The sequence below is a fragment of the Arthrobacter sp. Hiyo1 genome, assembly GCF_001263615.2.
In the GTDB taxonomy this organism is placed as follows: Bacteria; Actinomycetota; Actinomycetes; order Actinomycetales; family Micrococcaceae; genus Arthrobacter.
Map to the genome: position 1 here is coordinate 1 of NZ_DF952479.1, position 42,688 is coordinate 42,688.

The 42,688-nt window shown below is 61.0% G+C and carries 43 protein-coding genes; 22 read left to right on the top strand and 21 right to left on the bottom strand.

Going from position 1 to position 42,688, the window contains the following annotated elements; all coding sequences use genetic code 11:
• The 5 genes from AHiyo1_RS23105 to AHiyo1_RS23125 all read left to right on the top strand — a co-directional run.
• The coding region (locus AHiyo1_RS23105) for a hypothetical protein (RefSeq protein WP_340639373.1) at positions 1 to 218 on the top strand (218 nt) is incomplete at its 5' end.
• 284 nt (positions 219 to 502) lie between these two features.
• Entirely contained in the window at positions 503 to 835 is a 333-nt protein-coding gene (locus AHiyo1_RS23110) for a hypothetical protein (RefSeq protein ID WP_059390165.1), read from the top strand.
• Positions 816 to 1,121 (top strand): hypothetical protein, encoded by a 306-nt coding sequence (locus tag AHiyo1_RS23115; RefSeq protein ID WP_253257573.1) that lies wholly within the window; start codon positions 816 to 818, stop codon positions 1,119 to 1,121. The genes AHiyo1_RS23110 and AHiyo1_RS23115 overlap by 20 nt, the downstream gene beginning before the upstream one ends.
• Before the next feature lie 267 nt (positions 1,122 to 1,388).
• Positions 1,389 to 3,263 (top strand): site-specific DNA-methyltransferase, encoded by a 1,875-nt coding sequence (locus tag AHiyo1_RS23120; protein WP_148667743.1) that lies wholly within the window; start codon positions 1,389 to 1,391, stop codon positions 3,261 to 3,263.
• Positions 3,256 to 5,565, top strand: coding sequence for a DEAD/DEAH box helicase (locus tag AHiyo1_RS23125; protein ID WP_148667744.1), 2,310 nt, complete (start codon positions 3,256 to 3,258; stop codon positions 5,563 to 5,565). Before AHiyo1_RS23120 ends, AHiyo1_RS23125 begins: the two co-directional genes overlap by 8 nt.
• A 95-nt stretch (positions 5,566 to 5,660) precedes the next feature.
• Here AHiyo1_RS23125 and AHiyo1_RS23130 read toward each other — a convergent pair whose 3' ends face one another.
• From AHiyo1_RS23130 to AHiyo1_RS23140, 3 genes are read right to left on the bottom strand one after another with little or no spacing between them, the layout of a single operon-like run.
• A complete protein-coding gene (locus AHiyo1_RS23130) occupies positions 5,661 to 5,948 on the bottom strand; it encodes a hypothetical protein (RefSeq protein ID WP_059390168.1) in 288 nt (95 codons plus the stop codon).
• Positions 5,945 to 6,181: a hypothetical protein gene (locus AHiyo1_RS23135; RefSeq protein ID WP_059390169.1), complete on the bottom strand. Its 237-nt coding sequence runs from the start codon at positions 6,179 to 6,181 to the stop codon at positions 5,945 to 5,947. The genes AHiyo1_RS23130 and AHiyo1_RS23135 overlap by 4 nt, the downstream gene beginning before the upstream one ends.
• The gene (locus tag AHiyo1_RS23140) at positions 6,178 to 6,747 is read right to left on the bottom strand and encodes a recombinase family protein (protein ID WP_059390170.1); all 570 of its coding nucleotides are present in this window, start codon (positions 6,745 to 6,747) and stop codon (positions 6,178 to 6,180) included. The genes AHiyo1_RS23135 and AHiyo1_RS23140 overlap by 4 nt, the downstream gene beginning before the upstream one ends.
• Before the next feature lie 232 nt (positions 6,748 to 6,979).
• Here AHiyo1_RS23140 and AHiyo1_RS23145 point away from each other — a divergent pair, with 232 nt between their 5' ends.
• A complete protein-coding gene (locus AHiyo1_RS23145) occupies positions 6,980 to 7,762 on the top strand; it encodes a DUF5677 domain-containing protein (protein ID WP_148667745.1) in 783 nt (260 codons plus the stop codon).
• Between the two features lie 125 nt (positions 7,763 to 7,887).
• Here AHiyo1_RS23145 and AHiyo1_RS23150 read toward each other — a convergent pair whose 3' ends face one another.
• From AHiyo1_RS23150 to AHiyo1_RS23190, 9 genes are all read right to left on the bottom strand, one after another.
• On the bottom strand, positions 7,888 to 8,352 hold the full coding sequence (locus AHiyo1_RS23150; protein ID WP_059390172.1) for a hypothetical protein: 465 nt from the start codon (positions 8,350 to 8,352) through the stop codon (positions 7,888 to 7,890).
• A gap of 3 nt (positions 8,353 to 8,355) precedes the next feature.
• Positions 8,356 to 8,667 carry a hypothetical protein gene (locus tag AHiyo1_RS23155; protein WP_059390173.1) on the bottom strand — a complete coding sequence of 104 codons (312 nt, stop codon included), beginning with the start codon at positions 8,665 to 8,667 and terminating at the stop codon, positions 8,356 to 8,358.
• 110 nt (positions 8,668 to 8,777) lie between these two features.
• Complete coding sequence (locus tag AHiyo1_RS23160) at positions 8,778 to 9,005, bottom strand: hypothetical protein (protein ID WP_059390174.1); 228 nt, start codon at positions 9,003 to 9,005, stop codon at positions 8,778 to 8,780.
• A 29-nt stretch (positions 9,006 to 9,034) separates the two neighbouring features.
• The gene (gene parA, locus AHiyo1_RS23165) at positions 9,035 to 9,649 is read right to left on the bottom strand and encodes a ParA family partition ATPase (RefSeq protein ID WP_216363323.1); all 615 of its coding nucleotides are present in this window, start codon (positions 9,647 to 9,649) and stop codon (positions 9,035 to 9,037) included.
• 97 nt (positions 9,650 to 9,746) lie between these two features.
• Positions 9,747 to 10,112: a hypothetical protein gene (locus AHiyo1_RS23170; RefSeq protein WP_059390175.1), complete on the bottom strand. Its 366-nt coding sequence runs from the start codon at positions 10,110 to 10,112 to the stop codon at positions 9,747 to 9,749.
• A 66-nt stretch (positions 10,113 to 10,178) separates the two neighbouring features.
• Positions 10,179 to 10,574: a hypothetical protein gene (locus AHiyo1_RS23175; protein ID WP_059390176.1), complete on the bottom strand. Its 396-nt coding sequence runs from the start codon at positions 10,572 to 10,574 to the stop codon at positions 10,179 to 10,181.
• A gap of 301 nt (positions 10,575 to 10,875) precedes the next feature.
• A complete protein-coding gene (locus tag AHiyo1_RS23180; RefSeq protein WP_059390177.1) occupies positions 10,876 to 11,205 on the bottom strand; it encodes a hypothetical protein in 330 nt (109 codons plus the stop codon).
• Positions 11,206 to 11,292: 87 nt separating this feature from the next.
• Positions 11,293 to 11,523, bottom strand: coding sequence for a glutaredoxin domain-containing protein (locus tag AHiyo1_RS23185; RefSeq protein WP_059390178.1), 231 nt, complete (start codon positions 11,521 to 11,523; stop codon positions 11,293 to 11,295).
• Positions 11,524 to 11,579: 56 nt separating this feature from the next.
• Positions 11,580 to 11,933, bottom strand: a complete 354-nt coding sequence (locus tag AHiyo1_RS23190) for a hypothetical protein (protein WP_059390179.1) — start codon at positions 11,931 to 11,933, stop codon at positions 11,580 to 11,582.
• A 508-nt stretch (positions 11,934 to 12,441) separates the two neighbouring features.
• Between AHiyo1_RS23190 and AHiyo1_RS23195 the strand changes: the two genes are divergently transcribed.
• Positions 12,442 to 12,744 carry a hypothetical protein gene (locus tag AHiyo1_RS23195; protein WP_148667746.1) on the top strand — a complete coding sequence of 101 codons (303 nt, stop codon included), beginning with the start codon at positions 12,442 to 12,444 and terminating at the stop codon, positions 12,742 to 12,744.
• 485 nt (positions 12,745 to 13,229) lie between these two features.
• Here the strand turns inward: AHiyo1_RS23195 and AHiyo1_RS25230 are convergent, their stop codons facing one another.
• Positions 13,230 to 13,367 (bottom strand): hypothetical protein, encoded by a 138-nt coding sequence (locus AHiyo1_RS25230; protein ID WP_172465732.1) that lies wholly within the window; start codon positions 13,365 to 13,367, stop codon positions 13,230 to 13,232.
• A 252-nt stretch (positions 13,368 to 13,619) separates the two neighbouring features.
• Between AHiyo1_RS25230 and AHiyo1_RS23200 the strand changes: the two genes are divergently transcribed.
• Entirely contained in the window at positions 13,620 to 13,880 is a 261-nt protein-coding gene (locus tag AHiyo1_RS23200; protein WP_059390181.1) for a hypothetical protein, read from the top strand.
• Positions 13,881 to 13,889: 9 nt separating this feature from the next.
• Here AHiyo1_RS23200 and AHiyo1_RS23205 read toward each other — a convergent pair whose 3' ends face one another.
• Together AHiyo1_RS23205 and AHiyo1_RS23210 are read right to left on the bottom strand one after the other, a co-directional pair.
• Positions 13,890 to 15,173 carry a hypothetical protein gene (locus AHiyo1_RS23205; RefSeq protein ID WP_148667747.1) on the bottom strand — a complete coding sequence of 428 codons (1,284 nt, stop codon included), beginning with the start codon at positions 15,171 to 15,173 and terminating at the stop codon, positions 13,890 to 13,892.
• 434 nt (positions 15,174 to 15,607) lie between these two features.
• Positions 15,608 to 15,934, bottom strand: a complete 327-nt coding sequence (locus AHiyo1_RS23210) for an ArsR/SmtB family transcription factor (RefSeq protein ID WP_148667749.1) — start codon at positions 15,932 to 15,934, stop codon at positions 15,608 to 15,610.
• 439 nt (positions 15,935 to 16,373) lie between these two features.
• Between AHiyo1_RS23210 and AHiyo1_RS23215 the strand changes: the two genes are divergently transcribed.
• The 10 genes from AHiyo1_RS23215 (at position 16,374) to AHiyo1_RS23260 (ending at position 27,363) form a co-directional block, all read left to right on the top strand.
• On the top strand, positions 16,374 to 17,501 hold the full coding sequence (locus AHiyo1_RS23215) for a MinD/ParA family ATP-binding protein (RefSeq protein WP_172465733.1): 1,128 nt from the start codon (positions 16,374 to 16,376) through the stop codon (positions 17,499 to 17,501).
• On the top strand, positions 17,498 to 17,857 hold the full coding sequence (locus AHiyo1_RS23220; protein ID WP_059390185.1) for a hypothetical protein: 360 nt from the start codon (positions 17,498 to 17,500) through the stop codon (positions 17,855 to 17,857). Before AHiyo1_RS23215 ends, AHiyo1_RS23220 begins: the two co-directional genes overlap by 4 nt.
• 398 nt (positions 17,858 to 18,255) lie before the next feature.
• Entirely contained in the window at positions 18,256 to 18,525 is a 270-nt protein-coding gene (locus tag AHiyo1_RS25235) for a hypothetical protein (RefSeq protein WP_172465734.1), read from the top strand.
• Between the two features lie 3 nt (positions 18,526 to 18,528).
• Positions 18,529 to 19,992, top strand: a complete 1,464-nt coding sequence (locus AHiyo1_RS23230; protein WP_059390187.1) for a hypothetical protein — start codon at positions 18,529 to 18,531, stop codon at positions 19,990 to 19,992.
• A gap of 4 nt (positions 19,993 to 19,996) precedes the next feature.
• A complete protein-coding gene (locus tag AHiyo1_RS23235) occupies positions 19,997 to 21,616 on the top strand; it encodes a hypothetical protein (protein ID WP_059390188.1) in 1,620 nt (539 codons plus the stop codon).
• The gene (locus tag AHiyo1_RS23240; RefSeq protein ID WP_059390189.1) at positions 21,616 to 23,199 is read left to right on the top strand and encodes a hypothetical protein; all 1,584 of its coding nucleotides are present in this window, start codon (positions 21,616 to 21,618) and stop codon (positions 23,197 to 23,199) included. Before AHiyo1_RS23235 ends, AHiyo1_RS23240 begins: the two co-directional genes overlap by 1 nt.
• Positions 23,200 to 23,209: 10 nt before the next feature.
• Entirely contained in the window at positions 23,210 to 25,033 is a 1,824-nt protein-coding gene (locus AHiyo1_RS23245; protein ID WP_172465735.1) for a type IV secretory system conjugative DNA transfer family protein, read from the top strand.
• A complete protein-coding gene (locus AHiyo1_RS23250; RefSeq protein WP_059390191.1) occupies positions 25,030 to 25,698 on the top strand; it encodes a DUF4913 domain-containing protein in 669 nt (222 codons plus the stop codon). The genes AHiyo1_RS23245 and AHiyo1_RS23250 overlap by 4 nt, the downstream gene beginning before the upstream one ends.
• On the top strand, positions 25,691 to 26,755 hold the full coding sequence (locus AHiyo1_RS23255) for a transglycosylase SLT domain-containing protein (protein ID WP_059390192.1): 1,065 nt from the start codon (positions 25,691 to 25,693) through the stop codon (positions 26,753 to 26,755). The genes AHiyo1_RS23250 and AHiyo1_RS23255 overlap by 8 nt, the downstream gene beginning before the upstream one ends.
• A complete protein-coding gene (locus AHiyo1_RS23260; protein ID WP_059390193.1) occupies positions 26,752 to 27,363 on the top strand; it encodes a hypothetical protein in 612 nt (203 codons plus the stop codon). Before AHiyo1_RS23255 ends, AHiyo1_RS23260 begins: the two co-directional genes overlap by 4 nt.
• 85 nt (positions 27,364 to 27,448) lie before the next feature.
• On the opposite strand, the gene AHiyo1_RS23265 is transcribed toward AHiyo1_RS23260, so the two are convergent.
• Positions 27,449 to 28,615 (bottom strand): hypothetical protein, encoded by a 1,167-nt coding sequence (locus tag AHiyo1_RS23265; RefSeq protein WP_059390194.1) that lies wholly within the window; start codon positions 28,613 to 28,615, stop codon positions 27,449 to 27,451.
• Between the two features lie 388 nt (positions 28,616 to 29,003).
• On the opposite strand from AHiyo1_RS23265, the gene AHiyo1_RS23270 reads away from it, so the two are divergent.
• Entirely contained in the window at positions 29,004 to 29,981 is a 978-nt protein-coding gene (locus tag AHiyo1_RS23270; RefSeq protein ID WP_059390195.1) for a hypothetical protein, read from the top strand.
• Between the two features lie 151 nt (positions 29,982 to 30,132).
• Here AHiyo1_RS23270 and AHiyo1_RS23275 read toward each other — a convergent pair whose 3' ends face one another.
• Positions 30,133 to 30,459, bottom strand: coding sequence for a hypothetical protein (locus AHiyo1_RS23275; RefSeq protein ID WP_059390196.1), 327 nt, complete (start codon positions 30,457 to 30,459; stop codon positions 30,133 to 30,135).
• 1,452 nt (positions 30,460 to 31,911) lie between these two features.
• On the opposite strand from AHiyo1_RS23275, the gene AHiyo1_RS23290 reads away from it, so the two are divergent.
• Positions 31,912 to 32,487, top strand: coding sequence for a matrixin family metalloprotease (locus AHiyo1_RS23290; protein ID WP_059390197.1), 576 nt, complete (start codon positions 31,912 to 31,914; stop codon positions 32,485 to 32,487).
• A gap of 44 nt (positions 32,488 to 32,531) precedes the next feature.
• Positions 32,532 to 33,101 carry a hypothetical protein gene (locus AHiyo1_RS23295; protein WP_059390198.1) on the top strand — a complete coding sequence of 190 codons (570 nt, stop codon included), beginning with the start codon at positions 32,532 to 32,534 and terminating at the stop codon, positions 33,099 to 33,101.
• A 255-nt stretch (positions 33,102 to 33,356) separates the two neighbouring features.
• Here AHiyo1_RS23295 and AHiyo1_RS23300 read toward each other — a convergent pair whose 3' ends face one another.
• The 3 genes from AHiyo1_RS23300 to mobF all read right to left on the bottom strand — a co-directional run bounded on the left by AHiyo1_RS23300 (position 33,357) and on the right by mobF (position 39,573).
• Positions 33,357 to 33,944 (bottom strand): hypothetical protein, encoded by a 588-nt coding sequence (locus AHiyo1_RS23300; protein WP_059390199.1) that lies wholly within the window; start codon positions 33,942 to 33,944, stop codon positions 33,357 to 33,359.
• Complete coding sequence (locus AHiyo1_RS23305) at positions 33,941 to 34,777, bottom strand: hypothetical protein (protein ID WP_216363324.1); 837 nt, start codon at positions 34,775 to 34,777, stop codon at positions 33,941 to 33,943. Before AHiyo1_RS23305 ends, AHiyo1_RS23300 begins: the two co-directional genes overlap by 4 nt.
• Before the next feature lie 302 nt (positions 34,778 to 35,079).
• Positions 35,080 to 39,573: a MobF family relaxase gene (mobF, locus tag AHiyo1_RS23310; RefSeq protein WP_059390200.1), complete on the bottom strand. Its 4,494-nt coding sequence runs from the start codon at positions 39,571 to 39,573 to the stop codon at positions 35,080 to 35,082.
• Positions 39,574 to 39,993: 420 nt separating this feature from the next.
• On the opposite strand from mobF, the gene AHiyo1_RS23315 reads away from it, so the two are divergent.
• Entirely contained in the window at positions 39,994 to 40,374 is a 381-nt protein-coding gene (locus AHiyo1_RS23315) for a hypothetical protein (protein ID WP_059390201.1), read from the top strand.
• A gap of 366 nt (positions 40,375 to 40,740) precedes the next feature.
• Here AHiyo1_RS23315 and AHiyo1_RS23320 read toward each other — a convergent pair whose 3' ends face one another.
• Positions 40,741 to 42,090: a ParB/RepB/Spo0J family partition protein gene (locus tag AHiyo1_RS23320; protein WP_059390202.1), complete on the bottom strand. Its 1,350-nt coding sequence runs from the start codon at positions 42,088 to 42,090 to the stop codon at positions 40,741 to 40,743.
• Positions 42,091 to 42,688: the final 598 nt, after the last annotated feature.

Below are 42,688 nucleotides of genomic sequence, written 5' to 3' on the forward strand. Positions count from 1 at the left end.
AGCCGCTGTCCCCCGCGCAGCTGGCGGACCTGGAAGCGGCTTGGGCCGAGCTTCGGCAGGCTGCCGAAGAGACGGGCGTGACATCGTTCCGGGCGTGCACACGGGACGGAAGCTATTGGGGGGATGACCCGGAGTCCGTACGTGCCATGACGGCGACCATCCTGAGCCTGAAGAAGTACACGGCCGATGGTGCGCAGAACGGGCCGGACCGGACGTAGCGGCTGCCCTTTACAGAGCGGAGCCAAGCGGAGGACGATCCTTGAAAGCAAAGGAGGATCCTTGGCTGATTCAATCCCGGAGGCACTGCAACCACCGGTTGCGGTTGCCCTGGCGGCGACGTCGATCCGTGGCCCCAATGAGGAGATACTCAAATACTCATTTGAGTATCCGCGTGTGCGACGGCGGCTATTTCTGTCGCACCCCTCCCCAACACTTGTCCCAGCGGCCCTTCAAGCCGCTTTTCTCAGTGTGTCTATTCGAATATGTGTTCTAAGGTTGTGGTATGTCCTCCGATTACGCATCCGCGCTCCAGGCGCAGTATGCGCGGCGGGCCGGCCCGATCGGGCTGACCGTGGAAGAGCTCGATTTTGAGCATTTCCCGGCCAAAAACGGGTATCCCGGCATCCCTGTAAAGGCGTGGATCCGGTTCCCGAACTGCGCCGAGCTGCTGGACGGGGAAGTTTTCGCGTGGACCGCCAGGGCGGTCGAGGTGACGTGGAAAGACGGGCCGGCCACGTATCGGACTTGGGTGTGGAGCTCGGCTGTCACCCGCCGGGAAGAAATGATGAACAGGAATTTGGGAGAGCGGACCAGCCGTGACAGCAACAGCAAGTGAAACAACCCTCAACGCTTCCGTGGACGTCCGATTCACCGCGGCCGGCACTCCCCTGGCCGTCCGGTACGACGGACGGATCTGGGCGGTGGCCGCCGAACCAGTGCACTGGTTCGCCCGCGACTCCTGGTGGCAGACGCGGAGTACCGCGCCGGTAGGCGTCGGGAACATCGTTGATATCGAGTTTTGGAGGGTCCAGGTGAAACTCTCCTCGAACGCGGCCCTACGAACATTTTTGCTGCGCCGGGATCCGGCGGCCACTCAGTGGCTACTGGAATCAATCAGCTAGTGGCAGCTGACTTGTACCGCCAGCAGGACAGCAAGGCCGGCGAGGGTGGAAAGGCCCGGTAGGTGAGGGTCTGCAAGGTGCAGATGGAACCCTCCACACCATTTGGCGTGTAAACCGTTCTTTGTCGGACCCCTCCCCCACAATGATTCGAGCGGCCGTTCACGCTGTCGGTAACTTGCGCAGAGGCCTTAGGCCATCAACAGTAAGAATTTCCAGCACTCGCGCCGAAGCTAGACTTGTGCACGACCAGCGTAAATAGGGGAAATAGTGTCGAACGACGAGAAGAATGTAAGCCTTACTTCGGGGCAGGCGTCGCCTGAGAGCTTCGCTGGGATAGAGGCTTCAACGCCCGGCGGACCCGGAATGTACCTCCATTGGGACGGCCGCAAAACATATCGGGCAAAGATGCCCGCTCCCCGCATACTTGAGACCGACGAGGAACTTTCGTTTGGGCATCATCAGCGACTGAACCGCATCATCGAAGGTGACAACCTTCAAGCCATGGTCTCCCTTAGGTCGCAGTATCGAGACTCAGTGGACGTGGCATACCTCGATCCTCCTTATAACACGGGAAAAAAGGACTTTCGTTACTCGGACCGCCGATATCACGACCCCAATGCAAACGCCGACGATGCTGTCTACGTTAACAACGACGACGGCGGCAAGCACACGAAGTGGCTCAACTACATCGGCCCCCGCCTCTACCTAACCTGGGAGCTCCTGGCAGATCACGGGGTCTGCTTCGTCTCCATCAACGATGTCGAGTTATTCCGGCTCGGTCTACTCATGGATGAGATCTTTGGGGAAAAGAACCGCATCGGCGTAATGGTCTGGAAGCAAGCCGTAGACAACAACAAAACGCGAATCGCCGTCGAGCACGAGTACGTTCTCTGCTATGCAAAGCGCATTGAGGAAACGGCCGAGCACTGGCAGGGCACTAGTGTGGCCAAGCAATGGCTGCTCAACAAGTATGACGAACTCCGCAAGACATACCCCGACATCGACGAGCTCCAACGACGCTGGCGCGAGGCCATACGAGAGCAGAAAAAGGTCCATCGAGGTGCTGTAGCGGAGGGCCGCGGCGACGAAGAGGTCGATATCGGGCGCATGGACCGCTTCCGGAATATCAATGAACACGGCCCGTGGGCTAAGGACTGGCACCTGGAGAACACCCGAGAGGGCGGGTACGACTACGACATTCTTCACCCAAAAACAGGAATTGCATGCAGGAAGCCGCCAAAGGGCTACCGCTACCCGGAGGAGTCCATGGCCCGGCTTCTCTCTGAAGACCGCATCGTTTTTGGCAAGGACCACACCGAGACTGCCCAACTCCGCCGCTACTTGCGGGATTCATCGGACGCTCTCAGGAGTGTTATAACCATTCCTGGGCGCAACGGCTCCGACAGGCTTGCAGCCCTCCTCCCAGAGGAAGCCAAGAAGTTTCCTCATCCAAAGCCTGTGGAGCTTCTTGAGCTGCTTCTAGGCGCAGCTGGTGACATTGATGCTCTTGTGCTTGATCCCTTCGCTGGCTCAGGCAGCACCGGAGAAGCAGTGATGAAACTGAATGCGGCGGACAACGGGATCCGTAGGTTCATCCTCATCGAAGAAGGAGAGCCCGGCGACCGGTACGCCCGAACGCTCACCGGCCCGCGCCTGCGGGCCGCAATCGAGAAGGAAGGCTGGAACGAAGGTTTTGAGTTCCTCACTACGGGCCGGAAGCTGGACCGCGATGCAATCCTGACCCTTGAGCGCGAAGCGATTACAAGCCTCGTTCTGCAGACCGATCCCACTGGCATGGGTGGAGGCATGCGGAAGGTCAACGGCAAGTTTGTGGTGGCTGTCAACGGTCGATCACAAGCCATCTGTCTGAACTGGAACGGACGGGCAGACAGCGTGATTACTAGGGAAGTCCTGGTGGAAATGTTTAACGAAGCCAAAGCCCTCAACCTTAAGAAGCCACTCCGCGTTTACGGCTCAACCTGCGAGGTCGGTGAAACCGATTCATTTGTCTTCAGACAAATCCCGGACGCCATACTGGCAGCACTCCAGCTCGTAGAAGACGCTCAGGAAGAGCCAGACATATTCGGCGCCATCAACGACTTGGAAGAAACTATCCGCGCAGAGGCAGGTACCCGTGGCTGAGCATGACTTTGCCCTTTTCGAGTTCCAAGAAATAGCAGCAGAGAAGCTGCGGGCCGCCGCGCTGAACTGGGTTAGTCACTCGATTGCACACGGTGTCCCCCGGTACGGGTCCCAAGCAATTCCTTTTGTGGGGCAGCTGAGAGCTGTAACCGGATCGGGTAAGACGCCTATGCTGGCGGACGTGATCTCCGGCCTTGGCGACGGCGTTGTCATCTGGACTTCCAAATCAGCGGCCGTTGTTGAGCAGACATATAGGAACCTCAGGGGGCGCTATCGATCCTTGCTCCCCGCGCAGAATGTGCGGATCATGCGGGAGATTCCAAGCCAGGCCGACTGGCAGCATTTCCTGACAGCTTCAAAAGGACTCACCATTTGGGTGCTAACGACGGCGGCTTGGAATGAGGCTGAAGCCGCCAACGCCGGCGGAGACATCAACGCACGGCTCAGTCTCCATCGTCCTCAACCGGATTGGTCAGGAAGCACCTCTCCATGGGAGCTGATGCGGACTGAGCTACAGCGGCCTCTCTGGATCGTGTCAGATGAAAGCCACAACCAATCGAGCACGCAGCTGGAGATATTGGCAAACCTCGGGCCAATCGGCTTCTTCTTGGCATCTGCTACACCGGTTCAGAATGAACTCTTCGGGAAATGGCAAGAAGCACTTACTTCAGACCCGAACTGGGCCAGTCTCGTGAAAGCGGGGACTGTCCCAGTCAGAACCAAAGACGTCGTTTCCTCTGAGTTGCTAAAGACGACAATCGAGCTGTTCGATAACAACAGTGGGTTCGAGGAAGATCTGGACTCTGTACTGGAAACAATGGCGCAGCTCGACCAAGCGCTTCTTGCAGAGAACGCCAGCGTAACGCCGAAGGCAATCTATGTAGTAGAAAAGTCGAATCCTCCGCGCGGCTCAACGGAGGAGGCCCGCCCCGTTGCAATTTGGAATTATCTCCGTTCAAAGGGGGTCGATGCCGACCACATCGCCATCTATACCAACACCAAAGACGTACCTGAAGACGCGGAGAAGATTTCCAGCCTGAGCCAGCTGCAGGACCGCCACCGGCACATCATCTTCAACCAAGCTCTTCAGGAAGGATGGGATGATCCCGAGGCTTATGTGGCCTACTTCGACGGCAAAACCAATTCATTCGTCCGCATCCGGCAGATCATCGGGCGTATCCTTCGCCAGCCAGACGCAAGGTCCTTCGCTACGGAACGCCTCAACACTGCAACCGTCTATATCAACGCCCCGACGGACACGTTTGAGCAGGTCCTAGCTGACCTGAAAAAGGAACTTCGCCTCTACGCTCCCGAAAACGAGCCCGGTGCGGTCCCGATCCGCGTTAAGACTAAAAAAGATCCTCTGCCTGGCATCCCCCCGAAGACGGAAGTTGAGAACCTGACGCTGCCCAAATGGTCCCTAAAGGCCCCCAACATGAACGCAGCGCAAGCAAAACTGCGGAGCCGCGGAGCCAGCCCCTGGGCACAGGAATTTCTGGACGCGCCAGGTAAGGGACAAATGAGCGTCGTGTCCCTGGCATCAGAAGGGACAACTAAGAACACTCTGATCGATGTAGTTCGCAGCGCAAGAACTCGCAACGGAGTCTTCCTTCGGCGGCGGCTCCTTGCCCGGAACAGGCCATGCCTGAATGCCATACATCCTGATGCCATCGTTGGAGCAGGATACGAGCAGGAATCGTGCCAAGCTTCTCTGTGCCAGGAAGAGTTGGAAACACTCATCAACGAGATTGCTGCCAACTTCGAGGATCGAGTTGAGTACCAGCTCGACCCAGATCCGGAAAAGATGACGTGGACAATTGGTGAAAATCGTCCACGGAGTTCCGAATTGCTGGACTTCGCGAACGCTGCCCATCCTCGCTACTCAGCCGCAGACTTCAGCAACCCGGACGAATTGCTTTTTGCCAGGGCTCTGGATGCCACAGGCGAGGGCGTGTGGATGCGTAACCCAGGGAGCGGCGAGCTTGGTTACAGCATTCCCCTACCCATCAAGGTCGGGGACTCTTCGCGTTTCTACCCCGACTTCCTGTGGTGGGTGGGAGGAACCACCTGGGCCATCGACACCACTGGCGCCCATCTGATGAATGACAAAATCCGGGGCAAACTCATCGGTCTTGACCAGCCCCGAATTTCATTGGTCATCCGCGGCAAATGGGACATTGACCGCGGCACTAAGATCGACCCCAACGGATGGACCTCCGTCATCGCACGGAACGCGTTGGCGCCCATTGTGAACCACTCGGAGGATCTTCCAGCGATTCTGGAAGCATTCATCTCCATGTAGCCCACGCAGCACCAGGAGACAGGATGTAAAAGGATGGAAGCGATTGGTTCCCTAACCACCTTGGACCAAAACCGCTCCGTGGTGTTCATGACAGGTCAGTCGATTCGCTTCTGGAACGACACCATGACCAGGGCGGATGCGATGTAGTGCGTGACCTGGACTTTCTCGTGGCCGATGATCCCGACCGGTCGCCGTTCCATGACGCGAACCGGCGTCACCGTATGTGATGCCGGTTCGGCAGTCCACAGCTGATCCCCTGCCTCCTGGAACACAGTAACGAGATCTTTGAGGTTCTTGTCGAGTCGCTGCGCGAGCTGCTTGACGGATTCTTCGACAGTGGGCTGTGGATCGCTCACCACGTACACAGTTTCAATGCGGCTCATCGGTTCTTCTTTCTAATCAGTCGTGGGCGCCTGATGCCGAACAGGCCTCCGATATAGATCAGGACTGCCCAGCTCACGGCTCCGGTAGCAACGGAAAATGCAGCGTCGCCAAGGAAAGCCACGTTTGCTTGAGATACGGACTTACCTACGGCCTGTGCTGCCAGGATCAGGTAAATGCCCGCACAGACCCATCCCGAGAGGGCAAGGCTGAACCCGATGACAAATCTCTTCATGGAGAGCCGCCATCGAACTTGGCCAGTGCACGCGATACAGACATACGGCCGACGCCCAGTACTTTGGCGATCTGTTGAATGTTCTTGTTGTCTTCCCGCAGCAGCAGGGCCGTCTCGATGCGCTCCGGAGTCATGACGGTTGGCCGGCCCCCGATGCGGCCCTGGGATCTGGCATGCGCCAAACCGGCCATGGTGTTTTCACGGATGGTGTCGATACGCAGTTGGGCGAAGACGGCGACGATGCCATAGAAGGCCCTGCCCATCGGGGTTGTGGTGTCGATGGCCGGCTCCGTAAGGGAGCGGATGTTGATGCCGCGCTCACCGAGATCCGAGATGATCTGGAATAGGTGCCACTCCCCCGATACCCGGTCCAGGCGGTGGACCAGGAGCGTGTCACTGGGTCGCATGTATTCGAGACAGGCAAGCCACTGCGGCCGGTCCCGGACCCTACTGGAGTCTCCGTGGTCGATAAACACCCGCTCCGCGCCGGCCTCCAGTAGTGCGTGCTTCTGGTAATCCGGGTTCTGGTCACGGGTGGAAACTCGGGCATAGCCGATAGTGCTCATTTGTCAGCTCCTTTCGGCTCATAAACCTACCTGCCCGGTTTCGATCAACTTTGGTTTCGTGCAACGGTTTTGAGCACACCACGCGCCGGCGTGTCGCGCCACCATGTCTTGCGGCACGGAAACCGCCGATAACGGGCGGCCATGGCTAATGTCTGCGCTGCGGCAGGACAAGGGACTGACCCGGGCGTGTCGGGACGATACGCTTCGCGCGGTCGGGGAGCACGATTGTTCTATGGAACAGGAAGAATCGACGGACGACACATGGCGCAAGGTCTTCAATGACGCGAGCATCCTGATTGAACACGTTCCGTCGCCGCTCGGGAAGCCCGTTGGAGAATGGTCGCGGACTGAGCAAACTGAGTCTTATGGTGTGGCTGTTGCCTGGGGATGGCTGATGCGTACGAAGCGCACCGCCGAGGCGGCCCTAATGCTGCATTCTCTGGGCTACGGAGTCGAGGTGGCTCCGCTGGCGCGATCCGTGATCGAGCACACTGTTCGACTTCAATGGGCCGCGGAACGGGGTCGGCAAGAGTTCGTCGAGGTCATGCTGAGGAACCAGAAGGCAACTTTGGACAACATCATCACCGCAGCCAAGTCCGGATTTCCCCTCACCATTGAGCAGCTGGCAAAGATCGAAGCCCTCCAAAGCAATGCTGGAGACGAGTTCAAGAGTCTCGACTATGAGGCAGCCTTCGCCCATGTCATCGAGCGATTGCCCCACCTTACTCACGCCCATCAGGTCTGGCTGCTGATGAGCCGCGAATCACACCCGTCTCTGACGAGCGCATCTCCCTATTCAGACTGGCTCTCGTCAGAGCCGGGCTGGCAGCTGTACCTCACACCCAAGACCACAGCCACTGGTGGCGAGATGCTTATGACTGCGATGCTCTGTACCGCGGCCCTCGCCTACGGAATCGTCGCTAGTCTGCACGCTTACTTTGATGAAGAGCTGGATCGGCTCGATACCAGAATCAGCGTGCTCCTTGCCCAGCAGGCCGGGTCAAGCGCTGATTAGGTCCTTCTAGCCGGCGGCGTGGTGAGGTCATCCTGCCTTCGGTGGGCGAAACCTTAGGCGCGGATGCTCACAACACCGCCGCTACGCGGCCGGTCCTCGCGCTGGGCGTGCCAGCACGGAGGAAATCAGGGATTCAGATGCAGTGGGGTGTCCCATCGCTCGTAGCCCTCATCAACTGAGCCTTGCGCATATAGGGTGCTGCGCTTGGGGATCTTCCTTCTAAGCCTGTCCCACAAGCCATGTTCCTTGTACACAATGATGATTGTTTCAACGCTGCTGGAAGGGCTTACGGAGACGAGTTCCGTGTCCCCCCTCCGATACACCTTCATGGGGAAGCCGGCGGCACTTGCGACTCCAAACTGGAGCCCAGAGCACCTCTGTCCGTACTCAAATCGCCGTATCTGCGCTGGCTTTCGGTGGATGCGCTCCAGCCTCCAGTAACCTCCGCCGACGGCCGTGAACGTCCAAGGCGATTCCATGCCGACTTGGCGCCAGTCGAGATAGGCCACTGCCAGGGCAATTAGGGCGATCCCGGTTCCGAAGATGCTCACGATCAGCGCCCACAGGGCGAGAGTGTCTCCAGTGCTCATGGATCAGGCCCAGACGAACGACCGCGCGCCCGCCGGCTTCTCTGGGACGAAGTGGTTAATGAAGTGCGTTTGGCATTCCTCAGAGAATTTGTCCGAAGGTATAGGTGTCTGCCCACTGAGCCAAGCACGCATTTTCGGCGTGCCTTCCTCGTCCGTGTACCGCTCCCACGCAATGACGGGAGCATATCGAAGCTCTCGTCGATCCTCCTTCGGTGCCGCCCGCTGTCCCCTGTCCAGGTGGTCACCTGACCATCCCTCCACCACCGCGTACCATCCGCCGCCGTTTATAAGGTTCTGTTCTGCGGTCATTTCCATGTGAGGTTCCTATCCGTTGTTGTTCGGTCTCCCCCGATTCAGTCCCCAGGGAACGGCCGTTTGGCTGCGACTACTTGGTACACCTGAAACCCAGATACTCAAATGAGTATTTACTCATCTGGAAACGAGTCAATATAGCCCGTCAGGAACTCCTTGACGGTCATTCCTTTTTTCGCCGCGATGATTTTGAGCTTGGTCTTTTTGCTGGCGGGGACCTCGAAGTTCACTCGCTCCAGCTTCTCCTGTGGCGCCGCGTCCCTAAGGCTTTCCAGCAGCTTGGCCTTGGCGTCTGGCGACTGGCTCGGACGCCCCGGAGTCATCTTGGAAAACTTACTCATTTACTCATTCCCTCATTTACTCACGAGGCTTACGAGCTCTTCCGTGAGCTCTCTGATTTCCTTGGCCCCGGCTGAGTCCGGGAAGTCTTCGAGGATGGTGGATCCGGCGGCCGCGTTCCGGGGTAGTCCACGCGCTGGTGCACGCGGGATCGCAGTACGGGAAGCTCGTACCCTTCCAGGATCGCGGTGACTTCCTTGCCGATGTTCGATCCCGTTATTGCTCGGGAGACGACGAAAGCCGCTTGGAGCTTGCCGTCAGTAATTTCGATTCGCTGCTTCACCAGGTCAACGAGGTCGGCCGTCGCCCAGATGTCATAGGGCGAGGGCTGCACGGGGATCAATGCGAAGTCGCAGGCCTTAATGGCCGAGACAGCCAGTTCAGCCGCCTGCGGTGCGCCGTCGATGATGACAAAGTCCACCGGTGCGATGCTCTTCAGATCACGCTCGATGGTTGGCCGGTCCATGCCGACCACGGACAAGGGGTGGTCATCGCGCACTGCAGCCCAGTCGCGGGCGCTGCCCTGCGGGTCCGAGTCAACGAGCAATACGGTGTAACCGGCAAGACGTAGCGCTGTGGCAATGTGCGTGGCGATGGTCGTTTTGCCGGCCCCGCCCTTTTGGTTGAGAACTGCGATGACAATCATGGGGCTTCCTGTCCTGGTCGAGCATACTCAAATGAGTATTTGAGTATGCTCATTTGAGTATGCCATGAGTAAATGAGTATTGAGTGGGATTCGGTGGTTACGGTGTTGGCGTGTCTCGGTAGCCTTGGCGGGAAATGGCGCTCTGCGCCTTCTCGAGTTCAGCGCCCAGCTCGGCGGCCAAGCGGGCTGCCTTAGTCAGGTGGTCGGTGGCGGTGGCCACGCTCTGAACGGGGTCGCGGCCGTCGTCCTCGTATACGTCATACTCGTCAAGTGAACGGCCCAGGGACTTGGCCAACTGCGTGCAGGCCTGGGGGAGCATATGCCCCACGCCTTTCAGGTTGCCCAGGACGCTGTACACGGTGGGTGCGGCGTGGATTTGGGTGATTGTCAGGTGGTTGATTGCGCGGATGGCCTCGTAGGCGTCATCGGCCGCGCGGATCACTTCGGGGGTTTCGTCGTCCATGGTGCGTCCTCTCGGATGATGGTGTTCGCCGGCCTTTGCGGCGGACGGTACGACTTCAGGTGCGGCTTAGGTGGTTGACGTCTTCTTGGCTTTAAGTTGGGAGACTCGCTGCGTGGAGATACCCAGCATCCGGGCAACTTCGGTGATGGTGAAGTCCTTACTCAGTTCGGCCACGACGGCGCGAGATTCCGCGGCTCCCTTCGTGGAAAGCTCCTGCGCCTTCTCCAGGTCCTCGCGGGCTTGAGTCCAGCGTTCCATGACGTCGGCGGGAGCTCTCAACGTGACATTCACGGTCACTTCGTCCGGGTCGAGGTTGAGCACTGTGGCTGCGAGGTCGGTAGCCATGTCCTGGATATCCTTCGTCTTGCTTGCCTGGGTGACCCGGTCAAGCTCGTGGATGTGTATTTCCCACCATTTGCCCTGTTTGTGGGCTACAGCTTCCAGCTCGCGCTTGGTTGTCATATGTGAGGGTTCCTCTCCTACTGCCGGGCTATTGGTCCGGTATCAACGCTAGTCCCCCTAGAGAGATCGTCTACAAGGGGGACTTGGCGGATTAGAGGGAGCTGGGAGCCACGGTCAGCACTTCGGTTGCCTTCGCGACTTCCTAGGCCAGTGCGAGCGTTGCGTATGCCTGCGCCATGGTGGCTTTGACGGTGGCCGCGGCCGAGCTCTCGGCAGGAAGTTCCCGGGCCGCTTCGGTTAGAAGTGCGGTTGGCCTCCGCGAGGTAGGTGTTGTGCATGGATTTCTCCTTTGGTTTAGGGACTAGGGCGCGCTGAGTTGGTAGAGGCCTCCAAACCCCTTGGGACGCGGATAGGGGAGCGGCCACCCTCCTAGGCGGATACGTTCGACCTCTTGGAGCGTATAGAAGGGCTCAGACACCTGGTTCTTGTGCATGAAAGCGCAGCGGCCATCAGGCATCGTCTTGTGTTCCTGACTGAGGCTTCCCTGTACGCGGGGCTTGGCCCTGGCGTGTTCGGCTCCCCAGTTGGAGTGGCAAGCCGGGCAGTACGCAATTTCGTAGGCTTCCGAATCGAAGGTTGTGGGAAAGCTCTGCACGTCAAACAGTGCGAGCTGTCCGGCCAGTTCACTCATGGTCTCGGTCCTTTCGTTCGATGACCGCCTTATACTCAAATAAGTATTTGAGTATTTGAGTATTTACTCATTTGAGTATTTGTTGTTCTAGCTGAGGGCAAGAATCTTGTCGGGTCGGAAGCCTGCCCAGGTTTCCGCTTCGGTGACGACGACGGGGGCGGACATATAGCCGGCCTTCTTGAACGCTTCGCGCTCGGCGTCGGTCATTTCCCGGACTTGGTAGGTGATCCCCCGGCGTTCCATGGCCTTCTTCGTAGCCGTGCACTTACTGCACTCGCGGCCGGTTTCGTCGGTGATGGTGTAGATGGTGGTGGTCATGGCTCCGGCTCCTTAGGGGATCGGGGTGGCCGGGGATCCCGGCCACCTGTGGGTATCTAGACGAGTTCGACAGCTACCAGGCGCATATCGAACAGGCGCTCTGCCAGCCGGATCAGATGTTCGGGAGCGTCCGTGGCCCACCCGTGTTCTGTGCTGCCGAGGAAGAGCGCGTTTCCTGCAACCTCGGGGAGATACAGGCCTGTCTCGTGGAGCAGTTGCATAGCCCTGAGGTTGGGGCCGAGGTTGCCGCCATTGTCGGCCCTAAGGTAGGCCTGCCAGTCACCACGGACAATGCAATCGCGTGGGCCATAAAGGGCTTGGAGTGTCCCGTAGCGGACGTCCAGACTCCTGGCCGTGACGTCTTCACCGAGTCGGGCGGGAACAACCAGGGCAATACATTTGCGAATCATGATTTGGTTCCTTCCGGTGGGCTTCTTGATATTTCTATTCTAGTCCCCCTAGGAATATTTACCCAATCCCCCCTAGGAGATTTTTAGCGTTTTCCGGATTCTCGGCCCGAGACTTGCCATTACTTGAATCACGCGGGCCTGCGGGATCTGGTGGGGATGGCCCGCCGTAGCCAGCTGTGGTAATCGCCTCCCTGACCCTGCTGGTAGCCCCCTGAGCGCCTTAGAAGCTGCTGCCCGCTGCGGTACCTGTGCCAGCACTGGCCCGACCCCGCGCGGCAGATGTGTGTCATCCCGGCTGAAAGAAACCAGGTCACGACGGCAGGGGAGACGGCAACGCCAGGCCTGGACCATGGGAAACCTGTGCGTGGCATGAAACGGCCCCCGCCCAACGGTGAGGGGCGGGGACCGCGTGGGTCCGGCGCGGGCCGGACATCCCAAGGTTAAGCCTTCCGGTTTGCCGGCGGCTACGCCTCTGCATTTCGTCGTTCCTTGGTGCCAGACTTCGGCTGTGGAGGAAAAGAAGTTCTGGGAACCGCCGCGTTCGCGGAGGTCAGCGCCTGTCGTGGCGCCGGTGGATCTGGCAGTCCTGGAGGGTGCGACGAAGGCGCCGGAGCCGTTGCCGGTGTTCGTGGTCCTGGACTACGAGAACGGCGAGACACGCGAGGTGATGGGTTTCGCGTACGGGTGGACGCGGGCGCATGTGCTGGTGGAGGTGCCGTGGCCGATGGAGTATTACGAGGGCCGCAAGGAAGTGTGGGTTGAGGCGTCCAGGGTCCGCCGTCGGAAGATCGACCGTGACTGGCGATGGTGAAGGATCTAAAGGCCCTATTAGAGCCGTTGTCCGCCTCGGGTCGTGGATCACCCAACGGCGAGGAGCGGGGCCCCTGCGTCTTTTCGTTGGGTGCCGGCACAGTGCCGGCGGTCCCTGGTTCCCGCGGGTCCGTGTGCCTGCACGGGTCGAGCGCTGCGAACCAGGAGTCCGTATACCCATTTCTCTAATCCCGGCGGAAGCCCGGGTGAGTCACGGCGGTGGTTGCTGGGCGGATTGTTCCGCGGTTTGGGCTGTGGTTTGTTCCGCGGTTTGCTGTGTGGGTTACGTTGCTGGGCGGGGTGCGCGGTCAAAGCGGTTTGTATTTTGCTATGGAATACCGTTACGGAAATGCGTTACACCGGTGATACGCTGGGAAGACCTAGCGGGGGTTATGGATGAGCAAGTAATCCCGGATAGGTGTACGGAATTGAAGTGCGGCGACCTGATGCTGGACACACCAGGCCGCCGCGGTGGATGAATGGCTACTAGAGCGGCCAGTTGTTCACGGCATGAATAAGTACTGAAATAGCCACGGTGAGACGTGCGCAGCCCCGCAAGAGCTGCACGTACATCGTGGCTTTTTCGTGCCATCCAGGCCGTTTGACCTTTTTGCGTTTATCCATTTCACCCCCCTCCCTTTTTGGTAGAACCAATCCCGGAAGTGGGATAAAGCAAGCTTAGCTGACCGAAGCGTTTCAAATACGGACCCAGCTCGCCCAGGCTCAGCTGAATGCGCCGCGATTGATTCTGTCGAGCCACACCAAGGGAGCAGGCCAGTAACCTTAGGGATCAATTTCATGCGGTTCACCCGCAGCAGAGAAGGCATGGGACGTGTTGCTGCGTCATTCGTCGGGACTACTGAGTAGCGTGGAAGTATGAGCGAATCACATTCAACGTTCCCGCCTAAGGCCGTCGATATTTATCTGGGCTCCTCTCACCTCACCGGGGAGTACCGGGACAGGCTCTCGGCCGCCACCACCTACGCCGAGCAGTGTAAGGCCCTTGATTTCGTGGTCGAGGAGACTCAGGACGATGAGGACTTGATCCATTCCTTCAGCGCGGATGAACGTCAGGCCCTCGCCCTCGGCGCCATTGCCGCCAAGCAGTATTTGGCACGCCAGCAGGAAGATTCATAACCCCAACGGTCACGCCCCGTTGGCCGTCTGCGCCAAGAGAACTCGCTCGCGCCAACCCATGGATGGCGGCGTGTACTGGGCGCGTTCGTCCCGTTCGCGGTCCCGGCGTGCAGCTGCGGCTTGGCGTTCGGCGAGGCGTTGGGCGTGCTCAGCTGCAAGCTTCTGGCTGGGGGAGCGGTAGAACCCGCCATCAGGGCGGACCCACTTGCCCAGCCGGTACCTGAGCCAGGCGCCCACGTTCTCGACGCCGTTGGCGCCGTCGTGGTGGTACCTGGCGTCGGTGTTCGGCCGCCAATCGATGGCATGAAGAACGTCCTTGACCGTCCATCCGGCACGGAGGAAGGGCCGGCAAACGGCGGCGACGTGGGCAGTCGAGATGCGTTGCAGTGGAAAAGACCTGAATTGAAGCTCAAGGGAGGCTAGACGCTCAGCCTCCCGGCGCGCACGCTTGTCCTCGGCGTTTGTCGCTGCGTTCGGATCCCAGAAGGGTTCTTTCCGATTGAGGAGTTGGTGATTAACTTCGCGCCGCTGTGCGGCGCGCTTAGGGGAAGATAGCGGCGGAGCCGCTTCCATTTGAGGTTTTGAATCTTCGCCCGCTCGCGCGTGCGGGGGGTTGTTAACAGCCCTAGTGGGCACCGGTACGCTACTTTTTTCCACATCCCCGGATTCACTGATTTCCAGAGGCTCAAGCAGGACGTAGATCGCGGCCTCGTTGTCCGTCTTGCCGCTGGACTGCGGCGTGAACTCCGCTGTACGGCCTGTGGCCACCACCGCCAGAGCTCGCCAGTCACGGAGCCGGCGGAAGTAGTTGGAGATACTTTTGAGAGGGAAGCCGAACCGTTCATGCAGACGCTGCCACAACGGCATCATGGTCATGCTGGCGGGGTCAAAGCCTGGGCACTGCGCGAGCGCGTTCGCGAAGCGCCAGATGTTGGCTTTGAGGTCCTTGCGGGCCAACTGATACTCGGGAATGTCCTGAAAGCTCCGGAGCCACCGGATGATGTGCCTGGCTGGCTTGTACCCGGCCGGCACAACGGACCACACGGCCCGGTTGCTGCGCTCACTGGCTTTGCGTACGCGTCTGGGTTTGTGCTTGCCCTTGCGGCCTTTACGGCGCTTCTTGGGGCCCGCGGGGCAGTTTGGTTCCTGCTCGGCCGCCACGGGAAGGTGGGCCCCGAGAGCGGACACGTTCTCCGGGGTCAGGAGTAGCCGCTGCGGGCCTTCACCTTCTGTGACTTGACAGGAAACACCCGTCAGGGCATGCGTTGACGACGGCGTAAGTGCCGGTACCATAGAGGCAGCAGTTCCTTCCTAGTGGAGGGTGTGAAAAAGGGAGCCACCTCGCGAGAGGGAGCTTCGGAGAAGTTCAGATCGACATCCCGCCAAGAACGAGATCTGAACGACATACGTCTTGAAGGCCCGCCTAGTGCGGGCCTCAGTTTTTAAGCGGCTGGAATAGGTAGTGTCCCGTCTGTTTGCCACCACGACGGCAGCCCGTCTTGGGAGAGTTCCCCGTCTACGTGGTCAATCATGGCTTCCAGGAACACGGCACTGGACACGCCAGCCCGATGTGCCAGGGAGTCGAGGCGTTTCTTGTGCGTTCCTTCGATCACCCATCCAAGACGGACGGGTTCTTTCCGGGTACCCCAAGGGAGTCTGTCTGCCATGTCCCCAAATCTAATGATGTGCGTAGACGGAACCGGTGAGCGACACGCAAGGCAGGAGTCTTAATTTCCTGCTGTGTACCTGCGGTATTCGTCCTGGGCCATCTCAAGGGCCGGGGGATTGAGGCGGTAGATAACCCACTGGCCCTTGCGGTTGCCGGTGTCGCCGTCAGTTAGCACCCCGTTGGCCTCGACCAGCTGGCGAAGGTGGCCATAAACGGTGCGGTATTCGGCACCGATTGCTCTGGCAATGGTTCCGGATGTGGCTCCGTCAGGATGCTGTGCAAGATAGCGGATAATCTCCGTCCGCAACGGATTGATGCCGAGCATGGCTATTGCCGCTTCGGTGAGAGCCGGGGCTGGCGTTGAAGGGCGAACATACTTTGGCACCCGTCCATTCTGTCGTAAGGCGTCTTCCACCCCATACTAAGAAATTAAATCCTGTAGGTCGAAACTAGACCTATGAATCTTAAATGTATAGATTGGAATCGGGAAGGCGGCGATATCTTCCTGGTTACAGCTTGAATCGCGTCATGTTTTGGTCGCTTTTGCCTCGTTATAGGGCGGGGCCTGAGCTTTGGGCTCGCTGCCTTGTCGCCAGTGTGAGACCGGCCACGAAGGTAGGGCTTGACATGCAAATGCTTGTCAAGTCCGGGACAATCGGCCACGGCTGATCCATTCGGTGGAGATTTTGTCTGTGCCTGCTGGTACGCGTGGAGGCAGCTGTGTTTGTAAGGTGCAGGGCTCGTTTGAGCCTTGTTTGGGGAACTAGGAAGGTGGGACCTTTCCAATGACAGAGTTGAATTTTCCGGGCGCTCGGCGCTCGGACATGTATGTAGAAACAGAAGAGCGGCCCGAACCGGCGCCGGTGACCACTGAAGCTTTCGAGGAACCTGCGGACCCGTTTGTTGAGACGGACGAGGTTGAGACCGCAGCTCCGGCCCAGGCACCCAAGAAGCCTGTTATTCGATCAAAGACAACAGAACCGATCGATAAGCCGGGCGCGGAGGCTGATGAGGATGCAGAGCCTGTCGCTCCTGCCAAGGACGGCTTCAACGGTTTCCTTAACCAGATGTTCGGCGGCCTGTTCAACCTTGCCCCGTCGGCCAAAGAACTGGAGGCGCGGGAACTTGCCGCGTCGCAGGGCCGCTTTGAGGATCTGATCCGCCAGTCCACCTGGACTCGTGCCGTAGGTCTGCTCGTGGCAAATAAGAAGGGCACGGCTGGTAAGACGCCGCTTTCGATCCTGCTTGGCGGGGTGCTCGCTGCCATCCGTGGCGGGTCGGTTGCGATCCTTGAAACTTCAGATGACAAGGGCCAGCTGGCTTATCGGGCTGAGGGCGATCCTCAGCTGGGCATGGGTGAGTTGGTCGCGAACATCTCCAACGTTCGTACCCAGTCGCAGTTGCGGGGCTACACGGTGACGCAGACAAGCTTCGCGTCAGTGATCGGTTCCACACCCAAGTGGCGGCCGCCGCTCACCCGGGAGAACGTGCTCGATGTGGCTTCCATCGTGGATGAGCATTTCACCATCCGCGTGATGGACACGGGTAACCAGTACAGCTCAGGCCCATTCGGCGCTGCCGTAGATGTAGCCGACGTCCTGGTTATCCCGACGATGTTGGCTCAGGACGCCGTATCTGAAGCACTCGAGCTGTTGGAGTTCCTGGAACACCAGGGCGCGGAGGCTGCCCGGCTGGCGCGGACGGCCATTGTGGTGATGATGTCCGACGGCCGTCCGGAATTTAAGCCGTCGCGATTGAAGAAGCAGTTCATGGACAAGGGCATCGCGGAAGATCACATCTACTCCGTCCCCTATGACGCCCACGTTGCGGAGCGCGGTGCGCTCACGCTCGACAAGCTGACGCCGGCTACCCGCCAGGCCTTGACCGCCATCGCAGCCGGTGTCGTCGCCCAAACCAACCAGAACGTTTTTGAAAAGGATCAGAACCGATGAGCGTCATTCTTTCTGCCCTTGCAGAACTGTCGACAAACGTTGACCCTTCCACCATCGTCCAAGCCGGGCCTGTGCCGATGATCGCCAACCCGTTTCCCGGTGTCCCTGACTTCACTTCCCTGGGCGGAAAGTTCACCGAATGGTGGCAGCGTCTCTTTGCTGTTGGCTGGGGTATCGGCATCATCATTGCCGGCGCTTACCTGATTATCGGTTTGGTCGCTATGGCCAAGGCGGACGCGAACAACCCCCACGCCCATGCAGAGGGCAAGAAGAAAGCAGCGGGCGCGGGCATAGGGCTAGCCTGCTTGGCAGGATTCGCCATTATTATCGGCGCGGTCCTCGCGGTGGCGGGCTAATGGTCCGCCGCAACTCGGCTGCCGCTGCCCGGCGTGGGTTCCCGCGCTGGGCATGGCTCGTTGTCGGTGCCGTGGTCGCAATCGCCTTGGTTGGCGGTGTGAGCGCCTGGTACCAGGCCAACCCTCAGTCGAGTGGACCTACCAACACCGCGGCTCCTACCGGCGGCACTACGGCGGTACCCAATGGCTGTCTTGCGGGCGCGTCCAACGATGCGGCCGGTCTCTTGAAGGCACAGAAAGAAGCACCTCATAGCGAAGCTGGGGCCGCAGGTTTTGCATCGGCCGTCCTGCGATGGATTGCTCAGTATCCTCGGCCCAGTGCCGGTGACGGGGCTACCGTTTCGGCAGCCATCCTTGCGAAGGGTGCAACCGGTACAGTCGCGAACCTGACAGCGAACTTGGCGGCAGCCAAGCCGCTGCCCGGGGTTACCTCCGGGTCATTGAACTTCGCTGACGGCCGGTATGCGGTCGAAGAGGCAACTCCTGACATGGTGCGCGTCACGGTCGGCGGTGCTGAGGTGCGTAACGGCAAGCCCACCGACCAGAAGATCGCTTCGACGATGACCATGGTCTGGGAAGACAGTGTTTGGAAGGTCCGCAGTGATGGAACCGAGCGGACCCTTGACGAGCTCTTCGCAAGTGGTTCCGCGTTTTCCGGGGGGTGCTGATCCATGTTCATGCTGGTTCCGATGGAAGACAAGTCGGGTGGCGGAGGGCTCGTCGGCGGTTTGATTGATGCTGCCGTTGGAGCTGTCACCGCTGCTAAGCCTGCTGCTGATGCTATTAACGGGGCGGTGAATTTCGCCGCCGATCCGTTGGGGGCAATATTCACGGCGACCCGCGCCGGCGCGCAGGGTCTTGCGAAGGACCTGCTGCCGGCACTGGCCCATGCGACAGAGCCGGACCTCACTGCCGATTGGTTCATCAAGGCTTACGCGATCAGCTTTGCTTTGTCGATCATCGTGTGGGGGTTCCTGCTGATGTTCCAGTTCGTCGCGGTTGCGCGGGGGACTCTCTCCGGTCAGGAATTCGCTGAGGTCCTGACGACGAGAACTCCACTGTTCTTTGGCGGCGCTGTTTTCGGGCCTCTCATCGGAGTCATGGTGGTGAAGACTCTAGGCTCCTTGTCGGACAGTCTCATTTCCTGGGGGATCGTTTCCTCGTCCGATCGGATGCTCACGACGATGGATTCGATGCTCAAAACCGACGCGGCCGCCCTACCGGGCGGCGTGATCGTGGGCATCCTGCTTATGGTCTGCATGATCATCGGCCTATTCGTTGTCGTGATCGTGCTGGCCGTGATGCTGGTGACCTTGTACTTCTCCGGAGTTATGGCTCCGCTGGGCATGGTCTGGTTCACGTCGGCCAAGCACGGTTCCTTCGGCCGGAAGATCCCGCTGCTGTGGTTCGGCATTCTTGCCTGCCACCCGCTGCTGTTCTTCATGCTGGGGATCGCTTACAACATGATTGCCGCGTCCGCGTCGTGGATGAAGTGGAGCGATGGGCTGGGAACGCTGATGAACATCATCGCCTCGTTCATCGCGCTGATGATCGCCGGCCTCGCCCCGATGGTGTTGATGAAATTCGCCCCTGTCCTCCCTTCGGGGGCGGGCGGCCAGAACGGCCCCTCACTGACTCCTCCTCAAAAGGAGTACGGGCCTCAGAACATGAGGGACGTAAAAGACATGAACCGCGGCGATTCTTCCGGCGGCGACGTTTCGGTGTCAAAGGGTCAGGACTCAGGGTCCCAGGACCAGGCAGCCTCTCCGGACGAGGGATCGCTTGTCCGCAAGCTCCGCGAGCTGAACAGCGGTTCGCAGGCCGATGCCGGGTCCACCCCGGGCGGCACTGCAGGCACGCCTACGGGCGGTAGTGGCCTGCCCAAGCCTGGTGTTGGTGCCGGTTCCGGCGGTGCGGCCGCTGAAGGGGCTGAGGGCATGGCTGCCGCTGGTGCAGCTGAGTCGTCAACCGGCGTTGGCGCTGCAATTGGTGTTCCTACCTTGCTGGCCGCAGGCGCTATGGCGGCTGCGGAGAAAGCCAAGGAAATAGGCGAAGGGGCGGCACGTCTCGGCGCAGCAGGCGGAGAGTACGCCGCCGGTGGCATGGAAGACGAAACAGAACGGTACGGGAGATAAGACGATGGCGACACGATTCATTGGTGGGGAATCGGGGCACCGGAGTTTCTTTGGTGGCATTAAGTCCAAGACCCAGCTGGTTGGTTTGGCCGGGTGCGTGTTTGTCGGCTTCTTCGGCATGATGTTCACCGGCTGGCCGGGCCTGATTGTTGGCGTGCTTTCCGGTCTGGTCGTGTACCTGATGACGGCTTCGACGCACCGCGGGTCATATTGGGAGCGGCGCACGCGCCGGGTGCGCTGGAAGGAACGTCAGAAGGCCGGCACTGACCGGTTCATCCCCTACAGCGCAGCTGCTTGGGAAGAGGCCAACGCTCTGGCGGACTTGGCCACGAGCAAAGAGCAAAAGGCAAGGATCATGGCTGCCGTGCGGTCTCGTCCTGACGGGGCCGACGGGATGGGCTGGCTTGATGCCCGAACCGGAAAGCCCGGCGTTGCCTGGCATGCCCCGATCGGGGAGGACCCTTATCTGTCAGTGGCGTTCGAGGTTTCCGGGCAGCTGCGTGGAGCTGAGTCCCAGCGCAAGCAGGATCAGGCCCAGGCGGGCTTTGGTTCGATGCTTGCGGGGTTCGCCCCGGCATCGAAACTCGTCAGCGGAGTCCAGTCCATCACGCGTGTTCTTCCTCCCGATCTGGCCCTGAACGAGGCTTGGGTTGAAGATCACCTGTCCGCCGACGCGCATCCCAAGGCCGTTGACTCGTACCAGGAGGTTCTTGAGCGGACTGGTGGGGATACGTTCGTGCAGCGGCACCTCGTTGTCGGACGGTGGCCGCTGACTCCGGATTTCTATGCCACTGCTGCCCGGTACGGGGCGGGCCGGGACGGTTGGCGGCTGTTGATGGCCGCCGAGACTTCCTCCCTCGCCCGCTCGCTGCGTGCTGCGAAGCTGGGCCAAGTACGGCCTTTGACGGCCCGCGCGGTGGTGGCCATGATGCTGCACCAGCAAAATCCGTCGAGGCCGCCTTTGATGGTCTCGGGCGTCAAGGCCGACCAGCTGGGTCTCCCGTCGCAGGACCAGTGGAACTCCACATGGGTCAAGGGAACCAATCCGATCACTGGTGAAGAGGTCGTCTGGGGTCACCGGACGGCCATGATCAGCGCCGAGAACATGGAGACGGGGGAACGGACCCCATACTGGCTGCTGTCGTTGCTGCACAATGCAGGCTCCGGGGCACGGACGTTGAGCTTTCAGCTTGAAACTGTCCCAGCTGATCAGGCACGTCAGTTGGCGTCAAAGGACGTTGTGCGGGACATGGCCGCGGTGATCGCAAAACAGAAGAAGGGCCAGCTGGTCGACCCGGCAACCGATGTAAACCTGAAGTCCGCAAGGGCCCGCGGTTCTGACTTGATGCCGGGGACCGGCCAGCACGGCGTGAACTGGGTTGGCTTCATCACCATTTCCGCCCGGACACAGGCAGGCCTGACAGAGGCCGCCCGTCGCCTGGAAGAGACGGCTGGAACGTCCGCCGGGATCCAGAAACTTGAGTGGCTGGACACGTACCAGTCCGCGGCCGCCGGTACCACATGGCCCATCTACAGGGGCACCCGTCCGGCGACGCCGACGCTTGGAGCCAAGATGATGAATCAGCTTGCAGGACGTGGCGAGAAGGAAGAGAAGGTGGCCTAATGGGCGCGGTCGAAGAACTCAGCAAGGAAGCCATCACCGAACCCCGGGAGCTGGGATTTCCTCTGATTCCTGAAGTGGAACAGAAGGTCATCATCGATGACCCGGGCGCGAAGGGCTCCTGGATCCAGAGGGTGCCGGTCGTGCGCGGCATTGTCAGGATGTTTTCCGCCCCTGTCATCGAAGAGATTCGACTTTTGGAGTCGGGGGAGTGGCCTCCGTACACGGAGCAGGGCACCAGGTTGAGGGTGAATGAGCGTAGGGCCAAGAACGGGTTCTACGCTCCTGCGTTCCAGGGCGCTCCGACGACGACGCGGCAAGCGGAGATCCTCAACACGGCCTTGATCGCTGCGCCTACGGGTGTTGAGGGCGTCGCGGCGGGCAGGGACGTGCTGTCGCAGACAGCCATCAGCAAGGACCCCTTCACTGATTACAACTCCACACCCCGCCGGATCACCTCAACGAATGTCCTGGTTGTCGGTGACGTGGGGGCTGGCAAGTCCGCGTACACCAAAACGGTGTACGTGATCCGTCCGCTGATCCTGAGGCACCGCCGGGCAGTGGTCTTCGATAAGAAGACCGAAAAGGGCGAGGGTGAGTATTCATCCATCGTGCGGGAATTCAAAGGTGACCACATCAGGTTCCGCATGGACGGTGACGGGGTCATTTTCAACATCATGGACCCCGCCATTTCGGGCGTGAATGATGACGGATTGAACAACCAGCTCGTCTACTTGAACACCATTCCGGCCCTGATCCGCGAGGGAAACGGCCCGGACGAATGGGAGCGGAAAGCGCTGCGCCTGGGTTACCGGACCATGATGCGGAACTTCGAGGGGTCAAGGACCCCAACTACGGCCGATCTGCACGATCTTCTCGGCGTGATCGATCCGGCCGATGCCAGCCTGGCCGGCATGAGTGCCGCGACGCTGGAACGGCTCCACGAAGCGGGGATCTCGATGCGGTTCTGCTTCAACGAGCTGCTGGAAACATATGGGTCGATCTTCGACGGCGAGACCTCCAAGGACGTCCGCCTCAATAAGACGCTGACTTCGTTCGATATTTCCCAGTTGCCGGACACCGGTCCGGCCATTCCCATGGTGATGGGCTTGGCGAACCTGTGGCTGCTGGGCACGGTTCGCCGCCCGGAATATCGGGGCATCCGGACCAATGTGATCAACGAAGAGGCCGGCCACATCCTGGGCGGTCCGCTGGCCGTTCAGCAGCGCTCCAACATCAAGCTTTCCCGTGGTCTGGGCCTATCGAACATCTACAACATCCACAAAGGCGCCACTGACGTTCCGGCTGGATCCCCGGGCATGGCCGTGATCGAAGAGGCACAGACGGTGCACATCTTCCGGCAGGACAAGCCTGAGGCTGCTCAGTGGTGCGTCAGGACGTTCGGTCTGAATCCGGAATCAGTGAACGACATCATGGTTCTTCGCAATGGACACCACCTTCTCAAGTCCGGTGCGGACGCACCTGAGGTGGAGATTGAGCATGTTCGCTCCACTTGGGAAGTGGAGATGACCGATACCGATTCGGCACTGCGCGAAACCGATTCCGCTTATGCGGACGTGGCCTGAGGGGGAGACCATGACTGAAAACGTCACCGTAGAAAAGCACAACCCGTCCGGTTCGACGGTCAAGAAGACCGAACGGGAACTATTCGTCCTGGCCATGCTGTCCGCAGGACTCTGGCATGTCGCCCTGGTGTGGACGACGGGTCTGCCCTTCTCTAAGTGGCTGGATACCTGGAAGGCGCTGATTGGCTCGCTGATCGGGCTGATAGCGCCGGACAGAGCTACTTCACCGGTTGCGGTGAACGGTCACCCCGCCGACCAGTGGGGTTGGCCGCTCACCGTCTGGATCATCCTCGTAGTGCTGCTCATCGCGGCCTACATCGGGGCCTTGTTTGGGCTGAAAGCGCTCCGTGCCCGTCGAAAGAAGGCCAAGACGGGGGAGCGGGGCATGAGCACCGCCAAGGGCATCAAGACGCGCATCGAGGGCGCGGAAGGCTCGTCGCTCGCACCTGCCGTCTACGTCCTTGACGGCAAGGAGATCGCCATCCGTTTGGAAGACACTGCCTGCACGGTTGCCCCGCCCAAGTGGGGAAAGACCACGTACATGGTCGCCGGTATGGTTGCTGATGCTATCGGCGCTGTGATCACCACCAGCACACGGCCGGACGTGCTGCGCCTGACGGTGGGTGTGCGGAAGGACCTGGGCAAGGTCTACGTCGCTGACTTCGACGGGCTGAGCCAGTACCCGGACAAGCTCCGCTGGGACATGGTTGCCGGGTGCGGTGATCCGCAGATCGCCTCCGAGCGTGCCTCGGCCATGGTTAATGCCATGCCCCGGACCGGCGCACCGTCCTCGGCGGACCGGTACTTCGATTCCGGTTGCGTGATGATCTTGGAAGCACTGCTGCACGCGGCCGCGCTGAAGGAGGGCGGCTCGATGCGGGACGTGCTGCGCTGGTCGCAGAATTTCTCCGAGCATGAACCTGCGAATATCCTCCGGGCCAAGTCCCCGACGGTGAAGACCTGGGCGGGAAACCTTGATGAGTGGTGCCGGCAGAACAACCCTGACACGATCGGCAACACCAAAACCACTCTCGGCAAGATCACCGGGCCGATGAAGAACGAGAACGTTCTCTCGATGCTGTGCGCCACGGAAGATGACCCGGGAATCGACGTCAACACGTTCACGGACGCGCCGAACACCCTGTACTGCCTGACGCGTGTCTCAATGAACGCTTCCACGGCCCCGATTGTCACGGCCTTGGTTGAATCGCTCGTCCAGGCGGCGATCCGTAAGTCCGGTGCCATGGCGTCCGGAAAACTGGACGTGCCCTTGTCGGTAATCCTGGACGAAGCGGCGAACACCTGCGCCCTTCCGTCGCTGCCTTCCCTGATGAGCGAGGGTGGCGGCAACGGCATTCACACCTCCGTGTTCGTCCAGACGTATTCCCAGCTGGTGAACCGGTGGGGCGAGGAAGGCGCGGAAACGATCTTCGATTCCGCGGCCGCCAAGACGATTTTCGGCGGCATCTCCGACGTGAAGTTCCTGACGAAGATTTCCGATCTGATCGGCAGGCACTGGGTGGAGCACACCTCCACGTCATCATCGACCGGCAAGGACGGGGTCCCTTCGGTGAACATTTCCAAGTCCAAGCAGCTTGATCAGAAAATGCGCGTCGATGAGATCCGCAAGCTTCCCCAGGGCCGGGTCCTGCTGATGTACCGCGAGATTGAAGCCGTGGTCAATGTCGTGCCGTGGTGGGAGCGGCCTGACAGCGCCAAGTTCAAGGCATCGCGTGTGTGGTGCCTGGAGAAGGAAGGCATCTCGGCCGAGAGCGCCGCGCAGGCGGCAGCGGCCGAGACGGCCGCTGAAGCGAACCTGGCGGCCGCCTCATGAGCGAGGACCCGATCCCCGAAGAGGACGGCATGCCCGATGAAGCGTGGCTGCCTCCCGAGGACGCTGCTGCGGCCCCGGCAGGCGTTGATGCCACGACCGGTGAACTGACCAATGACGCACCCGGCATAGAGGCCATTCCGGACCTGCTGGATCGTATGGACAGTGTGGAAGAGCTTGCCGCGAACTTGTTCGAGGAACTGACGAGCTACCCTGCCGGCGGACCGTGGTTCTGGGAAGAGCTGAACCCGGAACAGCGCAAGGAACTGTGGGCCGAACTGGACGGCTTTGTGGTCTGGTTGCAGAACCGGATTCTGCGGCACTGGTCCAACTCAGCCGGCTGGATCCCCGCCTGCTGGTACCGCCACCCTGACGCTGTCGAGATGCTGACGGCACTGATGGTGGCGCATAAAGCGGCCTACCGGGCCAAATCCAAAAAGCCCAGCTCCGAACTCACCGAATGGTTCAGCCGGGCGCTGTGGCCGACCATGGAGACCTTCACCCAGCGCCTGACCTTCAAGAACTGCATGGACAACCAGGGGCACTACGACGCCACCGGTTCCGGTCTTGAACTCACGGCTGAGAGCCCAGATTTCACGGCCTTCGTAGACGATGAAACCGCCGAACAAGCTCCCGAGAGCGCCGAACCGGTAGCTGCCGATGCGTAAAGTCGGCCTGGTCCTTCTCCTTCCGTTCCTGATCGTCCTGGGCCTGGTCGGCGTCGCCCTGATTTCTGTCGGCGGCAACGGCGCTCAGGCACAGGCGGCCGCGTGCGTCAGCGTCAACGGGACAAACTTCAACGAGAAGGAAGTCCCCAACGGATGGGGTCCTCTGGTTTCCAAGGCCGCCGGCGTCGCCGGCATCCCTGCGTCCGTCCTTGCCGCGCAGCTGGAAGCCGAAAGTGGTTGGAACCCTCAGGTAACCTCCCCAGTCGGAGCCGCCGGACTTGCACAATTCATGCCCGCCACTTGGGCGAGCTACGGTGACGGCGGCGACGTGACCAACCCTGCCCACGCGATCGCCGCCCAGGGACGGTACATGGGCGCACTGGTCAAGCAACTGCTGCCGGTGGCCAAGAGCACCGGGCAGGACATCATCAAACTGGCGTTGGCCGGGTACAACGCCGGCCCCGGAGCGGTTCAGTCCTCCAACGGGATCCCGCCCCACGCAGAGACCCGCGCGTACGTTGACAAGATCATGGGCACCGCCCAGTCGAAGTACGGAGAAGCCTGCCCTGCCGGAGGCGGTGTTCAGGTGGGAACCCTCAGCGGCAAGTGGACGCACCCATTGCCCGGTTCTGAAATGACCTCCGGATATGGACCCCGCCCCGCGCCTCCAGGAACCGCTGGCGGAGTGCTCGCGAACTTCCACTATGGCCAGGATTTCTCCACACCCGGTCACGCCGGCACTGTACTGGCAGTGACGGATATGAAGATCATCATCGCCCGGGACCTTGACGGTCAGTTCGGTACCCGGGTCGACGGAGTCACCACCGATGGTCAACTAACCATCGGTTTTTATCACATGGAGCCCGGATCGCTGCGGGTCAAAGTGGGCGACGTGGTGGCCGCTGGTACCCCTCTGGGTACCGAAGGGGCCTCCGGGAACGTCAGTGGCCGGCACCTGCACCTGGAGTTCTTTACCGGATCCCCGAAAGACCCCACCGTCCCGGTGAACCCGACGGTGGACCCACTACCGATCCTGGAAGGCAAAGGCGTCCTATGAAGCTCTCCACCACCCTCGCGGCACTGGCCCTCGCGGCCGTGCTTCCCTTAGTCGGCTGCGCACAGCCCGGCCCGGCCGAACCACCGGCGCCTTCGCCCTCCGCCACGCCAACACCAAAACCGGCAGCAATGGACGTCACGGTAAAGCAGCTGCTCGAGGTGGACCGCGGGCACCCGGACAAAGTAGCTGCTGCCTTCGCGGAGCTCATCACGCGCTGGGACGTCGCGAAGGACAAGACAGAGACGGCTGCCGCGATCCGTGCCCGGCCTCTGATGACCCCCGAGCTTGCCAAGCGGACGGTGGAACCGGAGCGCAACTCATCGCAGGCGTTGTGGTTGGAGCTGGGGCCGCTGGGGGCGTTCTCGGAGCCGACCATCGGCCCGGGCGTACCGACTGACGGGGACGAAGGGACGGACACGGAAGATGTGGCGTACCGGAACTTCACCGCCACCTGGACGTGGCGGGATGCGGACGGCAAACACCTTAAGTCCGACCAGCGGAAACGGAACATCTTCCTCGTGATGACCCGCAGCAACGGTGCCTGGTCGGTGGCCGATTATGTCACCGAAGACCTCACCCAAGGACCGGGCATGACGCAGCACCCATAATCTCGGAGGGCCGGCAGCCCTCCCACCTTCTGCCGGCCCTTCGTTCCTCTCCCGTCACAGGGAGGGATAGAGACCATCGTCCCGGTTATCGCTGATAGCCGAGACGGTGGTCTCTTTGCTGCTTCGGGGCCGTCGTCTCGGCGCGGTTCTCTGCGGCGGCCGCGCGCTGCTGACGCAGCTTTTCCAGCGCCGCCCTGACCTTCTGAGACCCTTCGGGCTTCATGATGGTCTCCGCGGCCTGGGTAATGGCCTCTTCCGTGCGTGGACGCGCTGGCGCACCATCTCGGCGTGACTGCGTCAGGTAGGCGTTCGCGGCCGCCACAAGACGGCGGGGCTCGTTGGTGGCCACGGCAAGCGTCACCTCCTGCTCAACGTTCTTCCCAGCGGCTCCGGCGATGCGCCGTACGCGGGCCAGCTCCTCGCTTTCGGAGCCTCCGAACACTACACTTGACCCAGAAGCAACAGCGGGCCCTCTGCCCCGGTTAAGGCCGGATTCATGGGAGACAGCCTGCTGGACCCCCGGACCTTGCTGCGGCAGATGGGGGTTGCTTCGTTTAACGGACACATCAGCCCCGTTGACGTGCAGGACTGTCGAGACTCCCTCCAGCGGCGCGAACCATTGTTTGTCAGCGACCGCCAGGTTCCTGCGGAACGCCCACACGCTCAGATCGGGCGCCCACAACAGGGGCTCCCTGCTAGGAGAGGTGTGGTGGATATGCACGGCACGGTCGATCACACCGCTGCCGCGAAGCAGTTTTACGGCATGCGCGTCGGCGGCGTCACCGCCGGGATAGACGGTGGCCTTTCTGGATTCAACGACAAGGAGCCGGACCGCGTTCTTCCCGGTTCCGCGTGTGACTTCCTTGGTCAAAGCCCCCAGACACTCGTTGCGTGCTGTATGCATGCCGGAATCGTCACGGCGGATCTCGGTTTGAACGGTGATGATGTTGTAATCGACCGCCCCGGCCATGTAGCCGATCATTTCCTTGATAAGGCGTTGCCCGGCCGGTGTTTTGTTGGCCTCGGCCGTGTGCCAGTAACTGCTCCCCGGGATGTCCATCAGGACGTCGCGGACCAGGGCTCCCTGGTCACGGCCGATGATGACTGCGGACATGGAGTAAAACGGCCGCTCGTTGCCGTACTGCAGAGGTTCGCGGTAGGACTCATCTATGAAGGCCACGGGCCCCGTCGTGGTCCGGTACAGCTCGGCCAGTGGCCTGTCAGTAAGGCCGAAGCCGTGCATTCCGCCCATGCGGGGTCAGTCCTTCCTGGTCGTAGGCTCCACCATACTGGCGCGCACTGATCTCGGCTGGCAGCTTGCGTGTGCGTCAAGGACAAAATGCCGGCACCCGGACTCGTGATCAATAGCGAGCGTGACAGGGATTGTGTGTGCTTCATTGCTGGCATCGAGCACGGCGGTACCCGCGATCACATTGCCTAACCGGGGTTAGTTTGGCAGAATGAACGTGCTAGGCCATTGCGGTGGCCGTGGAAGTGAACCTCGGGAGATCCTGCCGGACGACAGGGCCCGAGGTTTTGCGCTTTAAGCCGCAGAATCCCCTCTTCGCCACACGCCCCAGCGGCCCTGCGGTCCCGGGCCGCGATGCCTTCCCGGCTACCCTTTCGATATGGCACTTCCCATGACCCCTAGCTTCAACTCGGGCACGGATCTAATTTCAGAGAACGTGTGGCGCCCCGGAACCGTTTGGCACTACACGACTGCGTCCGGGTTAGCGGGTCTGGTAGGTGGCAACGTGCTGTGGGCCAGCGCGACGGCATTCATGAACGACCTCCGGGAGATGCACACGGGGAAGACCGTATTTGACAGACTGCTCGAAACTCACGCGGGAGACGTGGATGCGAACATTCAGGAGGAATTCAACTCCATGGCCCGAACCGCCTTGCGGAACGACCGATACAGAACGTTCATCGCGTGCGCCTCGAGGCTACCTGACAGCCTCACCATGTGGCGGAACTACACCAGCGAGGTCGGGTTCGCGGTTGCCCTAGACGGCACCAAGCCGCTCCTGATGCGCCGCCAGCGGCGGATAACCGAGAAGATGATCGCCGCTACGGGCTACCAGGACGAGAGAAGCAAACAGCTGGTGCGCGAGCTCGCAGCGAACGGATCCGCAGAGTTCGAATGGAGCCCAGCCGTGTACAAACCGGAGGAGCAGTACAGGGCTGCTTGGGCAGCTCTTCGCGGGATCGAATCCACAGCCCGTGCCCGAGCCGAGGGCCGCGAACCCGACAAACACGAGCTCGAGGCCATGGCAGATGCCGCACAGGTTCTCCCGACTTTCAAAAACACGGCATTCCAGGACGAAGCCGAGACTCGTATCGTGTGCGGTGCAGGGATGCACGTCGACCTTATGTACCTCAAGCACCGCCCGGGAAGGTATGGGATGACCCCCTATGTCGAACTCGGAATACCGGAAAACCCTGCCCAGAAACTCGGAGACCAACCCGAGCCGATGCGTGCCCTTCCGATCACGGGAGTTGTCATCGGGCCAACCCCATACCCGGAAGAGGCTCGTATCGGCGTCCTCGAGTTACTCCGATCCCACGGACACGAAAACGTTAAAGTTATCGAGAGCCGCATTCCCTTCCGGTCCTAGGCACCCGATACCACAGCGGGATCGACCCAACGTCCCTGAGACACCCTCCGCGGCGGCCCCCTTCACAAGCATTCGGGGTCGCCGTAGTTCTCGCCGAAAATCGCTTGGCGGCAGTATGGCGAAGTCGGCGGTCAGTAACGGCCCTTTCGAGTTATCCCCGAGCCGGGAGAATGAAGTCCAGTGCCTCCAGGGTTTCTGGCGTGGGGTCATGCCTGACCTGAAAGCACAGCGTGCGTAGTTCCGCTCCGCGGATCTCGTGCGTCACCAGGAACGAGTTGGTGAGCACGCCAAATTCTCCTGATTTCGGGTCGTAGCGGGCTATATCTCCATTTCCTCTGATCTTCTGCAGCGTACCGTTGCCGCGTAGTGGTGAAATCAGGAACTCTGAAGCCATTTTTTCATACTGCTCTGCGGAGGTAGCTTCGAATGCAGATGTATCGGAGCCTTTCAGGCAGCCGATGGAGTTGTTCAAGCTCAATGACCGATTCATCGATGCGGAAGGCAGGATCGTGGAACGGTCTGCTGCTCCGTCTTAATGGCCCGTTTGGGTCCCATGACACTTGGCGTGGTTAGAGCGCCCCATCATTGTTCAGCTTGAGGTAGGTATTCAACCTCGAGATTGTGCGGAGGTAGTCGTTGACTGTGCCCAGCGAAATGCCTCCGCACCACTGTGACAGCGAACACGGCTCCAACCAGAACCCGGAATCCTGTTTGTAGACGCTGGCGGCGCTTGTCCAGATCAGCCATCCTTAGCGTTCAATTTCACCCCGTTAGTACTCAAACTCCACGGGTCCAGCCTACTTAACCCGGGTCTTCGAACATTCAGGGCAGGTCGGGGGGACGTTCGTGAGAGCTTCCAGTAGCCGGTGCCAAATCGAGGCTGGTTCGTGTCCACAGGACATAACGGTGCGCATTCAGAAAGTATAGATTAGCAGCGCTGCACTTTGCCTTGAGGGTCCACGAAAATAACGATCCTGGGCGCACTCTTGCGATTGAGTACAACAACACGAGCAAGCCTTCGGTCTCTGGTGAAGAGCGAAAGGACACAATCAGCCATAAACCAGAACGCATGTACTGCTTCGTACTCACTCCTGTTTTCGGCGATTCCTAGAGCGCTCTTTCCCTCGTCCAGGTCCTTCCGGCAGCACTGTTCTGCCTGGTTGCGGTCCTTTCCCTCGCGATCCACGCCTACTACAACGGGCGGATCGCAAGGCCGTGCAGAGAAGCTTTGCGACCGCTACCCGGGGAAGGCCTCCTCACCGTTGTCGATGGCACGGGCGAGCGTCCGACCGGCTCATTCTGGATCAATCAACCATGCCGGATGCTGATTCGGCTTCCTCACCGAGCAGCTGCTGCGCCGCGGTGTCCACAAAAGCGTGCAGGCCCTAAAACGTCAACGCCTGGATCGAAACATGGGACGAGGGCCCTAAACCCTTCGACTGGAAGGAAACCGCCGAAGAAATCGTCGATTCCCTCGCAAAATATATCTCACGGATTTCAGACGCCTCCACACTCGGGAAAACAGGCCAGCGGAATGTTTTTGCAGGTATTGTAAGTCCGCAGTCCCTCGAATATCCTCATGCCATATCTCGCAATGGAACGAGATATCCGGGGGGTTGAGGGGGAATAATTCAGGCAATGAGGCCGATAAAACGCGCGCGGTTGGCGAAAATCGGGGCGACAGCCTGCCTAATGTTTATGGTCGGTTTACCGACAACACAGGTCTAAAGACACGTCTCCGCCGCGCTGGGCTACCTTTCCACCGAAGTAATTCGGGATATGCCAAGACTGGTCCCGATGTCTATGCGTGGGACGATTTTGACAAATTCAGAGATGAGTTTTGTCCGGTGCAGGACCTTTGTTCGTCTATCATCCGCCATGCTCGAAACCCGCAGCGATCCGTTCGCATCACAGAAGGGAAGTAGCGCTCATGACACACAGAACTAGGCGTCGATTCGGGTTGAGGTCGCTGACCGCGGGGTTGGTGATATTGCTGATAACAGCACTTGGCATGAGTCCTGCAAAGGCCTACAACCTCGAAGGGGTCAGGTGGGAAAACACCCCGACCAGCGGGTGCTGTGCGTACATCACCGTCCAGTACCAGGCGAACATGTACGGCATCGACAGCACCGGCTGGGACAACGGGCGCTGGGCATGGAATGCCAGCCCGGACAATATCTATCTACCCAGCGGAAGCGGGGCGCTTACGGTCGATGATTCTTACGCCTCCACGGTTGGATGGGACGGCATTACCTATTACGCCTGGCACGGCTGCTCGACAGGAAACTGTTTCAGCTATGCCAACGCGTACATGAATTACTACTACACGTCGGGATACTCGGCGAACACCATCCAGGCGGTGGCCGCGCACGAGCTAGGCCATGCCGTCGGTCTGGACCACACCGGTGGCTGCGTTTTGATGACGCCATACACCAGCACCCGGAACAGCTGCGGGGTCTATACACCTACACAAGATGACGTCAACGGCACTATAGCCCTGTACTAACGGCATCGATCAGAGAGGATGATGAAATCATGAGGACTCATTCCATGAGGAAGCAGCTGGTTTACGGTGCGGCTTCGGTGATGATTGCTGTTGCCGCGGTTACCAGCTTTTCGGGGTGCTCCAGCCCCCCAGACACCGCAGGTGCTTCGGCCACTCCGGCCCCGACGATGGGCATGGATGCCAGCTGGGCGGAAGGCTATAACAACCTGGCCGATTTGAAAGCCCACAGCGCGATCGCCGTACAAGGCAGCTTCACACGCGTAATAGCGCAATCCAGCATCAAAACCATCCCGATCACCGATTTCGAGTTCACAGTCGACAAGGTCCTCAATGACCCCGGACACCTTGTCACCGCGGGGGCCAAACTGACTGTGCGCCAGACAGGCGGCACCGTCGACGGCGTTCTCCATCAAACCACCGACGACCCGCTGTTCAAGATCTCCGAGAATGCTGTCTTATTCCTGAAACAACCTGAACCTGGGCTGTTCTATGTGGTCGGTGGTCCAACAGGTCGTTTCGAGATTGTCAATGGAAAAGTCAGTCCCGCCGCTCGGGACGGTGCTAAGTTTGCCGGTTCGCCGGCTGACTTCGCCGCGGCGGTGAAAAACTCCTAGCTTCTTCAAACGAGACCTAAATCAAATACGTTCCAGGGCCCTGCCGCCGGTAGGGCCCTGGTTCTGTCTTCCCTCAATGCCTAAGCAACAGTCGACGTGTTCCTGAGCCAGATATCGAGAGCCGCATTCCTTTCCGGTCCTAGGCACCCAATACCGCAGCGGCGGGATCGACCCCCAACGCCCCCTGAGGCACCCTCCGCGGCGGATATATTTCACAAGCATTCCCTTCAAGTGTCGTCCCGGCCGGCAGGACGCTCAGGCTTCAAGGGTGATGATGTCCACCAGTTCGCCAAGGCGCTCGATGTAAGTTTCGTTTCCGGTTCTTGCCTGTGACAGCGCTCCGCAGAAGATGTCCGGAACCCAAAGGAGCGGTTCGATTCTTCCGGCCAGATGATCCACGCGGAATGATCCGGTGATCCGCCTGCTCGCTTTCAGGGAATCGAGGTGTTTCCTGTCGCGACGATCATCAGCCGGCCCCCTGGATTCGAACACGGCATTTTGCACCCCGCGTTGTTGCAGCTCGTAGTACATCCGCTCGCCGCACAGGCGTCGCCGCCGCTCGTCCTTTTCACCAGGCAGTCCGTTACGGACGACAATGAGCCCGACACCTTCGAGCCCTGCCACCTCATTGACCAATTTGAGCCTCCGCCGCTCATCTTCGTCATGCCAGTGCACTTTCACCTGGCCCGGAAGCAGGAGGCCACGCATCGCTGCCGAGGCCTTCTGGGAGGCTTCGGCATCGTAGATTGCTGCGGCCAGAATGTAGGTGTTGGGGTCAAGGGATCGGTAGGATCCGGATTCGTCGATGAAGGCGGAGAGATCACCAACATTTCCCTGCGTCATGGCTTCTCGTCTTTCTGGTCCTTGCTCGCCCGCGCCCGGCCGTGCCTGTCCAATAGAACTTTGATCTCCTCATGGCCGAAGGGTCCGGCGAGAGTGTATTCGTTGACTTTGGCCAGGCCTGTAGGGCTCAGCGGAGCCTTCTTTACGCGCGGCGTGACTTTCAGAAGGTGCAGGTCTTCCAGCCGTTTGAATCCCCGCTCGGCCGTGTCGGCTGACCACCCGTACCAGAGGGGAACCTTCTCGGTAGGAAGCTGAAAGCCGGGCTTTTCGTGCAGGGCCACGAGCAGCATGGCAGTCGCAGGCAGATCAAGTTGTTCGTACCAGCCATCGGTCCAGAAGATGTGAGGGAGGCGGAAGAACCGGTCTTCGTTGTTCAGCGATGGCCGCTGGTAGGGCTTCCCGGAGCCGTCCTCACGCAAGAGGGTTACGCGTACGTTGCGTTCCCGTCCTTTGCGTGCCCGGATGACCAGTTGCCTTTCTTCCAAGCGGGCAAGGATCTTGCTCGCCGCGTTCGCTGCCGATTGGGGTGACGCTGTGCGCGTTGTGTCGAAGGCTCTGGCCCAGACTTGGATGGGAAGGGTTGTGCTCCACCCGTCGTCGTGGGCGTCGCTGCTGATGATCCCGTAGAGCAACAGCTGGGCACGGAGCCCCCTGAGGTCTCCTTTTCGGACGAACTGGCTGAGTGGGCCGTGACGCTTGGTATTACCTTGAGGGGCCTGGACGAAAACTTTGCCGATGGGTGCGAACGGTCGATTGGAACGCTCGAGAAGCGCGGCCCGGGTGTCATCCTCTGTGGCCGCTTCCGTTTCGTAAGTTGATTCCTCGTGTTCCATAGATTGATTATGCGTAACGATGCGTCAGTCTGGCAAACGAACCACTGGTAGACAAACTGGCGTTTCAGCGGGTGTTATGAGAATCCACTGCGATATCCCTGCAATGTCCAATGCAATGCCCCTGTAAACCCCATAGCCGGCTGACGCTGTGGCGCTTGCTTCCGGCTGGGACATACCCCTTCCCGCACAGGCTTTTGGTCCGCCCCAGTTGCGATCGACCCTCCAGAGTGCGCCTCGGCGCGGCACGGAGCCAGGCGGGGTGAACTTGAACCATCTATCCCGCTACCACTACCTGCGGGGTACTACCGGCTGAATCCTGGCCCCCGGTCTTGACGTGGCTCGTTGTCGTCGTTGCGGCTACGTTCCTCACGCCGAGCCTGTTCCTCTTCGCGCCGTGCCTTGATCTGTTCCAGGGCTTCCTTGACGGCGTCCGTGTTCTTGGTCTCTGGATCCCGGCCTTGCCGCTTGGCGCGGTTCTCGCGGACCTTACGGGCGAGGGCGGCCATACGTTCGGCGCGTTCCTGGGCGGGGCTCAGCTGCCCCTCAGCGCCACGGGCCTGCTGTAGGTGGTCAACAACGTCTTCCGCCGGCGTCGGGGTCTCCTTGACGACGGCCTCGACGTGGGCGGCTTCGGCCATCAGCGCGGCGTCGGCAGAGGACAGCGGGTCCTTGGAGGTCTGCGCGGTGTACTTGTGCATCGCTGTGACCCTTGCGGTCAACTCGGCACCGATGCCCTTCTCCTGGTGGGTCGTAGGTACTGGCTGGGTTTCGGCTGCCGGCACACGGTAGGTGTCGCGGTAGGTGGAGATCTCCATGGCGAGCTGCCGCCACTGTTCCTGACGTTCCGCGCCCGACGGCACGGGGCCCAGGGCAGCTGCCCAGGCCGGCGGTTCGGCCGCGAGCTGTGCGCCCAGTCGGGCCGCTTCGTTGGCCATGAGCTCACGCCGTGCGGCTAGTTCCTGCCGCCACAGGGCCGGTGTGTCCTGGTGCGCGACGACGTCTGCAGGTGCCATCCAACCGGCCAGCCGGTCCGGTGGCGGTTCGGTAGTGACGGGTACGGGCAGTTGGCGGCGCAGTTCGATTTCAGCGTGGATCCGGCGCTGGACCTGCGCAGCGGCTTGGATCCGGGAACCCTGTTCGTCACGGCGGTAGTTCGATACGGCGCCGCGCTCGTAGGCCTCATCCGCCCGGGCTTCCGGGTTCATGATTTCGCGCAGGGCCTGTTCCTTCTGCAGGGATGACGCGAGCCAGCGGGCCTTGCGCACCGCGCCGGAATCGTTGATCGTCGTATCGGTGCGCAGCTGCTGGGTCGCGGCGGTGATCCGGGCGGCCAAGTCGTCATCGCTGAGGTGCCCGTGCAGGCGCCGCTGCCACGGGGTGTCTTTGCGTTCGGCCAGCCAGCCGCGAAGCAGGGTCTTCCGGTCCGGCTGTTCCATGGCCGGCTTCCGGGACGCTTCGGCCTTGGCGCGCATGAGCTCACCGACGGCGCGCTTCTCCAACCGTTCCAGTGCGTCGTCGCTCATGGATTCCAGGGGCCGCCGGCCCGGGTCCTGGGCGCGTTTACGCCACTTGGCGAGGCGGTCTTCGACGCGCCAGGCCAGCACCGCTCCGGGATCTTCGGAGGCGTCGAAGTCGCCTTCGTTGATGCTGTCCTTGAGCAGGTAGGTGATGTTGAAGCCGTCGTTCTCGGCGTGGCGCAGGTGCGTGGCCACGGCTCCCCACGCGGTGGACCCGGTAAATCCGGCGGCTGTTCCTTCGCCCAGGACACGGGCGGCGAGGTTCGCCATGCGCAGCTCGTTGGCCTGGTCATCGATGTCCCGGTACGCGGCCGACATGTCCGGCAGGGAGCGGGCCTGTGCGCGGGCGGCGTCCATCTGTTCGTGAGCGGTCAGGTTGGAATCGTGGTTCGCGGCCACATTGCCGAGCACGTCTTCGAGGGTTTCGCCGTCGGCCACGACGCCGTAGAGCTTGTTGGACTCCCGTCCGCGGGAGGCGGCGACGTAGGCCAGGGACCGGGACAGGCCGGAGCTGATGAGGGCGTGCGTGGTGTCGCACGTGACGCCCTGGGTGCGGTGGATCGTCGCGGCGTACCCGAGCATGGTGTGGGCGCGCACGTACTCGTTAGGCAGGGTCAGCGTGCCCTGGTGGCCGTGGTGTTTGACCGTCAGCGAGCCGTCCTTGTGGGCCTTCACGACGTTCCAGACGTCGTTGTTCTTCACGAAGTCTTTGCCCCGGTTGGTGGAGAGCCGGCGGTTGTTCTCCCGGGTGACGACGATGTCCCCGGCACGGGCGGTGAGGCCGTCGCGCAGCATCGCGGCCGGTTTCTTCGCGTCCAGTTCACCGGTGGCGATCTTGTAGGCCTGGGCGCGGGCGTTCAGCTCGGTGACGGTGGCGTTGTCGAAGGCCATCATGATGGAGTGCTTGCCCGCGTCGGTGTCTTTCTGCCACGCTTCGAACACGAGCGAGGTCATGGTTTCGGGGTCCCCGCCGACGACGCGGCGGTTCTCCCGGTAGAACGCCCACGGGTCATCCGCGCCGGTTGCCGGGGGTTCGCGCAACGCCAGGGTCGCAGCCGCTTCGGCCTCGTTCGGGGACCCGTCCGCGTTACGGAAGCGGTGCAGATCTTCCAGGTACACGGCGCCGACGGCGTTCTTCAAAAGGCGCAGCGCACCACCGGATGCGACGGCCGAAAGCTGCTGGTCATCGCCCAGGGCACGGACCACGGCACCATGTTGGTCCGCGATCGTCACTGCCGCCGCGAACAGCTGGGTGCCGACCATGCCGGCCTCGTCAATGATGATCACGTCCCCATGTTTCGGGGTCGTCTTCTCATCGTTCGCGCCCCGACTATGGGCCAGTACGAAGGAGTCAATCGTGGTAGCTGTCGCGCCGAGCTCCGCGCCCATGACGGCGGCTGCGACGGCGGTAGGCGCGAGACCGAACACCCGACCGCCGGCCTCCCGCACCGTGTCCGCGGCGAGCTTCAGCGCGGTTGTCTTGCCGGCACCTGCAGGGCCGACACCGACCAGCAACAGCCGGTCACTGGTGGCAAATTCCTTGGCCATGCGCAGCTGGCCGGCGTCGAACTGTTTGGACTGTTTAGCCAGTGCTGCGTCGAATGATTCGACAGTGGCGGCGGGGATGACGACGCGCTGCGCGGCCGTCAGGAGGCGGTCTTCGCTGTGCAGGATCCCGGCGGAGGTGTAGAGCGTGGCGTTGGCGCGGCCGTACTTGGAAGCGCCGTTGGCCAGGCGCAGCTCCTTCAGTTCCGGGACCGGTGTCTCTGGGGTGATGCGCAGTGAATACTGATCGATGGCACGTGCCTTGACCTGCTCCAGAAGGGCCGGTGGGATGGGCATTTCGCCCAGGCGGGAGCCGAGCCGGCGCAGCGCTTCGGCCTCGATGTGGTGTTCTCCCCACACACCACGGTCGCGTTCCAGGCGTTCGATGATCCCTGATGCTTCCACGGCAGGATCGAGCTCGTCAGCGTGCGAGACCAGCCAGCCGGGCTTATCCTGCTCAGCCCGGTCTCGGGCGTCATGCCGGTGCGCCCGGGCATGCTCCAGGGCCTCCGGGCCGACCGTCACGCCGGGGATGGATCCAAGGTCCTGCATCCATTCCCCAACGAGGACAGACAGCTGTCGGGCTTCCTTCTTGCTTGGCCGGGTGTCCAGGGTGGCCTGCTGCGCGAGTGCAATCAGCTGCTTCTTACCAGGCGCGTAGCCGTGCTTATCGATGAACTCCTGCCTCAGCTCATCGATCACCGGTTTGATGCCTTCGCGGCGGGAGGAAGCAGCGTCGATGGCGGCGACGTCGACGCCGGCCAGCTCGATCACCGGACGGTCACCGGTGACCTTACGTTCAATCAACCCGAGTCCCAGGCGTGCGCAGATCTTCTCCATGACCAACCGGTTGTACCGCTCGGATGCGGCGACGTTGAACTGGTACAGGTGCCGTGCGTCGAGGCTGGACCACTTGCCGTCAATCCCCAGGACCTTGTTCGAGACCACCACGTGATCGTGGAGCTGGGGATCCCCGGTCCGGGAATCGTAGTGCCGGAACTTGGTGTAGATGAGTCCGCCGTCGACGTCTTCCTGGCGGACGCCGTTGCGGCCTCGGCGGGTGAACGTAGCGTCCTTTTCAAGGAAGGCCATGGTCTCTTGAATGGCCTCGTTGTGCGCCGCTTCGATCTCCTTGCGGGCCTCTTCCCCGCCGGTTGCCCACAGCACGGAGGCCGATTTCGCGGGCGCGAACACGAGGTCGAAACCGGCCACCGCCTGGGAACCAGGCGTGGTGTGGGCGGTGACGAAGCGCCCCAGTTCTTCTTTGTCCTTGGCGTTGCGGCCGTTCAGTTCGCGGAAGTACTGGGCGCCTTCCTTCATCCGGATCTGACGCCGGGTGTCGGCGTCAGGTTCCTTGTGGTTTATGCGCTTGAAGTCGCCCATCGCGACGTTGATGCGCTGCTGAAGATCGTGGTCTTTCTGCGAGAACTGCTTGAAGCGGGCACCCAGACGCACGTCGGCATTCTTGTCAGCTTCCATCAGGGCTTCGGCGTTCGGATGGATTCCTTCGCCGAACAGGGCTGCCATCTGGGCCTCGGTGACCTCACCTGAAACGTCCAGGTGGGCCGCCCCTCCCCCGCCCCACTGGCCGGGAGGATTGCCGTCCACCGTGTAGTAATCGCCCAGCTGGCGGTCCGCCGCGCGCAGCTCGTCAGCGGAGGCGACTTCACGTGTGTAGTACGTGTATCCGTCGCCGGCACTGAGCTTGTGCACGGTCATCACGGAACCCAGCATACCCGCCAAGGCACCTCACTCATCGATGATGCATGAGGTGTGACAGATATTGCGCTTTTTGGGTCTGTGGAATTGGCTGATGTGAGCCTGCGAGCGGTGCTCAATGAAACAGGGCGAAAAAGGGTAGGATCGGGCCATCAAGGTTTTGATGCGGTTCTGCACATGAGAATGGGCGGTGGGTAACACGCTTTTCGTTATCCACCGTTCGTTCGATTGTGTAGAACCGCATCCCGGGTTATCCCTGGGTGGGCAGCGGAGAGACCGTCCTTTTCTCGGAGCTGTCCACGTGGGGGAAACCCGGGCACGGCCAGCCCGAGCGTAAGCGAGGACCATTGCGGCGCGAGCCGCCGGCTGTGGACCTGGCCCTGCGCTAGCCGTTAGGTCTGGTCCACAGCCCACCCAAGGGGAGGGACCCACATCATGGCAGCACCACGAAAATCAGCGCAGCAGTTGGCGGCACGTGAGAAGGCTCGGGCCAAAGCCCAGGAGCTGACTGAACGTCACGAGAAACTGATCGATCTGGCGGCTGAGTTCTTCGAGCAGCAGGAGCAAGCGGACTTTATTCGTTCGGACGCGAGGCAGAAGGCAGATGCTCTCATTGCCAAGGCGGAGAAGGATGCCGAGAGCGCGGTTCGCGCGGCCGCCGAAAGAGTCCAGGCGATGTTGGATGCCGGTGAGGGCAAGGCTGCCGTGGCCGCGAGGCTCGGTCTGAGCGGCGCGGAAGTGAAGCGTATGACTGAGATGGTTTCGCGTCATCCCGAGGAGAGTGCGGAGGCACCGGCTGGCGAGCACGCAGCATAGTAGGAGCAGTCATGTTGGATTGGGCCGCGATGAAGAATCGCGGCCCACTGTTCTTTGATCGGTTAAACAGAAAAGGGCCGGCTATTGGGCCGACCCTTTTCCGCTCCTCGGCAAAGGAAAACTAAGGTTCCAGCATAGCTGAAAGATGGCACACGCTGCTTCGGGTTGGTGTGCAGACCCGTTCCTGGCAGCGCGGCAATTGCGCGGTTGTGGATCCTTGCGTTGATTGGCGGTCCGTCGCTGGTGAGTGGCTGCTGTGGTTCGCCCTGGGCGGCGGACCGCCCGATGTTTGGGAGGTTCCCGGCCCTGTCATGGTGAGTGGCCGGGGCCTTGCCGGGCGGCGGGGGTTCCGCCCGGCAAGGGGTCTTATGCCGCTGCTTCTTCCTCGGCTGGCTTGCCGCTGTCGATGATCAGATTCTCAACCTCGCTCGGGGTGTAGCCCCAAAGAACCAGCTGGTTCAGGTAGTCCCGGTGGGTCTGGGATGGGGACCGCCATGAGTCCTTGGCGATGGTCTTCTCATACCCTGCGCAGACGAGTGCGATCAGGGAGAACTCGGGCCGCGTGGTGGACTTGGCCACGTGGGTGCGGAGCGGGTTCCATGCCCATGTCTTCTCCCCTTCGATCTTCGCACTGACCATTTCAGCGGCCACCTCGCCGTCGTAGCCGCTGGCCGTTTCGGAGTGGTGCGTGATGGCGTGGACGGTGAAGTACTGCCACCCCTTCGGTGCTTGCTTCTTCGCCAGCAGGTTCTTCACGAACTCACGGCGGACCGTCGTCCCGGACTCCATGGCCTTGTTGTTGGCTATCAGGGTTTTCCGTTCGGCTTTCTGCTCATCGGTCATCGGGCCTTTGTTGGCCGATGAGGAAGAGTGGTAGCTGTGCCGGAGGGCGAAGCCCAGTTCCTTCCATCCGATGATCACCGGGATGGTGGAGTGTTCGCCGTTGTAGTTGGTGTGGATGTAGACGGCGTTCCCGTCTTCCTCGGTGGCCCGTTCCCCGTCTGCCCGGTTCAGGGAGCTGACGCGGAGGGTTTCGTTGTCCTCGTTGTAGCCGGGTGCTTCGACGATGGTGGTTCCTGCTGCTTCCAGTTCAGCGGTGAAGGCTGCAAGGGCGGCGGCGCGTTCGCGGTCATCCCGCAGCTGCTGGGCGACGTGGAACAGTTGGTCGGGTTCGTCCATGATGACCGATTCCAACTCAGCCGTGGCTTCCTCGTCTGACTCAAACTCAGCGAGGATCAACGCTTCCTCGATCGTGTACCCCTTGCCCAGGGCGGCGGCTCCGGCCTCGGATGCCTTGGCCTTCAACGCACTCTCAACGGTGGTCTTTCTCCGTCCGGTCTTCTTGGCGATCGCTGCCGCCGAGACACCGATCAGGGACAGCTGGTGGTAGGCGTCGGCTTCGTCCGCTTCGGTCAGTTCGGCGCGCTGGATGTTCTCCACCACCTGCGTCACGATGCGTTCGGCTTCTTCCGGGCTGCTGATGATCATCACCGGGATTTCGTTGCGCTTGGCTTCAATGGCCCCGAGGGTGCGGCGCTGCCCCATCAGGACGTGCACGGTGCCGTCTTCTTTGCGGTGGGCGATCACCGGTTCCATGACGCCGTGTTCTTTGATGCTGGCGATGAAGTCAGCGGTCAGGGCGGCGTCTTTGCGGACGTTGATATCAACGGTCAGGGTGGTGGGATCGAGCATTTCGAGCGTGGGTGCTGCGTTCATGGTGTTGCTCCTTCTTTTGCCGAGAAAGTGGTGGGTGGGGCGGCTCAGGTGACCGGCCAGCTCCCCTCTCCCCCCGACGCTTTTTTTGTTGCTGGCACGCAGTGCTCTACGGGGCCGACGGAGGCGACTCCTCCCGCCAGGGCAAGGTGCTGGAAATCTTCGAAAGGAAATAAGCGACGCAGGAGCGCCGTCGAAGAATTCCAGTGCCGCAGGGCCCCTGAGGAACGAAAGGGCCAGGAGCTTGAGCCGGAGCGGAACCGTATGATCCGAAGGACAGCCACAAAAAAGCGTCGAAGACGTCAGGTGATGACGGGCAGGAGCTCTGCGACGGACCGGCAGCACCCAACAGCCGGCCACGGAGCGAAGCGGAGAGGACGCCCGAAGGGGTGCGAGCCCTGCGAGCATGCCTCTGCCCTGAAGCTGTCAGAATTGGCTGGTACGGTGGACTTGTCCCGCCTGGTTCCCCCAATCCCAGGCGGGACATTCTTGTCAGAAGGAGAGAGGGACAGTGGGACTGCGAAACTTCCTGACCAGGCGCCGGGCTCCAGCTGCCGCTGAGTTCCCGGCTGTCGTGGTGCCCGCGGCCGCCGAACGCGAG

Bases quoted from the DNA above. Each gene is read 5' to 3' on its own strand.
- AHiyo1_RS23215 (WP_172465733.1), top strand. From the start codon at position 16,374: ATGTATGTAGAAACAGAAGAGCGGCCCGAACCGGCGCCGGTGACCACT.
- AHiyo1_RS23205 (WP_148667747.1), bottom strand. From the start codon at position 15,173: ATGGTACCGGCACTTACGCCGTCGTCAACGCATGCCCTGACGGGTGTT.
- parA (WP_216363323.1), bottom strand. From the start codon at position 9,649: ATGATTGTCATCGCAGTTCTCAACCAAAAGGGCGGGGCCGGCAAAACG.
- AHiyo1_RS23155 (WP_059390173.1), bottom strand. From the start codon at position 8,667: ATGGAAATGACCGCAGAACAGAACCTTATAAACGGCGGCGGATGGTAC.
- AHiyo1_RS23185 (WP_059390178.1), bottom strand. From the start codon at position 11,523: ATGACCACCACCATCTACACCATCACCGACGAAACCGGCCGCGAGTGC.
- AHiyo1_RS23180 (WP_059390177.1), bottom strand. From the start codon at position 11,205: ATGAGTGAACTGGCCGGACAGCTCGCACTGTTTGACGTGCAGAGCTTT.
- AHiyo1_RS23230 (WP_059390187.1), top strand. From the start codon at position 18,529: ATGTTCATGCTGGTTCCGATGGAAGACAAGTCGGGTGGCGGAGGGCTC.
- AHiyo1_RS23110 (WP_059390165.1), top strand. From the start codon at position 503: ATGTCCTCCGATTACGCATCCGCGCTCCAGGCGCAGTATGCGCGGCGG.
- mobF (WP_059390200.1), bottom strand. From the start codon at position 39,573: ATGCTGGGTTCCGTGATGACCGTGCACAAGCTCAGTGCCGGCGACGGA.
- AHiyo1_RS23150 (WP_059390172.1), bottom strand. From the start codon at position 8,352: ATGAGCACTGGAGACACTCTCGCCCTGTGGGCGCTGATCGTGAGCATC.
- AHiyo1_RS23160 (WP_059390174.1), bottom strand. From the start codon at position 9,005: ATGAGTAAGTTTTCCAAGATGACTCCGGGGCGTCCGAGCCAGTCGCCA.
- AHiyo1_RS23140 (WP_059390170.1), bottom strand. From the start codon at position 6,747: ATGAGCACTATCGGCTATGCCCGAGTTTCCACCCGTGACCAGAACCCG.
- AHiyo1_RS23315 (WP_059390201.1), top strand. From the start codon at position 39,994: ATGGCAGCACCACGAAAATCAGCGCAGCAGTTGGCGGCACGTGAGAAG.
- AHiyo1_RS23235 (WP_059390188.1), top strand. From the start codon at position 19,997: ATGGCGACACGATTCATTGGTGGGGAATCGGGGCACCGGAGTTTCTTT.
- AHiyo1_RS23190 (WP_059390179.1), bottom strand. From the start codon at position 11,933: ATGATTCGCAAATGTATTGCCCTGGTTGTTCCCGCCCGACTCGGTGAA.
- AHiyo1_RS23300 (WP_059390199.1), bottom strand. From the start codon at position 33,944: ATGACGCAGGGAAATGTTGGTGATCTCTCCGCCTTCATCGACGAATCC.
- AHiyo1_RS23290 (WP_059390197.1), top strand. From the start codon at position 31,912: ATGACACACAGAACTAGGCGTCGATTCGGGTTGAGGTCGCTGACCGCG.
- AHiyo1_RS23265 (WP_059390194.1), bottom strand. From the start codon at position 28,615: ATGGGCGGAATGCACGGCTTCGGCCTTACTGACAGGCCACTGGCCGAG.
- AHiyo1_RS23145 (WP_148667745.1), top strand. From the start codon at position 6,980: ATGGAACAGGAAGAATCGACGGACGACACATGGCGCAAGGTCTTCAAT.
- AHiyo1_RS23200 (WP_059390181.1), top strand. From the start codon at position 13,620: ATGAGCGAATCACATTCAACGTTCCCGCCTAAGGCCGTCGATATTTAT.
- AHiyo1_RS23320 (WP_059390202.1), bottom strand. From the start codon at position 42,090: ATGAACGCAGCACCCACGCTCGAAATGCTCGATCCCACCACCCTGACC.
- AHiyo1_RS23135 (WP_059390169.1), bottom strand. From the start codon at position 6,181: ATGAAGAGATTTGTCATCGGGTTCAGCCTTGCCCTCTCGGGATGGGTC.
- AHiyo1_RS23170 (WP_059390175.1), bottom strand. From the start codon at position 10,112: ATGGACGACGAAACCCCCGAAGTGATCCGCGCGGCCGATGACGCCTAC.
- AHiyo1_RS23245 (WP_172465735.1), top strand. From the start codon at position 23,210: ATGACTGAAAACGTCACCGTAGAAAAGCACAACCCGTCCGGTTCGACG.
- AHiyo1_RS23295 (WP_059390198.1), top strand. From the start codon at position 32,532: ATGAGGAAGCAGCTGGTTTACGGTGCGGCTTCGGTGATGATTGCTGTT.
- AHiyo1_RS23305 (WP_216363324.1), bottom strand. From the start codon at position 34,777: ATGGAACACGAGGAATCAACTTACGAAACGGAAGCGGCCACAGAGGAT.
- AHiyo1_RS23175 (WP_059390176.1), bottom strand. From the start codon at position 10,574: ATGACAACCAAGCGCGAGCTGGAAGCTGTAGCCCACAAACAGGGCAAA.
- AHiyo1_RS23250 (WP_059390191.1), top strand. From the start codon at position 25,030: ATGAGCGAGGACCCGATCCCCGAAGAGGACGGCATGCCCGATGAAGCG.
- AHiyo1_RS25230 (WP_172465732.1), bottom strand. From the start codon at position 13,367: ATGGATAAACGCAAAAAGGTCAAACGGCCTGGATGGCACGAAAAAGCC.
- AHiyo1_RS23240 (WP_059390189.1), top strand. From the start codon at position 21,616: ATGGGCGCGGTCGAAGAACTCAGCAAGGAAGCCATCACCGAACCCCGG.
- AHiyo1_RS23130 (WP_059390168.1), bottom strand. From the start codon at position 5,948: ATGAGCCGCATTGAAACTGTGTACGTGGTGAGCGATCCACAGCCCACT.
- AHiyo1_RS23260 (WP_059390193.1), top strand. From the start codon at position 26,752: ATGAAGCTCTCCACCACCCTCGCGGCACTGGCCCTCGCGGCCGTGCTT.
- AHiyo1_RS23255 (WP_059390192.1), top strand. From the start codon at position 25,691: ATGCGTAAAGTCGGCCTGGTCCTTCTCCTTCCGTTCCTGATCGTCCTG.
- AHiyo1_RS23220 (WP_059390185.1), top strand. From the start codon at position 17,498: ATGAGCGTCATTCTTTCTGCCCTTGCAGAACTGTCGACAAACGTTGAC.
- AHiyo1_RS23270 (WP_059390195.1), top strand. From the start codon at position 29,004: ATGACCCCTAGCTTCAACTCGGGCACGGATCTAATTTCAGAGAACGTG.